The following is a 49,813-nucleotide window of genomic DNA, read 5'->3' on the forward strand; positions in this document are numbered from 1 at the left end:
ATTACACCAACCTTGGTGACCACACCGGATGACATTCCTTGTACTGGCGAGATGGTTTGGGTATTCAACTACGAAGATTGTGAAGGTAACAACCATGACTGGAGCTACACTTATACGATTGATATTCCGGATTTCGTGGCTAACATGCCTGCAGCCGGAAGTTCAACCGTAGATTGTCTGGCCGATGCACAGGTTCAGCCTACACCACCTGCCGTTAATGATTACTGCGGTAACCCGATTACACCAACCTTGGTGACCACACCGGATGACATTCCTTGTACTGGCGAGATGGTTTGGGTATTCAACTACGAAGACTGTGAAGGTAACAACCATGACTGGAGTTACATTTATACGATTAATATTCCGGACTTCGCGGCGAATATGCCAGCGGACGGAAGTTCAACCGTAGATTGCCTGGCCGATGCACAAGTTCAGCCTACACCACCTGCAGTGAATGATTACTGCGGTAACCCGATTACACCAACCTTGGTGACCACACCGGATGCTATTGCTTGTACTGGCGATATGGTCTGGGTATTTAACTATGAAGATTGTGCCGGTAATAATCACGATTGGAGCTATACTTATACCATTGATATTCCGGACTTCGTGGCAAACATGCCGGCTGACGGAAGTTCAACCGTAAACTGTCTGGCTGATGCTCAGGTTCAGCCTACACCACCTGCCGTTAATGATTACTGCGGTAACCCGATTACACCAACCTTGGTGACCACACCGGATGACATTCCTTGTACTGGCGAGATGGTTTGGGTATTCAACTACGAAGACTGTGAAGGCAACAACCATGACTGGAGCTATACTTATACCATTGACATTCCGGACTTCATGGCAAATATACCTGCTCCTGGCGCTTCAACGGTGGAATGCATTGGAGATGCAACAGAACCGGTTCCTCCGGTAGTATCTGATGCTTGCAATGGAGAAACGACAGTGGAATTAGTCGATGTCACAGATGCACCCGATCCAATTACCAACAATGGAACAAGGACTTACACGTTCCGCTATGTGGATTGTGCGAATAATGAGGCGATGTGGACGTATGTGTATACCATTGATGATACTCAAAATCCAACAATCACCTGTCCTGCCACCGTTTCAGTGCCTGCTGATCCGGGTGTCTGCTATGCTTTGGCAGAGAACGTAGATTTGGGCACACCAACAACCGATGATAATTGTGCTGTGGCTTCAGTAACGAATGATGCTCCTGCCCAATTCCCGGCAGGAGACACGCCAGTGACTTGGACCGTGACGGATGTTGCGGGCAACACGGCAACTTGTGTGCAAATAGTAACTGTTTATGATGCAGAAGACCCAGCCGTAAACTGTCCTGTAAGCGAAGATCAGGTAGTAGAAGCCAATGAGAGCTGTGCATATCTGCATAGTGGAACGGGATGGGATGCCACGGCCACGGATAATTGTGGCGTGAGTAGTTTGACCTATGTCTTGACAGGAGCAACAACCGACTCAGGCGATACTACCCTTGATGGGGTTGAGTTTAACCTGGGAGAAACAACGATTACCTGGACTGCGGTTAATGGAACCGGAAATGAAGTAAGCTGTAGCTTTAATGTTATCGTTAATGATGTGAGTGCGCCAACCTTTACCTGCAACGACCTGATGGTAACATTGGATGAAAATGATTACTATGCTATTACGCCTGAGGACTTAGCATTACTGGCTAAAGATATTCAGGGAGAATGTGATGAAGATGTATCAGATTTTACCATTTCGGTGGATACTCAGGAGTTCACCTGTGAAACAATGGGTGCACAAACCGTAACGGTTACCGTCACCGATGCGTCTGGTAATTTTTCGAGCTGTGAAACAACAATCACGGTTGAAGATCCGGTAGATCCAACCATTACGTGTGCAGGCGATGTGGAAGCTTCGGTGCAGTCAGATGAGAGCTGCTTCGGTTTTGTGACCGTTCCTGCTCCAGCCACTGCAGACAATTGTGGAATTGCGTCTCTTACCAATGACTATAATGATTCGGATGATGCCAGCGGCGATTATCCGGTTGGAGAAACAGTCGTTACTTGGACGGTTACCGATAACGATGGCAATACAGCAACCTGCGAGCAGCGCGTCGTGTTGATCAGTGGACCACTTGCGCTGGACGATCAGGCCAGTTTGGAAGAAAATGAAGATGTAACGATTTATGTGCTGGACAATGATCTGGATTGTGATGATAATCTTGATAACACCAGTCTGACGATAACATCACAACCTGCAGAGGGAACAGCAACGGTCAATGTAGATGGCTCTATCACCTATAAGCCGAACATTACCTATTATGGAGCCGATCAGCTGACCTACCAGATTTGTGATGTCGATGGACAGTGCGACGAGGCGGTGGTCAGTATTACGATCACACCAAGTGAAGAGCTGTTGATTCCGAATGGATTTTCACCCAATGGCGATGGAATTAATGATTATTTCCGCGTCCGCGGAATTCACAAATATCCCAATGCGCAAATCGAAATTTATAATCGTTGGGGAGCTAAAGTTTATAAACGCGACCGCTACGGAGATATTGGAATGTACGGAAATCCCGGAGCATGGTGGGATGGAAGACCTAATGTGAAGGGAACTTCGAATTCAGAGATTCTTCCGGAAGGAACCTATTTTATTATTCTGATTCTGGATGGCTCGAATGTGCACAAAGGAACGCTATACATTAACCGGTAAAATGAACTGAGATGAAGATGATTAAGAAAATGTCAAAATACGGGATAAGCTTACTGTTGTTAATATCTTCAGTTACGGCTTCATTTGGACAACAAGATCCAATGTATAGTCAATACATGTTCAACATTCAGGCATTCAATCCGGCTTATGCCGGAACCTGGGAGAGCATTGGAATTATGGCCTTGGGACGTCATCAGTGGGTTGGTTTCGAAGGAGCCCCCACAACTTATACCTTGACGGTGCAGGCTCCTTTACGCGGAAAAAATGTGGGCTTAGGGCTATCGGTTATTAACGATGAGATTGGAATTGAGAAGCGCTTAGCCATTTTTACCGACTATTCTTATCGGTTGAAGTTGACGGATAAGGTGTCTCTGCGATTGGGATTAAAAGCAGGTTTCACCAGTTATGAAAATAACCTGGATGCTTATCGCTTATATGTCCCCGAAGGAGGAAGCGACCCGGCTTTTCAGGGGGTTATTGATAAGAAGTTCATGCCCAACTTTGGTGTAGGCGCTTTTATGTATTCCGATAAGTTTTACGCTGGCCTATCTATTCCCAAAGTTTTGCAGAATGATTTCGAAAATGGAGTGGAGAACTACGAAACGAGCTATGAATTGCGACACATGACCTTAATTGGAGGTTACGTGTTTGAGTTTAGCGATGCGGTGAAGTTTAAGCCTTCGTTTAACGCACGTTACCTGAAAGGATCTCCTCTTGTGACCGATATTAATGCTAGTTTCTTGTTTGCTGATCGCTTTTGGATTGGGGCCATGTACCGGACAGCCGAAACCTTTGGCTTCAATACTCAATTCATTGTCAACGAAAAGCTGAGGCTGGGCTATGCCATTGATTTTAATACCTCGAATATTAGCTCTTATAACGATGGAATTCATGAGGTGATGATTTCCTATGAGTTGAATTTTGTCAAGTCTCGTTATACTTCACCCCGTTACTTCTAATGATAGAAAAACTTATTGATATGAAAGCAAAACACATACTTGTCGTAATATTCCTCTTAATTACCTTTAGCGGGTGGGCGCAAAAGAGTCTTTTTGATGCGGTGAACATGACGATTGATACTTTAGCAATCAACACCCCATACAGTGATTTCGGCCCTGCTATTATTGAAGATGAATTGGTTTTTTTATCGTTTAGCGAGAAAGATGGGAAAAAGTCGGATAAACCAAATAAGGTTTTTTACGATCTGTACTCAACCAAGCTAAATGCCTTTGGCGAAGCGATGGGTGACAGAACGCGGATGAACACGGTGGTGTCGAAATATCACGAGGGACCGTTGACCTATTGTAAAAATACCGGAGAGTTGTTTTTAACCCAGTCGAACTGGGAGAATCCGCAGGAAGAGAATATGGTATTCATCAAAAAGAATATCCGCTTGGGAATTGTGATTTATGAAAAGTCGGGTTCGCGCTGGAGTGTCAAAGAAAAGCTTCCTTTCAACAGTAGCGAATATTCGGTGGCGCATCCAACCATAAGCGTAACAGGCGATACCTTGATTTTTGTGAGTGATATGCCTGGCGGAAGCGGAGAAACTGATTTGTATTACACCGTGCGAACAGCTGACGGCTGGGCTGATCCGATTAATCTTGGTCCAAAAGTTAATAGTAGTGGAAAGGAGATGTTTCCTTTTCTGAATACCGATGGCAGCCTTGTTTTTTCCTCGGATGGGCTTGGGGGAGCTGGCAAGTTGGATTTATTCTACATCGAATTTCCGATCCGTGCATCGAGCCAGCGCTCTACTTTTGCCGGAGAAGTTAATTCTCCGGAAGACGATTTTGGAATGGTGGTTCACCCCAATCAGCAAGGCGGTTATTTCGCATCAAACCGCAGTGGTGGCCAAGGCAGCGATGATGTTTATTTCTTAAGATTCGAAGATTATGTATTTGACGTAATTGCCATGTCTAGTAAAACCAAGGAAATTCTTCCCGGAACGCATGTCAATATAATTGATGAAGAAGGGCGAGTAGCTGCAAGCGGATCAACCAATGATGAAGGACGACTGGAAGTGCAGCTGGAAGGCAATACAAAATACACCCTGGTAGCAACCAATGAAGAGTATATGGAAAAAATACTCGATCTGGATATGGCCGATAAGACGGGGTTTGTGGACGGAAATCTGGAAGTTTATTTAGATCCTGAATTCGTCTTTAAAGGTCAGGTGGTGGATATTATGGGCAATGTCCCTATCCCGGATGCCTTGCTGATGGTTTCGGACGGTACCAAGCTTGACTCCATTCTAACGGACGATAAGGGAACATTTACCTATAATCTTGAATCGGATAAAAAATACCGGGTGGATGTTTCAGCCTATAACTATTTTGGAACGGAAATCGAATTCAATACGATGGGGATGGATATGGGCGTATTCGATTACTTGATACAACTCTATTCACTTGATGCCGGATCGCGTATCGCTTTGAAAAATATTTACTACGACTTTGGCGAATGGAGTTTACGTCCGGAAGCCAAACGTGAACTGGATCGATTGGCTAAAGTCCTTGAAGAATATCCCGACATTCAGATCATACTGGAATCACATACCGATTCCAGAGGAACGGATGAATTCAACATGGATCTTTCAAACAAACGATCGGAAACTGCAGCTGATTATATAATTTCGAAAGGAATTAGTGCACGACGCTTGGAGTGGGTTGGATTCGGCGAAACCCAGTTGGTGAATGAATGCGATGGCAGCATTCCATGTACTGAAGAGCAGCACTATGAAAATAGACGGACTGTGGTTGAAATACGAAAATCAAAAGTTACCCGAAGGGCTAAGGGCAATATTTTCTACTTCTAATAATAGTCATGCTAAAAAAGTCGGGCTGGAAACTCTCTTCCAGCCCGACTTTTTTAGCATCTGACTTCCAATTTTATTTCTTGATTAAGCCATCTGATACGTAATCGATGGATGATAGGGGTATAGCTTGATTTAGCGTTAAACAACATTCATGAATTCAGAGGGCTTATAATGCCTCGCTGCAGTTTCTGGAAAGACCAACTATTGAATTCCACTGCTTTGCTTTTGTAGGCGAAATGGCCTGTTATTCTTAATCTTTTTGGAGCCATTTGAAGAAAGAAAGAGACATGCAAAGTCTCTGAATTGGTTTTTGACGGGGAATTATATCATGCCGCGTTGGGCCTCGCATCGACATTCGATCCTGCCTGTTTGCTCTTCTATATTTGGGTTTAAACATTCTCTAATCTTTTGCGTTTTTTTAATAGAACCATTTGGAAACTAAAAGTTTGTAAATTGTTTTGTAATTTGAACAATCTAAATTTCAATAAAATCTCAAAAAGCTATGGAAGGACAATCAGGTAATGTTAGTAAGTGCCCTGTTACAGGAGCCAGAGGAAAGCACCGTGTTGGAACTGGTGGAACCACGAACCAGGATTGGTGGCCAAATCAGCTAAAAATGAATATATTGAGACAACATTCGTCTTTGTCAAACCCAATGGGTGACGATTTTAATTATGCTGAGGAATTTAAAAGCCTCGATTTAAAAGCGATAAAGAAAGATCTTCACCGGCTGATGACTGATTCACAGGATTGGTGGCCAGCTGACTTTGGGCATTATGGCCCGTTTTTTATTCGCATGGCCTGGCACAGTGCCGGAACCTACCGCACAGGCGATGGCCGCGGGGGCGCCGGAGGAGGGCAGCAACGTTTTGCTCCGCTGAACAGCTGGCCCGACAATGTTAATCTCGATAAAGCCCGACGATTGCTCTGGCCAATAAAACAAAAATATGGAAAGAAGATTTCCTGGGCTGACCTGATGATTCTTGCCGGGAATGTTGCTCTGGAATCGATGGGATTTAAAACCTTTGGATTTGCAGGTGGTCGTGAAGATGTTTGGGAGCCCGAAGAGGACGTTTATTGGGGTGACGAAACCAAGTGGCTGGAAGGTGACAAACGCTACTCAGGTGATCGTGATCTTGACAATCCACTGGCAGCTGTTCAGATGGGACTTATTTATGTCAATCCCGAAGGACCCGATGGGAACCCTGATCCGATTGCTGCGGCCAAAGATATTCGTGAAACCTTTGCGCGCATGGCTATGAATGACGAAGAAACCGTAGCACTTATTGCAGGAGGTCATACCTTTGGTAAATGCCATGGCGCTGGAGATGTGGTTCATGTTGGACCAGAGCCCGAAGCAGCCGATATGGAAGAGCAAGGCTTGGGATGGAAAAGCTCGTTTGGAAAAGGCAAAGGAGGCGATACCATCAGTAGTGGTTTGGAAGTTACATGGACACAAACACCATCCAAGTGGAGTTATTACTTTTTTGACAACTTGTTTAATTTCGAATGGGAGCTAACGAAAAGTCCGGCTGGAGCTCATCAGTGGAGAGCCAAAAATGCAGGAGAAGTGATCCCCGATGCTCATGATCCTTCAAAAAAGCATATTCCAACCATGCTGACGACAGACCTTTCGTTGCGTTTTGATCCAGAATATGAGAAGATATCCAGACGTTTCTATGAAAACCCGCTTGAGTTTGCTGATGCGTTTGCTCGCGCCTGGTATAAGCTAACTCACCGCGATATGGGACCACGATCACGATATTTGGGATCCGAAGTGCCTGCTGAAGAGTTACTTTGGCAAGATCCAATACCTGTTTTAGACCACCAATTGATTGACGAGGACGATATTGAGACTTTAAAAGCTAAAGTTTTAGACTCCGGCTTATCCGTATCTGAGGTGGTCTCGACAGCCTGGGCATCAGCCTCTACGTTCCGTGGATCCGATAAGCGCGGCGGAGCCAATGGCGCTCGTATTCGTTTGGCTCCTCAAAAAGATTGGGCGGTAAACAATCCTGCTCAACTCAAAAAAGTTCTTCAAACTTTGGAAAGCATTCAGAACGAATTTAACAGCAGCCAGACAGGCGGGAAAAAGGTTTCGCTAGCCGACTTGATTGTTTTGGCAGGCTGTGCCGGTGTTGAAAAAGCAGCTAAGGCTGCTGGTAGTAAAATTAAAGTTCCTTTGAAACCCGGACGCATGGATGCTTCTCAGGAACAGACCGATGTTGAATCATTTGCCGTATTGGAACCTGCTGCAGATGGATTCCGCAACTATTTAAAAACAAAATATGCCATTCGAACCGAAGAATTATTGGTCGATAAAGCGCAACTGCTCAATTTAACAGCACCTGAAATGACGGTTTTAGTTGGGGGAATGCGTGTTTTAAATACCAATTTCGACCAGTCGAAACATGGGGTGTTTACATCTCGTCCGGAAGTATTGACCAATGATTTCTTTGTTAACCTGCTCGATATGGGAATTGTCTGGATGCCTAAGGATGAGTCAAAGGAAGCCTTCGATGGACGCGATCGTGCTTCTGGAAAAATTAAATGGACCGGGACACGAGCTGACCTTGTTTTTGGATCGAACTCAGAGCTTAGAGCCCTTGCTGAAGTGTATGGTAGTGCCGATGCGCAGACCGCTTTTGTGAAGGATTTTGTTGCTGCCTGGGACAAAGTGATGAATCTTGATCGTTTTGATCTGGCTTGAATTCATGGCCTGAAAAATAGGAGGCCATAGGATAAAAAAAGAGCGGTGGTCAATTGCTGATCACCGCTTTATATTTTGTTCTGCCGAAAAAACAGGAAGCATAAGCTTAGTTGCTCACCATCTAGGAGATGATTCCCATCTTTCGCATTAAAAAGTTGGCATTCATGGTGGAGGTAACGCCATCGGTCAGTTTATAGTCGAATAGCAATTCCTCCTCAGTCAACTGAATTTCGAAGCATTTATTGGTAATTTGCTTCGGATATTTCTCAGCCAAATCAGTCAGTTTTAAATCGTGCGTTGCGACCAGCCCCACTGTGTGAAGCGAAATTAACTGCTCAATCAGCTTAATGGAACCGGATAATTTATCTTCGGAGTTAGTCCCTTTCAGCATTTCATCGATAATAACAAACACGGCGTGTCCGGCTTTTATGTCGTCTAAAATCATTTTCAGACGTTGTAGTTCGGCAAAAAAGTACGACTCATCGTTTTGCAGGTTATCGGTGGTGCGCATGTTGGTGAAAAGGCCAATGGGCTTCATGCTGAACCAGCTGGCATTTACGCGGCAGCCATTCATGGCTAAAATCATGTTGACCCCGATGGTTCGCAGGAATGTACTTTTCCCGGCCATATTGGCGCCGGTAATAATCGCGATTTGTCCCGTTCCATTCATCCGAAAATCATTCCCAATATTTCTTGCTTCTTTTATTAACGGGTGTTTTAGCTCATTGGCTGTTAGATGAAATTCGCCATCTTCAAATTTAGGTAAAGTCCATTCCGGATGGTTATGGTTGAGGTTGGCCAGACTCGACAAGGCATCGAACTCAGCCAGAATATGAAACCAATGCTGAATGCTTCCCTTATGGCTCATTTGCCATTGGAACAGTTTGAAGGAGCAACGCAAATCCCATAATAAAAGACCATTCAATACAGATGCAATCAGGAGATTATTGCGATAATCAAATTCGGCCATTCGTTTTTGAAGCTCTTCTATTGCTTCGCTGGCCTTCTGGTTCCCGGTCAGCAATTGATCTTTCAACTCGTTTAAAAGCGGATCCTGAAATTCCTTCTCTTCAATAAGAAGCAGTAGTTCTTTGTAGTTCGACAAGCGTTTGGCTTGGCTGCCAAACAAGGCGTAAAAAGCCTGAATGGTATTTTTGTAAGCGTAAAGAACGCCGCCATTAAGCAAAAGAGAAGCCACAAAAAGTGCCCAAGGAACATTTAAAAGCTGGCACAATAAGAAACTAAGGAACGTGAGCAAAGGTAGCAGAAGCAGTAGTTTTTGGAGTCGGCCCGGCTTTCTTATCTCAAGCTGTTCGGTAATTTTTTGCAGGAAGTTGGAATCCTGTTTATCCTTGGTATGTCCTTTGGCGGCAAAAAACTGGCGCCAGCGGGTATAATTGCCCAATTCAAGCAGTGCTGTCTGCCTTTCCTGAAGCCGTGTTAGATTGGTTTCGGGTTCGCTTAATTTATTGGCCAGTTTCCTTTTTCCCAGTTGGGTAACTGTGCGGTTAATAAACTGAAAGAGCGAGCCTGAGCCAAAAAGATCCAAATCGTAGGAATAATGATGATGGGGATCGGTGAATTCACTGCCAGTCTCAAAGTTGCTGTAGTTTTCCTCCAGGGCCGCTAATTCGTGCTGGTTAATTTTGATCAGATTGGCGAACAGAACCTTTTCTTTTTCCTTTTTCAGAAAAACTTTGATCCAGTAAAAGAACAACGCTATGCTGATCAGTGCGACCGACCAAGCCAGCCAGGATGATACTTTGGGCAAATAGATGAGCGCCAAAACCGCAACAACAAAGGCTGCTAAGCGAAATAGCGCCAATTGTCTGATTTGCTTTTTGATGGTGCCCAAACGTTTTTGGTCGTGGGCGAGAAATTTGGTGTATTCCTGGAAAAGCGCTTGATTCATTTTAGATAAATTGGGCGTGCATTAGTTGGTTAATAACCAGTAGTACGGTTGAAGAAAAGATCACGAACACCAGAAAAATAACCAACGTTTCCTTGTTGCTCAGTTCCGTTTCCTTTAGTTTGGGCATCTTCAATGGTAAAAACCGATTTTCAATGGCCATGAGCAGTTTATAAATAAAATGCCCGATGGCCAAGCCAACGACCATGCCGGTTAAAATATCGAACGGATAATGGACACCCAAATAAATACGGGTATAACTTACCAGTGCGGCCCATAAAAAGATGAACAACTGGTAGCGGATATTTTTGAACAGCTTGGCGGTAAACATCGCTACTGCAAAGGTGTTGGTGGCATGCGATGAAAAAAAACCATACAAACCACCTTTTCGGTATACATTGTGCACCAAATGTTGGATGTCCGGATCGTGTGTTGGCCGAAACCGCTTGACACTTTCTTTGATAAAAACTGAAAACTGATCACTGATGACAATAACCAGTGCCAGCAAAATCAGAATGACCACTGCTTTCATCCGGTACTTGCGGATAATGAAAAACAGAAGGGTAAAGTAAAATAGTCCCCAGGTTGCGGTTTGGGTGAACAAAGTCATAACTACATCCCAGAATGGGGTGTGCAGACTATTAAAAAAGAAAAATAGCGATTGATCGAGTTGGTTTATGGATTCAATAAAAGCAATCATGAATGATTTAAAATTTGCCAGATTTTATCTTTTAGTTGCAAAATGCCTTGGTTGGTAACCGAGGAAATGAAGCTGTGCGGAATATCACTGAGTTCGGCGCTTATCTCCTGCTGTAATTCTTCATCCAGAAAATCAGACTTGCTGATCACCAAGTATCGTTCTTTATCCAACAATTCGGGGTTGTATTTTTCAAGTTCATTGAGCAGAATGTTGTATTCTTTTCGGTGATCTTTACTGTCGGAAGGAACCATGAATAAAAGCATCGAATTGCGTTCGATGTGGCGGAGAAAGCGTAGACCCAATCCTTTGCCTTCATGCGCTCCTTCAATAATTCCGGGGATGTCGGCCATTACAAACGACTGGTTGTCGCGGTACGAAACAATGCCTAAATTAGGAACTAAAGTTGTAAACGGATAATCGGCAATTTTAGGTTTGGCAGCTGAAACGACTGATAATAAGGTTGACTTGCCAGCACTAGGAAAACCTACCAAGCCAACATCAGCCAAGATCTTTAGTTCCAGTATTTTCCAGCCTTCTTGTCCTTCTTCACCCGGTTGCGCGTAACGCGGCGTTTGGTTGGTCGACGTTTTAAAATGAGTATTTCCTAGTCCGCCACGGCCACCTTTGGCCAGGTATTGTGTTTCACCATCTTTGGTAATTTCAAACAGAAATTCACGGGTCTCACCGTCTTTGGCAACAGTTCCCAAGGGTACTTCAATAATAATATCCTCTCCATCGGCACCGAAACTACCGTGCCCACTGCCTGAGCCTCCATGATCGGCATATACATGTCTCTTATACCGAAGGTGTAGCAGGGTCCACATTTGCGCATTGCCTCTCACAATCACATGCCCGCCGCGTCCTCCATCGCCTCCATCGGGGCCACCTTTCGGTACAAATTTCTCTCGTCGCAGGTGCGTTGAACCTGGACCGCCGTTCCCGGAGCGGCAAAATATCTTTACGTAATCAACAAAGTTTTTTTCAGACATGGTATGATCTTGTTAATGTGCAAAATAAACAAAAAAAGACGAATGTGTTGTATACATTCGTCTTATAAATATGGTGTATGAATGGTTAGAGTGAACCAACAGCCTCTTTCAAGCGTGCTGCAATTTCCTCTACAGTTCCCATTCCATTGATCCCAACATGTTTGTCTTGGGCATCATAGTATTCTTTGATCGGTGCTGTTTTCTGGTTGTAAACCGAAATGCGATTTTCAATAATTGAAACATCCTGATCATCTGAACGTCCGGAAGTTTTTCCGCGGAAGAGAAGACGATTAATCAGTTCTTGTTTTTCAACTTCCAGGCTAAGCATGCCATTGATAGGTGTCTTGTTTTCTTCCAGCATGGTGTCCAGGGCTTTAGCCTGATCAACTGTGCGAGGAAAACCATCAAAGATAAAGCCAGTAGCATCCGGATTGGCATCGATCTTATTCTTAATCATACCGATAACAACATGATCAGGAACGAGTTCGCCTTTGTCCATAAATTGCTTTGCTGCAAGTCCTTGTGTGGTTTTTGTCTCAATTTCGTGACGTAATAAGTCTCCGGTTGACAGGTGGATCAATCCAAAATTTTGAATAAGAAATTCAGCCTGCGTCCCTTTTCCGGCTCCCGGAGGCCCAAATAGAATCAGATTTAACATGTTAATTTGTATATTTTTGGGTTTCTAGTGTATGTTGTTGTTATTCCACAACTTTAAAAATGTCAATCAAGTTGCGTCCTCGTCCGTCATAGTCCAGTCCATAACCCACAATAAAGTCATTGGGGATTTCAATGCCGACATAATCCAATTTGACTTTCCTAACGAGGGCGTCAGGTTTGAGCAGCATACTAGCTACCTGAATCTCGGCAGGATTCATTCTTTGCAGCTGCTTAACGGTATTATCAATGGTAATTCCTGAATCGACAATGTCTTCTAAGATAATGACAGTTCTTCCTTCCAAACTTTCATTCAATCCAATAAGTTCTTTCACCTCTCCGGTTGTTTGGGTGCCTGAGTAAGAAGCTAGTTTTACAAATGAAATTTCTGCGTCGAGTAGCGAAATACGTTTGAAAATTTCGGCTGCAAACATGAATGACCCATTTAAAATGCAGAGAAACAGGGGGTTTTTCCCCACTAAGGTTTCGTTCATTTTGTCGGCCATGTCCTCAATCACTGACCGAATTTTCTCATAGGGGATGAACAATTCAAATTCTTTATCTAAGATCTTTATGTTACTCATTTGACTGTTTTTTTCGTTAAAGGGAAGATGAGTTTCAAATCTGTTTATTTTCAATTATTTTAGCTCTGAAATTAAAAAGTACAAAGAAACAAAAATTAATTGAAAAGATGGAAGCGAAAGTTAGTATCATCATGGGAAGTACTTCGGACCTGGGAGTCATGGAAAAAGCAGCTAAAATTTTGGATGAATTCGAAATTCCTTTTGAGATAAATGCTTTATCAGCACACCGAACTCCGGAAGAAGTAGAGCGTTTTACAAAGGGCGCTAAAGATCGTGGAATACAGGTTATTATTGCAGGAGCTGGAATGGCAGCCCACTTGCCGGGTGTGATTGCCGCGATGACTCCGCTACCGGTGATTGGCGTTCCAATTAAAGCAAGCCTGGATGGGATGGATGCCTTATTGGCCATTGTCCAAATGCCTCCCGGAATTCCAGTGGCTACAGTGGCTATTAATGGTGCTCAAAATGCCGGTATTTTGGCGATCCAGATGATGGCTTTGGGTGATGCCAGCCTGATGGAGCGTTTTGTTGCGTATAAAAACGATTTGAAGGAGAAAATTGTGAAGGCCAACCAGGAATTATCGGGGGTCAAATACAAATTCAAAACGAATTAGCATTTTCATTAAGTTATTTTTTTGTAACTTAACCATGCTTGTGGCTTAAGGGTGTACTATTTACACCCTTTTGTTATGATTAGAACTTTTGGTTTTGTTATACTTTGCTTGTTATTTGGCACCGGAAATGCTCAGGAGCTTTTTCATGTGCCTGCCCGATTTCGTGCTCTTGGTGATGCCAGTGTTAGCCTGCGATCACCTCTTGCGGTATTCTCGAATCCTGCCGGTTTTGCAAGGGAGAAGCAGATGTCTTTGGGCCTTCAATATGAAAATCGCTTCTTGCTGAATGACTTGAGCACACGTTCCGCTTTTCTAATTCTTCCCCTTCGACAAACGAACTTCGGTTTTTCTTTTTCTCAATTCGGGCAGACCGATTACCGCGAAAATAAGCTTTCTCTTGGGGTGGCAAAGCGCCTTTCTTCGAGGTTTGTAGCAGCTGTTCAGTTTCATTACTTCAGTTTGAATTTGCCCGAAAACAGCGAACATGCGACAACGGTATTTATTGATCTGGGAGCTCAATATCAGTTGACCGATGATTTTTGGCTCGGTGCTCAGATTTTTAACCCGCACGAATTGTCAGTTCAGTCGTTACAGCTCGAGTTTGACTATCCCATGGTGCTGCGGCTGGGGGCTAATATGACGTTTGACGACTTACTCGTGGTTGCTGTCGAACTTAAAAAACGTGAAGGGCAGGCGCTTGCCGTGAGCTCAGGAATGGAATTTCTGATCAAAAAGGAGCTTCAGTTGCGGCTGGGCCTGGATACGCAATGGTCGGTCTTTTCGATGGGAGTGGGTTATGCACTTAGCCGGGTTCAGACCGATCTGACGTTTAGCTATCACCAGTATTTAGGGTATTCGCCATCATTATCAATTTATTACCAGTTGCCATGAAAAGAATCCTGTTCCTTCTGTTAGGTGTTTGGTTGTCATCGGTGTTGGTGGCTCAACCGTCGGATTTTGATCTTTATGCGGAACTGGAAGGCTTGGTTGAGAGTGTGTTAGCGGAGAATGAAAATGCAGATGTTGAGCAGCTAATGGCGGAGTTGCAACAGATGAAGGAAAACCCATTTAATATCAATCAGGCCGGGCGAGAAGATTTTCAGCGACTGTACTTTTTGTCGGCCATGCAAATCGACCAGCTGCTTCGGTACCGTGAGCAATATGGACAGATTTTCACTCCCTTTGAATTGAACACGATTGAGGGATTTGATCCCAAGCTGATTCAGGTTTTGCAGGCTTTTGTAGTTTTTGGTGATACGGAGATTGAATCGCCAAGCTTTTGGGCAAGGCAAGAACTTATGATTCGTGCAATTCGTTTGGTGGAGGAGCAGAAAGGGTTTAAGGAACCAGCAAAGTATGAAGGTTCTCCTGAGAAGTTATATTTACGTTACCGATTTTCATCAGCCAATATTCGTGCAGGATTGACTTCGGAAAAGGATGCCGGTGAATCCTTTTTTCGTGGCTCCAATCCCAAAGGATTTGATTATTACAGTGGCTTTGTGAATGTTGGTCTGGGGCAAGAGAAGCATCAACTGTATTTGGGCGATTACTTGGTTCGATTTGGACAAGGACTGACGGCCTGGCAAGGGTTTTCGCTTTCGAAATCGGCTGAAGTTAGTCGGGTAGGCAAGTTTAATCAGGGCATTCGAGCTTACTCCTCTACCGACGAGAATAACTATTTACGCGGACTGGCTACCAGCTTTTCGATGCAAAATTGGACGTGGCATACCTTTGTATCCTATAAAAATTTTGATGCCAATCGGGACAGTATTGATGGAGAAGCTGTTTTTACATCCTTTCAATCTTCAGGTTTGCATCGTACCGAGAGCGAGATTGAAGATAAAAATTCAGTTAGTGGACTGACCACGGGAGTAAACTTGAATTACGCGGGCAAGCATTTTTCAGTTGGACTATCTGGTATTCACTTTCGCTATGAATTGCCTTTGGCGCGAAAGGAGGCCGCCTATAATTTGTTTTTGTTTGAAGGGAAGCAGCTCAGTAATTTAGGATTGAATTACCAATGGGGGATGAATAGGTACTTCTTTTTTGGGGAGGCTGGCTGCTCGTCTGGCGGAGGACTGGCAACCATCCATGGGGTGCAAGCTAACCCAGCAGATGCGGTAGAATATTCGATGATTTACCGGAATATCAGTAAAAAATATCAAGCGCCTTTGGCTGGTGCTTTTACCGAAGGGAGTCAGGTTAATGATGAGCAGGGCCTCTATTTGGGGGTTGTCGTTCGGCCGGCAGCCAAGCTTAGTTTGCGGATGTATGCCGACTTTTTTGAACATCGATGGGTGAAATATACCACCGTAGCTCCGGCACGAGGGAGAGAATATCTTGTTCAGGGAAGCTATCAACTTTCAAATAAATGGGAGGTCTATAGCCGTTATTTCAATGAACGCAAGCCGGTTAAGGTTTCAGGTGCTTATACCAAGATGAATTTGGATCAAACGCGGCAGAAGCTACGTGTACACGTGAGTGGTGCGCTTAGTGAACGCTTCTTTCTGAAAAGCCGGATAGAATGGGTTTGGTACGAGCATGATGAAACGGCTGATGGCTGGCTGGTCTATCAGGATTTTGGCTATAAGAGTGTTCAGAATAAAACAAACTGGTGGTTGAGACTGGCTTATTTTAAGACTGATAACTACGATTCGCGGGTCTATGCTTATGAAAATGATTTGCTTTATCAGTTCTCTGTTCCGGCTTTTTATGGTGAAGGCATCCGCTTTTATCTCAATGGAAAAGTTAAAATATGTGAAAATGTCGAAGGTTGGATCAAGGCTTCAAGGAGCTGGTTTCTTGGAGTCAACAGCATTGGTAGTGGATACAGTCAGATTGATGGAAATCAGCGCACAGAGGTTAAATTTCAGTTAAGATTCAAGTTTTGAGTTGCATTTTATATCTTTGCCGCCAAACCAAAGGATTGGAGCGAAAATGAGCTACGATGATATAAGACCTTATGATGACCATGAAGTCAATCACTACATTAATGTAGTGTTGAATGACGAGATTTTTCAGCAAGTACTTCAGTTTATCTTTAATGATGAAAAGGAGAGGGCAGCTGCCAAGCAAATGCTCTCCAAAATCCAGACCGTTGAGGAATTGCAGAAGTCTTTTATGTATCCTCTCATTCGAAACTGGATCATTGATAAAACAACAAGTGGAATTAGTTGGAGTGGTTTGGATAAATTGGATAAATCCAAAAGTTACTTGTTCATTTCAAATCATCGGGATATTATTCTTGATTCGGCCATTTTGAATTACATTATTGTCGAGGCTGGAATGAATACCACTGAGATTGCCATTGGCAACAACCTGTTGATTTATGATTGGATTGTGCATGCGGTAAAACTGAATCGAGCCTTCGTGGTTCGTCGTAACCTGCCGGCTCGGGAGTTGTTAACGGCTTCTAAAAAACTATCACAGTATATTCGCGATGCCTTGACCAAACGCAATCGTTCGGTATGGATTGCTCAACGAGAAGGTAGAACAAAAGATGGCAACGACCAGACCCAGCAAGCCTTGCTTAAAATGCTAAACTTAAGTAATAAGAACGGTTTTGTTGATGGGTTTAAAGAGCTTCAAATTGTACCCCTTTCGCTTTCATACGAGCGGGAACCCTGCGGAATTTCCAAGGTGGAAGAGATTTACAAACGTGAAAGCGAAGGTTTTGAGAAAACACAGAGTGATGACTTAAAAAGTATGGCTTTTGGGCTGACCCGACCGAAAGGGCGAGTGCATTTCTCATTTGGAAAACCCATTGAAGCGCCACTGGAGGAGTTCGCCAAAGCCGAAAATGTGAATGAGTCAGTTCAGCAATTGGCAGCCTATATTGACAACCGAATTTACGATAACTATAAGCTTTGGCCGAATAACTATTTAGCTGCGGATTTGTTGTCGGGGAAAAATGAACATGCCGATAAGATAGAAGATGCGACTCGTGAAAAATTCAGTGAACTGTTGGACGATCTGGTATTAACCATTGGTAATGGTGATCCCAAGCGTCAGCAGGAATTGTTTATTCAAATGTACGCAAATCCCCTGTTGAACGCCCGGAAATAAACAAATAGGGCTTGAGCTGGTTGCTTTCTGAATGACTAAATGGACTATTGTCTGTGGCTTGATCTCAGAATGGATGGACTAAGATTTGACTGTTCGTTTATTGGTATGGTTTCCAATTGAAATGTTAAAGCCCCTTTCTTTTACAACTCTGGCATTCATTTTGATGATTGTTCTTAGGGTTTAAAAGAAAGGGTTTTTAGTATGAAACGATTAGTTTTACTGTTCCTGACACTTTTCCTGGTGCTAGGACAATTATTTGCACAGAATAGTAAAAGTGCCGAAAAGACAATTCGGCAATTGATCGAAAGTAAACAGTTTAAGTTTACCGCCAGATCAGTGACTCCGATGAGTGGGGCTACCATTAACCTGACATCTTCTTATGACTTGGTTGTTGATAGTTCCGAGGTGGAAGCTTGGCTTCCTTTTTATGGTCGGGCTTATCAATCCGACTATGGGAGTACGGAAGGAGGAATTAAGTTTAAAGAGCAAGCCAAGGCCTTTGATTTGAAAGTGAATGAAAAAAAGGAAATGGTTGAGGTGCGCATCGAGGTGGACACGACAAAGGATACCTACAAAATCTACATTCATGCTGGCGAAAGCGGATATGCCAGTATGAGTATTTCTTCAAACAGACGGCAATCAGTTAGCTATTATGGAATAATTGAACCATTGGGAGAATAAAAAAGGCAGGTGAAAACCTGCCTTTTTTATGAAATATATTCTTTATGCTTGCACTAGTCGTTTTCAACAGCTACTTGCTTCGCTTCGCCCGGTAAAATAAGGTTAAGCAGGATGCCTACAACGGCAGCTAATCCAATACCTGCAAGGGAGAAATTACCCCAGGAAATTACTGCTCCACCAATTCCAACAGTTAATACGATTGAAACGACAACCTGATTTCTGATTTGTCCCAGATCAACTTTGGCATCAATCAGGGTTTTAATGCCTACAGACGCAATCAGGCCGAACAGCAGCAGCATAATGCCGCCTAGAACAGCTTGTGGAATGGTTTTTAAAATACCACTAATCTTACCGATCAACGAGAATACAATGGCCGTAACAGCTGAAACTCTTAAAATAAAAGGGTTGGTAACTTTGGTTAAGGCAATTGCTCCGGTTACTTCAGAGTAGGTGGTGTTGGGCACACCTCCCAGCATTCCGGCGAGTCCTGTTGCAATACCATCCCCCAGTAAGGTGCGGTGCAAGCCTGGTTTCTCAATAAAGTTTTTCTGGGCAACACCGCCAATGGCATACATGTCGCCAACATGCTCAATGATTGGAGCCACAGCAACAGGAATCATATATAAAATGGCACCCCAGCTAAATTCAGGAGTTACGAATGTTGGTAGTCCAATCCATGCAGCTTCTTTGATTGGTGTGAAGTCAATTACGCCAAATAACAGGCCCGAGGCATAACCAACAACAATACCGATGAAGATGGGAATGAGCTTGATCAACCCTTTGGTGAAGACTACAACGATGACAGCCGTTGCTAAGCTGATTGTGGCAATGGCCCAGTGTGTTTTTGCCATGTCAACGCCAGCACTGGCTAGCGATAATCCAATAATCATGATGACCGGGCCAACAACAGTGGCAGGGAATAGGCGTTCAATAAGTTTGATGCCTCGCCATTTGACAATGGCCGACACGATGGTATACACCACGCCAACAGCAATGATTCCGGATAAGGTTCCTGGCAGGCCATACAGTCTGGTGGCTTCAATAATAGGCGCGATAAAGGCGAAGCTACTACCGAGAAAAACGGGTACCATCCCTTTGGTGATGATATGGAAAATTAAGGTTCCGATACCTGCAGTGAACAGAGCAACAGATGGATCGATACCTACCAAGAGCGGAACGAGTACTGTTGCCCCAAATGCAACAAACAAAAACTGTACGCCCAAAACCATATTACTACCCGTAAATTGGCTCTGGTTCTCTTTCTTTTTCAGGTTCATAGTCTACTTGAAATTATGGTATTTGAATTAATATAATTTTGCTGAGATGTCGCGAATGTACAATTGGATGTTTGTTTTGCCTCTGAATTCATTTTCGGCTATGGAGTAGCAAATGTCAAAAGGCATACCTTGGCTGATGGCCTCGTAATGGTCGGCTTGGCTAAAGGCAATAGCTGGAAATACAGAGGAGTAACCAGTCGGTTCTACCAAGTCCAGCTTTAAGTGTTCTTGTTGGCGCCCAACACAGCGGCTGGTGCCACTGTCCAGCACATTTTCGGTTACAAAAACCGGAGTCATGTTGTGAGGACCAAAGGGCGCAAATTGCTTCAGCACGCGATAAAACTTAGGCGTGATTTCTGAAAGCTGAAGTTTTGCATCCACTTCAATCATTTCGGTTTGTTGCAATTTGGTGATTGAGCGGGCTACAATTTCTTCAAATCGACGGGTGAAAGCTGGAATATTATCAATCTTCATGGTTAATCCGGCAGCATACATGTGTCCACCATACGACTCAAGCAAATCGCTACAGGAACCAATGGCTTCGTACAGGTCGAAGTCTTTCACCGAGCGGGCTGATCCGGTTGCCATGCCATTGCTTTCTGTTAAAATGACGGTGGGGCGGTAGTGGTGTTCTGTTAGTCGACTGGCAACAATGCCAACGACGCCTTTGTGCCAGTCGCGGTTGTAAAGGACGGTTGATTTTCGTTCTTCCTGATTCGGGTCGTGGGCAATCATGTCCAGGGCTTCCTGGGTGATGTCACGATCCAGTGTTTTGCGGATTTCGTTGTACGAATTGATTTCATTCCCCAGATCAATAGCTTCCTCTTCGTCCGTTACGACCATGATGGCAACGGACTTTTTCCCGTGCTCAATGCGTCCTGATGCATTCAGACGCGGTCCGATCTTAAATACAATATCACTGACTGAAATGTCCTGACCTACCAAGCCTGAAAGTTGGATGATGGTTCTTAGTCCGAGGCTGGGGTTGTTGTTTAGTTTTCGAAGTCCGTAAAAGGCAAGGACCCTGTTTTCTCCGGTAACGGGCACAATATCAGAGGCAATGCTGACCACCACCATGTCGAGCAAGTCGTAAAGTTCGACGATGGGGACATCGTTCTTTTGAGTATAAGCCTGAAGTAGTTTGAATCCGACGCCACATCCTGACAGTTCTTTGTAAGGATAGGGGCAGTCCGGACGTTTCGGGTCGAGTACGGCTACGGCATCCGGAATGATTTCATCGGGGTTATGGTGATCACAAATGATAAAATCAATGCCTCGTTCTTTGGCATTTTTAATTTTCTCAACGGCTTTGATTCCGCAATCAAGCACAATAACCAGTGTTATTTTCTGTTCCGAAGCATAATCAATGCTTTGGAGCGAAATTCCGTAACCTTCAGAGTAACGATCCGGGATATAGTAATCCAGATCTTTGATCCGGTTGCGCAAAAACTGATACATTAAAGCAACTGACGTGGTTCCATCCACATCGTAGTCACCATAAATCATAACTTTTTCTTCATTGCGAATAGCTTGCTCCAACCGGTCAACGGCTTTGTCCATATCTTTCATCAGAAAGGGATCATGAAGGTCGGATAAGCGGGGGCGGAAAAAGGATTTGGCTTCGTCGTAAGAAGTAATGCCTCGATGTGCCAAGAGGTTTCCAATCACCATGTTCACGTTGAGGGCAGCAGATAAATGTTTGATAACATTGACATCACCTTGTGTTTTAATGTTCCAGATTTTATCCATTCTGATTGCTTCTGCCTCGTTTTGTGTGCACGATTTTAATTGGTCAAAGATAAGCAATGCGCTTTGATCTGGAAAGAAAAAGAAACTCATTGGTTCATATTCTGTTAATAGAGGGCCGTGTTTTGAATCTAAATTTCAACCATTCAAACCATTAGACTTATTAGAAAATTATCAACATTGTAGTGAAATTCCAATCTGTTGATTATGTTCCTTTTAGTTTGAAAACGACTTTGGAAGGGATTCAACTTTTCTTTGTTATCTTTGCACAAAATTTTTAACGAAATCTTTCATAATAGAATCGTATCCATGAGTATAGCAGAGCTTAGCGAACAGGAAGTGATCCGTAGAAATTCACTGGCAAAATTACGTGAGTTGGGAATAGAGCCCTATCCGGCTGAAGAGTATCCTGTAAATGCCAAGGCAACAGAGATAAAAACCAACTTCGACCCGGAAAAGGGGAACTATCAGGAAGTTGTGCTAGCTGGTCGTATTATGAGTCGGCGGATTATGGGAAAAGCTTCATTTGCCGAGCTGCAAGATGATACCGGACGAATTCAGATGTACATTAACCGGGACGAAATATGTCCTGCCGAAGATAAAACCCTCTACAACGAGGTCTTTAAAAAACTGTTGGACATTGGCGATATTATTGGGGTGAAGGGCTTTGCTTTTACAACCCAGGTGGGCGAAAAATCCATTCATGTAAAAGAATTTACGGTGCTTGGAAAATCATTGCGCCCACTTCCAATTGTAAAGGAAAAGGATGGTAAAACATATGATGCCTTCACGGATCCGGAACAGCGTTATCGCCAGCGGTATGTCGATTTGGTTGTGAATCCGCAGGTGAAAGATACCTTTATCAAGCGGACCAAGATCATCAATACGATGCGCGAGATGTTCAACGAAAGAGGTTACCTGGAGGTGGAAACTCCCATCTTGCAAGCTATTCCCGGAGGAGCTGCTGCCCGCCCGTTTATTACACACCACAATAGCCTGAACATTCCACTTTATTTGCGGATTGCCAATGAACTTTACCTAAAACGATTGATCGTTGGTGGTTTCGATGGCGTTTACGAGTTCGCGAAGGATTTCCGGAATGAGGGGATGGATCGCACACATAACCCTGAATTTACGGCCATGGAAATTTATGTGGCTTATAAGGACTACAAATGGATGATGAACTTTACCGAAGAGATGGTGGAACGTGTAGCTTTGGCTTTGCACGGAAAGACAGAACTTCAGGTAGGCGATAAACTTATTGAGTTTAAGCGGCCTTACCCAAGGGTGACGATGCGTGATGCCATTTTGGAACATACCGGTCATGATATTGCGGGCAAGAACGAAGAAGAACTGCGTGAAATTTGCAAAGCGCTTGATATAGAGACTGACCCAAGTATGGGAAAAGGAAAACTGATTGATGAGTTGTTTGGCGAGAAGTGCGAACACAACTACATTCAACCGACCTTCATTACCGACTACCCGATTGAAATGTCTCCGCTGACGAAAAAGCACCGCGACAATCCAGAACTGACCGAACGCTTTGAGTTGATGGTAAACGGGAAAGAGCTGGCCAATGCCTACTCCGAGTTGAATGATCCGATTGATCAGCGCGAACGTTTTGAAGATCAGATGACACTGTCGGAAAAAGGTGATGATGAGGCCATGTTTATTGACCAGGACTTCCTGCGCTCACTCGAATATGGGATGCCGCCAACATCGGGAATGGGGATCGGTATTGACCGACTGACCATGTTCATGACCAATAATGCGTCTATTCAGGATGTTCTTTTCTTTCCGCAAATGAAACCGGAGAAAAAATCAGAAGCCGACACGGATGAGAAGTTTATGGAAATGGGGATTGCAGCCGAATGGGTAGGAGTAATCCGAAAAATGGGCTTTCAAAAAACCGAGGCTTTAAAAGAAGTTAAAGCCGGCAAGTTTTTCAACGATCTTTGTGGTTTCAATAAAAAGAATAAACTTGGGCTGACAAATCCATCGATGGACGATGTGAAGCAATGGCTCTCGTAGCTCAAGTCGTTTGATTATGAATTCAGAACCAAAAATAGCGGTACTGGGAAGCGGAAGCTGGGCAACAGCTTTGGCAAAAATCCTTATGAATAATGTGGAGGGAATTAATTGGTATTTCCGCAGTGCGGATAATATTGAGCAGTTCAAACGTTTCGGACACAATCCAAATTATTTGCGCGGGGTGGAGTTTGATACCAGTCGAATTTCCTTTTTTGATGATATCAATGAAATTGTTGAGGCCTCAGATATTCTGATCCTCACCATTCCTTCTGCTTTTCTGCACCAGGCACTGTCTCAACTGACGGTGGATATTAAGCATAAATTTGTCGTTTCGGCCATAAAAGGAATTGTGCCAGAGTTTAACCAGATTGTAGGTCACTACTTGCACGAAACCTATAAAGTCCCCTATGAGCGGGTGGGAGTGATTACCGGTCCGTGCCATGCTGAAGAAGTGGCACTGGAACGCCTGTCTTACCTGACCATTGCTTGTCCCGATGTGAAACGGGCTTGCGAGTTTGGCGATAAGCTTAATTGCGAGTATATCCGAACACATGTGTCGGACGATATATTTGGTACCGAATATGCAGCGGTTCTGAAAAACATTATCGCTATTGCTTCGGGTATCGTACATGGCTTACGCTATGGCGATAACTTTCAGGCCGTACTGGTTGCCAATGCCATTCAGGAAATCAAGCGTTTTGTGGATAAAGTTCATCCCATTAACCGCGACATCAAAAGCTCGGCCTATCTGGGAGACTTGTTGGTAACTACTTACTCGCAGTTTTCGCGTAACCGTACGTTTGGCGCGATGATTGGGAAAGGCTATACGACCCGCACCGCGCAAATTGAAATGCACATGGTGGCAGAAGGGTATTATGCCACAAAATCGATCCATGAGATTAATGAAGCCTATAAAGTAAAGATGCCAATCTGTAATGCCGTTTATAACATTTTATACGGCAATGTGCCCCCTGCTATTGAAATTCGACAATTGACCGATAAATTACGATAATCGAAAAAAAGAGGTACTCCGCCAGGAATACCTCTTTTTAATTATTTTGAGAAATATGCTATCGCATTTTCTTATAGGCATTGATCAATCCGTTGGTGGATGCATCATGGCTGATAATCATTTCCTCATTCGTTAACTCAGGAAGAATGTTATTGGCCAGTTGCTTGCCCAATTCCACGCCCCACTGGTCGAAACTGTATATATTCCAGATGATTCCCTGCACAAATATCTTGTGTTCATACATGGCTACCAGCGCACCCAGCGTGTGCGGCGTCAGTTTTTTTAACAGAATGGAGTTGGTTGGGATGTTGCCCTGGAAGATTTTAAAGTTCTTCAAAGCCTGGATTTCATCCTCTGATTTTCCGGCCGCTTTCAATTCTGCAACAACCTGTTCTTCTGATTTTCCCACCATCATGGCTTCGGTTTGGGCGAAGAAGTTGGCCAGCAACTTGGGATGATGATCTCCGATTTGGTTCTGACTAATGGCCGGTGCCAGGAAGTCGCAGGGAATTAACTTGGTTCCCTGGTGGATCAACTGGTAAAAGGCATGCTGACCATTGGTGCCGGGTTCACCCCAGATAATTGGGCCGGTTTGGTAATTCACGGTTTCGCCATTTCGATCGACATATTTTCCGTTGCTTTCCATGTTGCCTTGCTGAAAATAAGCCGAAAAGCGGTGCATGTATTGATCGTAGGGCAGGATGGCTTCTGTTTCGGCACCGTAGAAATTGTTGTACCAAATGCCGATAAGCGCCAGGATAACCGGCATGTTCTGATCAAATTCTGTCGTTTTAAAATGATTATCCATCGCATGAGCACCTTCCAGAAACTCTACATAGTTGTTGAAGCCAATCGCACAAGCTACCGATAACCCAATGGCCGACCAAACTGAATAACGGCCACCAACCCAGTCCCAAAAGCGGAACATGTTTTTCGTATCAATACCGAAAGCAGCAACCGCTTCAGCATTGGTTGATAAGGCCACAAAATGATTCTTTACGAATGATTCATCTTTTGCCGCCTTTAGGAACCAGCTTTTTGCACTGTTGGCATTGGTCATGGTTTCCTGTGTGGTAAAAGTTTTCGAGGCCACAATAAATAAAGTCGTCTCCGGGTTCACCAACTTCAATGTTTCCGCAATGTGTGTTCCATCTACATTCGATACAAAATGCAGGTTAATATGTTCCTTTTTGTAGGGCTTCAGCGCTTCAACCACCATCAGGGGGCCCAGGTCAGAACCTCCAATGCCGATATTGACGATGTCAGTAATGGGGCTGCCGGTGTAGCCTTTCCAGTCGCCTGAAATGATACGCTCCGAAAACTGCTTCATTTGCTCCAGCACCTCATTGATTTCTGGCATCACATCTTTGCCATCAACCATAATGGGCGTATTGCTTCGGTTGCGCAAAGCGACATGAAGCACGGCACGATCTTCCGTTACATTGATTTTTTGACCCGAAAATTCACTGGCAATGGCTTCTTTCAAGCCACATTCTTTAGCCAATTCCAATAACAGCGAAAAAGCTTTGTCATCCAGCCGGTTTTTTGAGTAGTCCAAAAGGATATCTTCAAATTTCAAACTATATTTTTCGAAACGGGAAGCGTCATTGGTAAACAGGTCTTTAATTTGCGTGTTTTTAAACGAAGCATAGTGTGCTTCCAGCGCTTTCCAGGCTTTGGTGGTTGTAGGATTTATTTTTGGTAGCATATTTCGTAGATTTTTGTAAAAAATAAAATGAGTCGTCAGTTATGAATGGCTGCAAAGATAAAAAAATGCATTGAAGATATCGGCCTGCTACCTGGCGATTGTGTTGTGAGGAAGGAACTTCTGATTCTTGGTGAAAATAGTCCCGGCTACTGTACGAATTCTTTTATGCGTTGCATCCCAGTTGGCAGACAAACTTCGCTGCGAAATCGTACAGCGATGAGGCTATTGCCAAACTGAAAGAATCGAAAGATTTGCTTGATTTGGGCTTAATGGAGGAAGCAGATTATGAGAAAGTAAAAGCTGAGTTAGCACCTGTGATTATGGGACAGTAGTCAGCTCATGACGCTTGATGCAAAGTTGAGAAGATAGCTCTTAATTGTTACATGTTGAATAACCGGGAAGCGAGGGGTTAGCTTATCAAAGCTAGACCCTCTTCTCTTTTTAACAATCTGACTTTCTTGAGTATGAAGTTGCCTTTTATTTGCTCATCAAACATTCAGGCATTGCTGCTTGTTCTTTTGGAGACATGCTGTTTGAGTATAAACTCAGCGTGCTGATCCCAAAAATGAAAGATTATGCCTTATTTAATTATGCTATTGCTCTTGACTATGACGAATCCCTTGGTGCTTTTTGACTTTTCGAAAACCAGTGAATTAAGTGACTGGACTGTTGTTAACGATGACGTAATGGGTGGTCGATCGACTAGCTCCATAACGCTCGATCCGGAAGGAAATGGCGTGTTTGAAGGTACCGTTTCGCTTGAAAACAACGGTGGCTTTTCTTCGGTTCGCTACCGCACGGGCAGCACGAATATTGCAGGGCTTAAGAAGGTCGGGATTCGACTAAAGGGCGATGGCAAACGCTACCAGTTTCGGGTTAAAGCAAAGGCAAGTGATTATTTCTCTTATGTTGGTTATTTTCAAACTTCAGGTGAATGGCAGCTTGTCGAAATATCTCTACAGAATCTGTACCCCGCTTTCCGGGGACGACGATTAAGCGAGCCCAACTTTTCGGGAGATTCTATTGAGGAAATTGCCATTCTAATCGGGAATAATAAAAACGAAGCCTTCAAGCTTGAATTGGATCAAATTATTGTGAAGTAAACGGATTAATCGTCTGCTCATGCTGCGTCTTCCAATTCATGTATAATTTTCTTTAGCGCTTGAATCAAGTGCGGTCCCTTTCTTATCTTTACCGTATGAAATCAGACCGGTTTAAGGGATATCTGTTCGCGGCAGTAGCCACGATTGCCTTTTCCAATATTTATATTTTCAGCAAGGCAGCACTCAACGAAGTGCATCTCGCCCAATTTGGGGTGTACTGGTTTTTTATTGCATCGCTGCTGAATATCGGCTGGCTGCTTAAGTCAGGAGGTCACCGGGCTATTCTTCAATTGTCGGCTCGCCAATGGCGGATCTTAGCTTTGCTGGGCATCCTGGAGATTTTGACGACCACCAGCTTCTTTCTATCAATCCAGATTATTCCCGATCCGGCTGTAACTTCTTTTATTGGAAACTTGTTTCCGGTGATCCTGACCGGCATGGGTATCGTGTTTTTGCGCGAGCGCTTTACCTGGATGGAATCGTTTGGTGCCGTGTTGGCACTCATTGGGGCGTTTATCATCAGCTATCAGGGTGGCACGACTTTATCCAGTCTGTTTATTCCCGGCACCGGTGTTGTTCTGATCAACGCATTTTTTGCGGCCACCGCTTCCTTAGTTGTTAAAATGAATGTTAAAACCATGAGTCCCGAATTGCTGAATACCAATCGGGCAGTATGCTTATTTATTTTCTCCTTATCCATGTTTTTCGTTTATGGGCAGTCACTGGTGATTCCGCTAAGTGCCTTAGCCAATATTGCTATTGGAGCCACCCTGGGGCCTTTCGTGGCCGTGCTTTTTATTTACTACTCTTTTCGTTACATCGAAGTATCAAAATCGTCTATCGTTCAAAGTCTGAAAGGTGTTTTTGTGTTACTTGGGAGTTACCTGTATTTTCAAACCTTACCTTTAATTCATCAATTGATTGGCGGTGCTATCACCGTGCTGGGGGTGATGATTATCTCGGCCAGCCGTGCCGGATTCTTACAACGAAAGCAATAGGTTCAGTGTTCTTGATTTTGTAATTCGTCGAGTCGTCCGAAGCTTGTTTAGGATCCGCTGCCCGGCTTGCATGTCGATTAGGATGTTGCAGGTTTTAATGGTAATCTTTCGTTGCAAATGGTGGGACTTTGACTTGACCCGTGATCTTTTTCGACAGAATTGTCTTCGGTTTAACTCCATATCTTCTGGGTTGCTTCTGCGTATCTTCTGTGTATCTTCTGTATTCAAATACGCAGAAGATACACAGAAGAATCAGAGAAAAGACACTTAAGCTATAGACTTGGTATGGAGCGATAAATTTCTTGGGTCGCTATGCCCCGGTGCTTACCGGCAGGGTGAATGGGGTAACATGTAGATCCGTTGCTGCCGTGGATTTGCCATTCGTACCAATAGCTACCGATGGTGACTCTGTGCTTGTAAACAGCTTGCATACGACTTCCTTTTATCGTTTGATTTTTCGAAGTTGAGCCCGAACTATTGGGCGCTTCATTCGTAAAAAACCGAAGTTGCCATTCACGGAATAAATCATGAAGCCGAATGGCAACCTGTACAGCGTACCAGCGATGGAGCTGTGCTTTGAACGAATCGGTTAGCCAATAACAATCAATATGAAGAAAATTGCTTTTTTAATTTTTGCAGGCGTCATTAGCCATTCGGTACTCAGTCAGGAATTTCTTACAGCGGAAGAATCTGATCCTCAGAAAATGGGCTGGATGCAGGGCTTTCCTCCGCCAGCAAATCGTATTTTGTCAGCAGCTGATGGTCGTTTTTTTAGGTTTCCAGCTTTACGTTATAGTGCTTGCCACATGCGTCAATTTTTGCCAACAGTAACCGTCCCATCCGCAGAGAATAAGCCTTATTCCTTTCCTGTTGAACTGGATAACAAGATTGATGAAGTGAGCTTTACACCTGTGGGCAGTGAACATGAAATGACGTTTAAGGAATCACTGGCTAAAAATTACACCGATGGAATAATTATAGTGCATCAAGGAAAGATTGTCTATGAAAAATATTTTGGAGCGTTGACCGCTAGTGGGGTGCATGCCGCCATGTCGGTAAGTAAAACCTTTACCGGTACCTTGGGGGGCTTGTTAGTGGCCGAAGGCGTATTGGACGAGAACAAGCTCGCCTCCGACTATGTTCCCGAACTAAAGTCCTCGGCGTTTGGCGATGCAACCATCCGTCAGATCCTGGATATGACCACAGCCTTGCAGTATAGTGAAGATTATGCGGACCCTAATGCTGAGGTGTGGACTTTTACAGCAGCAGGGAACCCACTTCCTAAACCTAAAGACTATAGTGGCCCGATGAATTATTTCGAGTTTTTGCAAACGGTGGCGAAAAATGGAGCGCATGGGCAAGTATTCGCTTATAAAACGGTAAACACCGACGCTTTGGGCTGGATCATCTCGAGGGTAACAGGGAAAAGCATTCCGGATTTACTTTCCGAGCGAATATGGAAACCGCTGGGGACTCAGTTTGATGGTTACTATCAGGTTGATGGGGCCGGCATTGCCTTTGCCGGTGGCGGTTTTAACTGCAATTTGCGCGATATCGCCATGTTTGGTGAAATGATAAGGAACAATGGATTTTTTAATGAGCAGCAAATCCTTCCTCTTCAGCTAATAGAAGACATTCGGAATGGAGGCAGTCAGGAAGCCTTTCAAAAGTCAACCCATAGTCAGCTCAAGGATTGGAGTTACCGCAATATGTGGTGGATAACGCATAATGAGCATGGAGCATTTACAGCCAGAGGCGTTCATGGCCAAACGGTTTATGTTGACCCGAAGGCGGAGATGGTTCTTGTTCGGTTCGCCTCGCACCCCGTTGCCGGCAATGCAGCTAATGACCCCTATTCACTTCCGGCATATCATCGGGTTGCAACATACTTGATGCGTAAATAGGACTTCGATAGTTAAGATATGCCTTTATTTAATAAGACTTAGTCGTTTATCTGGGTACTTATGCGCTCGTGTTTCTCCTGGCGGAAAGCCTCAATGGTTTCTTTGGAAATAAACTGTGTGCCACCTTGGGTGGAGGCCACCAGCGCACCGGTTGCATTTCCAAACTGCAGCGCTTCTTCCAGCGAATGACCATTTATGAGGCGGTGGATAAAACCAGCCGAGCAGGCATCGCCCGAGCCAACGGTGTCGGCCAGTTGGATGCGGTAACCCGGGTCGTAATGGTATTCACCCGTGTTGGATAGTACGAAGGCCCCTTTTTCGCCCAGTGTAGCCAGCACCGTTTTCAATTCGAAGTTTTCAATCAGCTCGCCAGCCAGCCCTTTCAGGCTGTTTGCTTGTAGCTTTAGCAGTTCCTTCAGTGCCCATAATTCCTCGTCGTTTATTTTTAGAATGTGGGTTAGCTTCAGGCTTTCTGCAATGATTTCTGTTGTGTAACAGTCTTTGCGCAGGTTGATATCATAAAAACGAAGAGCATCGGTGGCGGCGCGCAGAAACTGTCGGAGTGTCTCCCTCGATTTTTTGGTACGCTGAACCAGCGTGCCAAAACAAACACAGTCGGCATGACGAGCCATGGCCAAAGCCGAGAATGTGGGGTCGATGTAATCGTAAGCCACGTCTGGATGAATCGTATAATCAGGAATACCTTGCTCATTTAATTGAACCTGTACCGTTCCGGTAGGAGAAAAAGGATCAATCTGAATATTTTGCTCTGACAAATCGAGTTCTCGAACGCATTCGAGTGCTTCTTCGCCCAAAGCATCATCTCCAATGCGGGTGATGAGTTGTCCAAGGTCTCCAAAGGAATTGATACGAAAAATGAAGTTGGCAGGAGCTCCTCCCAACACTCTGCCTTCCGGCAGCAAATCCCATAGCAGTTCGCCCACAGCAGCAATAAGTTTCGTCATATTATCAGAATTAATTAAATCGTTTCTCGTGGTTTGTCGCGAGGTTTACTTGTTTATGTCCCTGTATTTCAAGGGGTAGATCAGTAGGATAATTAGCAGAGGGGTGGATGTGAAAATCAGATCCTGGTTTACGCAAGCAAAAGTATAAAGAATTATCGAGAACTCGTGTCGATAAAACTTGATGTACAGCAGGTGTCTGTGCTAAAATTTAGGTAATTTCGACCATGAACTATTTGGCTCACTTGTATCTTTCCGGAGAAGATGAAGCTGTTTTGGTAGGGAACTTCATTGGCGATCATGTTAAGGGAAGGCAGTATCAGCAGTATCCTGTTGGAGTACAAACGGGGGTTTTGCTGCATCGGCAAATTGACTGGTTTACCGACCGGCACGCGTTGGTCAAGGATTGTGCCAGCCGATTCAAAACCAATTATGGTCGCTACGCCGGAATTGTGACTGATGTTATTTTTGATCATTTCCTGGCAATTGGCTGGCAGAATTATTCGATCTATCCTTTGCGTCATTATTCGAAAAATGTCCATGCCATATTATTGTCCCACTTTTCCATACTCCCCATGCGGGTGAAATTGTTTTTGCCTTTTCTGATTCAGCACAAACGGCTCGAATCGTATGCCGGATTGGAGGGAATTTGGCAATCTCTTGCCATTATGGGCCGACGAACCAGCTTACCCGAAGAAGCCGACTTTGCCTTGGAAGTGTTGACGCAGGATTATGAATTGATCAAGCAAGAGTTTGAAGTATTCTTTGCTGAGCTGGTCGATTTTGTGGAAGCTAACTTCGAAGTGGAAATAAAAAAGCCCGCAATGAACGGGCTTTAATCTTAAACTATTTGTAATTTGAGGTTGGCATTCTCAAAGAAAAATTCTTCTTGCCCAAAGGCGGGCTCCAGGTCATCGAGCCAGATCGCTTTCGGATTATACTTCGCAAAGAAAGGTCGTCCTACCCAATCGGGGTTTCTTCCTTGCAGGAAGTTCAAAACAAACACTTTTTCGCCATGAATTTTCTGAGTCCCCAGAATTTGAATTTTTCCCGGGGCGCACGACATGGATGGGCCGCGCACGGTGCGGCACACTCCACTCACCTTTTGAATGGCTTTTTGATAAATTTTCCAGGCTTCTTCCAGGCTAACGGCAAAGTAATCCTGAGCTCCGGTATTCCGGGCAATGAACATGTAATAAGGAATGATTCCCAAGTTGACTTGTTCGCGCCACATGGTTGACCAGATGGCGGAGTCGTTATTTATGTTCTTTAGCAGAGGCGATTGCGAACGAATTTGAACGCCGGCAGCCTGCAGATTCTTGATGGCTTCTTTAGCCGCCTGAGTTTCCATGGCCTTGGGGTGATTGAAATGTGCCATCAAGGAGATTGAAATACCTCGGTCAGCCACTTTGCGGAAAAGTTTCATCAAATCTTCGGCATCGTCATCGGTTGTAAAGCGGTAAGGCCAGTAGCTTAACGCTTTGGTTCCAATACGGATGGTGCGGATGTTTTTCAGATTGGCATCGAGAATGGCATTAAAGTAATGTTCAAAAAATTTGGTTTTCATCACTGCCGGGTCGCCTCCGGTGAACAGAACATCAGTAATTTCAGGATGTGCTGTCAGGTATTCAATCATTAAGTTAGCCTCTTTCATGGCAAACTTGAAACTGTTGAGTGCAAACTGTGGCCACCGGAAACAAAACGTACAATAGGCATGGCAGGTTTGTCCCTGGCTGGGGAAAAACAACATGGTTTCGCGGTACTTGTGCTGAATGCCATTTAACCGAACGCCATTGAGTTCGGGTACGTTGGTTTCCTGCCCTGCCGGATTTGGATTCAGCTGCAGACGAATTTCATCAACAGCTTTTTTGATTGTTGCTTTGTCTGTAGTACTTTTCAGCAGGTTGGCAATTTTTTGAAAATGTTCCTCGGAGAGCATTCCTTTCTGTGGAAAGTTGAGGATGAAGAACGGATCCTTTGCAAAGTTGTTCCAGTCAATTAATTCATCAATGATGTAATTACTTACTTTGAAAGGTAAAACGGTTCCAATAACTTCAATGGTAAATTGTTCCTCTTCGCTTAACATCGCAATTTGAGGAATTTGTCTGAAGTTACTGAGAGTGTAAGAACGATAATTCATGCATTTTAGTTTTTAACAAGTTAATACCACCAGGAGTAATAACTAATATCATGTGAAAACTGGGGCGCCTTTGCAACCACCTAAAACATGATATATTACATACTTTTAAGTCCCTTTTTTGTAGCTTTGCGAAGATAATAAAAATAGGCGAAATTAGAAATGAGCTTCGAGGGCTGCGTAAGGGCTTAGTGACTCAGTTTCTCGGCGCGGCTGGCATCCAAACGCAAGAAAATAAAGAGTAAAATGGTAAACGACCAGAGTGATGATCCACCATAGCTAAAAAAGGGTAGCGGAATGCCAATTACAGGCGCCAAGCCAATGGTCATTCCAACGTTGATGACCAGGTGGAAGAAAAGAATACAAGCCACGCTGTAGCCATACACCCGGCTAAAGGTTGATCGCTGGCGTTCGGCCAGGTATAGGAGTCGAAGCAATAGAAATAGGAACAGCATAATGACAGTGGTGGTTCCTATAAATCCCCATTCTTCGCCCACGGTGCAAAAAATGAAGTCGGTGCTTTGCTCGGGCACAAAGTCAAACTTGGTTTGAGTGCCCTTCAGAAATCCTTTGCCGGAAAAACCGCCGGATCCAATCGCAATTTTCGACTGGTTCACATTCCAGCCGACACCGGTTGGATCTGAACTGATGCCGAGCAACTCATTGATTCGGCTTTGCTGGTGGGGCTGCAATACATTATTGACGACATAATCCACCGAAAAGGTCATCAATACCAGCCCGATGTACAAGGCTAAAACAATCAGTAGGTTGTATAGTCCTTTTCGCAACGTATAGATGGCAAAGATGATGGCCGACAAGATGGAGGCGAAAAGTAAAAGATGAACTTGCTGTTCGCCGAGCTTGAAAATAGGTCCGGCTAAAAGAAAAACAGCTGAAAGACTGGCGTAAATGCCTAATGCCTTGAGTGATTCAGACAGTTTTTGCCGCATGAAATAATGAAAGAGTAGCGCGCCAATACTTAAGGTAAAGATGGTGTGTAGGGGTGACAGAACTAATGTTAGAATAAAGATTAAGGCAGAGATGAAAGCCAGGAATAACACAGATCCAGACAAGCCTTCGCGGAATAGAACCAAAATAAAGACGCTGATTACCAGGGCTGAGCCGGTATCGTTTTGCATGAAGATGAGCAATACCGGAAGCAGTAAAATAGCACCGATAGTCAACAGGGATTGGAAGCGGTGCATTTTAAAGTTATAGGAACTCAAGTACTTGGACAGTGCGAGCGCGGTCGTGAATTTGACAAACTCCGCCGGCTGAATGGCTATTCCTCCAAGCTGAAACCAAGATGTTGCTCCTTTTACCTTGGTTCCGAAAAGAAGCACGGCAATCAGTAGCAGGATGGTGATGGCATAAAAAGCATAGGCGAAAAAGACGTAGAACTTGCTGTCGATAATGATGAGCGTAAAACCGATAACCAGCGCAGCACCAATCCATATCAGCTGTTTTCCGTAGCGTTGGGTCATGTCCAGAATGCTGCTGTGCTCTTCATTGTACACGGCTGCGTAAATGTTAATCCACCCCATGAAAACAAGGATGAGGTAGAGGATAATACTAAACCAGTCGAGGTTGGCCCATATGTTATTTCTTCTTGCCACGCTATTTATTTTGGTTGATTGGGATTTAATAAGTTGGCATTGCGCATACGTTCTTCGATGGCTAATCTTCGGGGCGCGATACTATTATTCAAATATTTTTCAATAATTAAACTGGCAATAGGCGCTGCATAGCGTGAGCCCCACACCCCGTTTTCAACATACACCGAAATGGCAATCTTCGGATTTTCTTTGGGCGCGAAAGCAATGAATACGGAGTGGTCTGAACCGTGCGGGTTTTGCACGGTTCCGGTCTTTCCGCAAATAACCGTGCTATCGAGTTTAGACGTGTAACGGACGTTGCTTTCTTCTACTACAGCCTGCATGCCTTCTATCACAACATCAAAATGTTCAGCAGCAATGCTGGTGTTGTGGCGCTCAAACTCGATGGGTTCTGGTTCATCCTTGGTGCTCCATACCGATTTAACCAGGTGCGGTGTAATGTAGTACCCTCGGTTGGCAATGGTTACAGCCAGGTTGGCCAGCTGAAATGGAGTGATAGACAATTCCCCTTGCCCAATTGCCAATGATCGGACGGTCAGGGCGTTCCAGTGCCGTTCGCCATAGTAAAAATTGTAGTAAGAGTCTTTCGGTATATTTCCGGAAAGTTCATTCCCCAGTTCTGTTCCCAGTCGTTGGCCAAGCCCGAAGGTCAGTAGGTGGTTTCTCCACGTGTTATAGCCTTCATCGGCTCGAGGGTATTTCCGGATAATAGAACTGAAGGTATTCCAGAAAAAAGGGTTGCACGACTCGCGGATGGCATCGCGAAGGCTAATCGGTGAATAATGATCGTGTGTACAGCGTATGGGGCGCGATCCACGTCCACTGCAGCTAAAGGCGCTATGTGTGGTTATGGCTTGCTCTTCGAGGCCAATCAAGGCATTTATGAGTTTAAAAGTCGATCCTGGTGGGTAAGCAGCCCGGATGGCCCGGTTAAAAATGGGCTCAAGCGTATCTTGTTGAAGCTTTTTGAAGTTCGCACCCCGTGAACGTCCTACCAGCAGCGATGGGTCGTAGGTTGGTGCACTTAAAAAAGCCAGAACCTCACCCGTTGCCGGCTCGATAGCTACTACGCTGCCTTTCTTATTTTGCATCAGGTATTCGGCGTAAGCCTGCAGATCGGCATCGAGCGTTGTGGAAAGGTTTTTCCCGAGCACAGCTACCGTGTCGCTGCGTCCTTCCCGGTAGCTGCCTTTGATGCGGTTGTGAACATCGACCAGCTGAAAATTGACGCCTTTTTGTCCGCGCAGTGCTTCTTCGTAGGCTTTCTCCAAACCGATAACGCCAATGTAGTCTCCCTGGGTATAGTAGGGATCGTTTTCTATTTTTGAACGATCAACCTCGCCGACATATCCAAGTACGTGAGCCGCTGTTTTTTGTGGGTATTCGCGCAGGGTACGTGCCTGAACAAAAAAGCCGGGGAAACGAAAAATCTTCTCTTGCAGCACGGCATAGTTTTCAGGCGAAAGCTGTTTGATGATTACCGACGGTTTGTAGGTGGAATATTTTTTGGCTTTTTGCAGACTTTCTACTAGTTCGGCCTTGTCAATATCTAAGATCCGGCAGAAACTGGTGGTGTCGAAAGCCGATACTTCTCTTGGGGTAACTAAGAGGTCATACGATGCTTTGTTGTAAACCAACAATTCGCCATTGCGGTCATAAATTAAACCACGCGCCGGGTAGGTGATGACCCTGCGGAGTACATTCCGTGTTGCGTACTGCTTATAATTATTTTCCAGCACCTGAAGCCGAAATAGCCGAACGGTGAATATTAAAGCAACTAGGATGAAAATGGCTCCCAATAAATATTTTCGTTTTGAGAAATTGTCCACTACCTTACTCCTTAAAAACCAGAAATTGGCTGATGATGATCAATATAATTGAAAACACGGCGCTAAACAAACTCCTTGTCAGCGTGTGAATAAATCCATTAAAAGTAAACACTTCAATAAAAAACAAAAAGAGATGATGGGTCAATACAAGGATTAGGGTATAGCGCAAGAACCAGCCAAATCCCATGGTCGTTAAGCGGGGTGGGGTGTTGGCTTCAATGGTATCGCGTGATGAGATCAGGCTGATGGTAGAAGGACGCAGAAATGCCATAAAGGTCGTTGCCGAAGCGTGAATCCCCGGGGTGTTACTGAAAATATCAATGGACAGGCCTAAAAAGAAGCCAAGAAAGAGTAACAGGTAGCGAGGGGTTTCAAACGGTAGAAGCAAAATAAAAAGAACATACAAATACGGGTTCACGTAACCACTGAACTGAATGTTGTTGAGAAGTAGTGTTTGCAACAGCACCAATACCAGAAGTATGATGACATATTTTAGTAGATCTCTAATCATTGGTGTTTTTATCCTCCAGGTTTATTTGTTCCTCTAAGAAATTATTTTTCACCAGATCAACATGCGTAATTGTTTTGAAATTGGTGGATAAGCGAATTTGTATTTTGTAAAAATTGGCTCCACTGTCATGATTGAAGTTTTCAATTACCCCAAGCATTATCCCTTCTGGGAAGATGGACGAATAGCCACTGGTAATAATCGTGTCGCCAACAGTCAACTCAACATGAAAGGGAATTTCATTTAATTGAGCATATTGGTGATCGAGACCAGCCCAGGATAAGGAACCGAAATAATTGTTTTTTTTGATTTTGGCCGATACGCGCCACCGTTTGTTCAGAATAGTTGGGCCCGAGCTGTAATGATCCGAAACATTGGTCACCATGCCCACCACGCCCTGGACACCTATAATCCCCATGTCGGGTTCAATTCCATCGAGCCGGCCCTTGTTAATGGTAATGTAGTTGTATTGTTTGTTGACCGACTTATTAATGATACGGGCCGGAATAAACTGGTAAGTAGTATCCGGGTTGATGGTGGTGTCTCGTTGGCTTAAATTATCAATTTCCAGTAGCTTTTGCAGCTTGGTTTGCAGCTCCGCATTTTCAGCAGCCAGCTCATCGTTTATTTTCCGTAGATGAAAATAATTGGTTAAGTTGCTGGATGCTTCAAAAATGGAGGCTGAAACCCGGTTGCTGGAATTGAGAAATTTGACTCGCTGAAAATTATTGTAGTTGACAATCAAAATGAGAGACACCACTTCGAGAGCCAAAAACAAGAATATGAAATAATGTCGAGCAAGAAACTGGAGCAAACTTCTCATGAAGTAGACTTATTTTGCTCTTTCCTACTCAGTATTACCTGATGAGGAAGGAGAATTTATCAACATTTTTTAGTGCGATTCCGGTGCCTCGGGCAACTGCTCTTAACGGATCTTCGGCTACGTGAAACGGAATATTAAGTTTTTCGGTTAAGCGTTTATCCAGACCACGTAGTAAGGCACCTCCACCGGCCAGGTAAATTCCCTTGGTAACAATGTCGGAGTATAATTCCGGCGGTGTTTGCTCCAAGGCACTTAAAATGGCAGTTTCAATTTTTGAAATGGATTTCTCCAGACAGTGCGAGATTTCCTGATACGAAACCGGTACTTCAATGGGCAACGCCGTCATCTGGTTTGGACCTTGAATGATAAAATCATTGGGTGGTTCCTCTAGTTGAGATAAGGCTGAACCAACATGAATCTTAATTTCCTCGGCAGTTCGTTCTCCGATTTTGATGTTGTGTTGGTGGCGCATGTATTCCATAATATCAGCTGTGAGGTCGTCACCGGCAATCCGGATGGATTTGTTGGTCACGATTCCTCCCAGTGAAATCACGGCAATTTCGGTTGTCCCTCCACCGATGTCCACAATCATGCTTCCTTCCGGGGCTTCCACGTCCAGTCCAATACCAATGGCTGCCGCCATCGGTTCGTAAATCATGTACACTTCGCGTCCTCCCGCATGTTCCGAAGAGTCACGAACCGCACGAATCTCCACTTCAGTAGAGCCCGAAGGAATACACACCACCATTTTTAAAGCAGGAGAGAAGAATTTAGACTTGGGATTGATCATTTTAATCATTCCCCTGATCATTTGCTCAGCGGCGTTAAAATCGGCAATCACTCCGTCACGCAAAGGCCTGATCGTTTTCAGGTTGGCGTGTGTTTTTCCTTGCATCTGGCGTGCTTTTTCACCAATGGCAACGAGTTTTTCTGTTTTGAGGTCGATCGTTACTATCGACGGTTCGTCCACCACTATTTTATCATTTTGAATGATAATGGTATTCGCCGTTCCAAGGTCAATCGCTATTTCTTGGGTTAAAAATGAAAACAATCCCATAGTATAATTCTCCTTACTGTATCAATATTCCGCTTTAGCAGTTGATGTGATTAATGTTTAAAATGCCGTCTTCCGGTGAATAACATGGCCATGCCAAATTCATCACAGGCTTCAATCACTTCATCATCGCGGATGCTGCCTCCGGGTTCTACAAGGTATTTAACCCCATACTCGTTGGCGGCCTCGATACTATCCCGGAACGGGAAAAAGGCATCAGAGATTAGTACAGACTCTTCAATTTTGATTCCTTCTTTCAGGTTGAAGCGAGGAATGGTTAATTGACGAAGACTGTCCAGACGGTTGGGTTGCCCCATGCCGGCACCTGTAAGCCAGAACGAGCCATCCGTATTTTCAGTGACCAGAGCAATGGCATTGCTCTTTAAATGTTTACATGCTGTTATTCCAAACTTGGCCAGATTTATTTTATTGTCATCAAATTGAATTTTTGTGACATTTTTGAATTCGGTATCCATCCCTTCATCTTCATCCTGAACCAGCATGCCTCCGCTGATTGAGCGGTATAGCTTTTCACCGGTTGATTCCGCTTTAACAGGAGTAACCAGCAAACGAAGGTTTTTCTTCTTGCTGAAGATCTCAAGTGCTTCGGGGGTGAATTCAGGGGCGATGATGATTTCTACAAACTTTTTCCCAAACCAGCTAGCCACTTCCGCTGTTACCGTATCGGTAAAGCAAATGATGGATCCAAAGGCACTGATCGGATCACCGGCCCATGCCAGATCCAGCGATTGCAGAACGTTGTCGGTTACAGCCAGCCCGCAAGGGTTTAGGTGTTTAATAACCGAAACAGCTACTTTGTTTTCCAAGTGTGTTACTGCATGGTACGCATCGCTGGCCGATTTCCAGGCTGCGTCAGCGTCGAGCAGGTTGTTGTATGACAGCGCTTTCCCTTGCAATACGTCAGCATTGGCTAAGGTTGTTTTATTGTCGGTGTTGTCAAACTTGTAAAAGGTGGCCGATTGGTGTGGGTTTTCGCCATAACGCAACACATGTCCGTCATTCAGACTTACCCGGTTGGTTTCCGTAATCCCTTCGTTGAAATAATTGAAGATGGCTGAGTCGTAATGCGAAGAAGTGGCAAAGGCTTTGCGAGCAAATGCTTTGCGGTCTTCAAACGAGCTTTCGCCATTTTTCTCATCTAGCAATTGGATGAATTCTTCGTATTGATTGCGTGATGAAACGATGATTACATCGTTAAAGTTTTTAGCTGCAGCACGAATTAATGCAATACCGCCAATATCTATTTTTTCAATGATGTCTTGTTCCGAAGCGCCAGAAGCAACTGTTTCTTCAAAAGGGTACAAATCAACAATGACTAAATCAATTTCAGGAATCTCATACTCCGTCAGTTGTTTCTGATCTCCTTCGTGATCTCGTCGATTCAAAATGCCACCAAAAACTTTGGGGTGAAGTGTTTTTACCCGACCTCCAAGGATGGATGGGTAACTGGTTAGGTCTTCAACAGGGGTTACTTGGGTTCCTAAACCTTCAATAAATGATTGGGTTCCACCTGTTGAGAAAATTTGTACGCCTAACTTGTCAAGTTTTTCTACGATAGCATCCAGCTTGTCTTTATGATAAACCGAAATGAGTGCCGATTTAATCTTTTTTAAATCCTTCATTTAGAGTCTTTTGAAATTGATGGACAAAGATAATAAAAACGACTGGTTTTCCTTTCTCAAAAGGAAGCGAATTCCGCAATTTATTATCGAAAAGATACCAACAGCTTTTGTTGGTTTCGTTCCTTTTTTTGAACCTTGAAAGCCTTGATTTGGGTGGAATAGTTTTATCTTTATTGATCTAAACGAAAAGGATGCTTTTACTGCGACTCATTATTGAAAGCTTTAATTTTGCCGGCGATTCCTTGCGGGCCAATAAATTGCGCACATTCTTGTCTTTGTTAGGCATTACCATTGGTATTTTTGCCATCATCTCGGTTTTTACGGTGATTGACTCCCTGGAAAACTATATTCGGAAGAGTTTGAATGCCTTGGGCGACAACATGGTCTATGTGCAGAAATGGCCCTGGACACCTCCGGAGGGAGAAGCAGAATATCCGTGGTGGAAATACCTGAACCGCCCGGTGCCTGAAATGGGTGAAGCTGATGAGTTGATGCGGCGGTCGCAGTTTAGCGAAAATGCGGTCTTTTTATTTGGCTTCAATACCACTGTTCAATATGGAAACAGTACGTCTGAAAATACGGAAGTGCTGGCTACTACACATGATTTGATTGACACCTGGAGTCTCGATGTGGACCAGGGGCGCTATTTTACGGAGTCGGAAAGCCATTCGGGAGCTCCTATGGCTTTGCTTGGAAGTGAATTGGTCGATCGCTTGTTTGGGGGTATTAATCCTGTGGGGAAGGAATTTAAAGCAATGGGACATCGTTTTCTTGTTATTGGAACCTATAAAAAGAAGGGAGCGGATATGTTCGGGACCAGTATGGATAAGCGAATTCATATCCCGGTGAATTATGCCGCGAACATGGTCGATTTTAAAAATCGAGACCGGGGGCAAACCATAAATGTGAAATCGAAATCCGGGGTGGGGCGTGAAGAGTTTGTGGCCGAACTGGAAGGAATTATGAGGACCTTGCGCCGCTTGAGCCCTATGGAGGAAAACGATTTTGCTATTAATGAAGTGAGTGCTATAAGTAATCGCTTTGACGCTTTTTTTGTTGTCTTTAACTTGGCGGGCTGGGTAATCGGCGGATTTAGTATTGTTGTTGGAGGCTTCGGAATCGCCAATATCATGTTTGTGTCGGTTAAGGAGCGCACCCGGGTCATCGGCATTCAGAAGGCTTTGGGAGCCAAAAAATACTTTATATTACTTCAGTTTATTTTTGAATCGGTTATTCTCTCGATAATGGGCGGACTGGTCGGCTTGTTTCTGATCTTTCTGGGAACGGGCATTTTTAGTTACGTGTCGGATATGACTATCGCCATGAATACCGAAAATGTACTGTTGGGAGTGATGATTTCCGGAGTGATTGGTGTTTTGTCCGGCTTTTTGCCGGCCTTATCGGCAGCCCGGCTCGATCCGGTGGAGGCGATCAATACGGTGTGAGAGGGGTAAGGTTCCAAGTTCCAAGTTTCAGTTGCCCGGCCATAGGAATGGAGATGAATGCTCAAAAGTTAAGATGAACTTCAGTCTTTAAAAGACTAGCCGCTGATTTTTCCGAATGCCTAATGTGTCACCTTAAAGTTTCGTACTTCCCAGATGAATAAGGGCATCGCCCTGATAAACGATGGGGGCGTGGTTGAGTCCTAACACGTGACCACTGGCCGGCATGCGTACTTTGTATTCAAATTTGCCATAAGGATCGGAAATACTTCCAATAATTTCTCCTTTTTCAACTTTCGCTCCATCTTTGATGTGAAATCGGAAAAGTCCGCCATGACGCGCGCGGACCCAAGTGGATTGTTCGATAATGATGGACTCCGGCATTTCCATTTCAGCCAGCTCTTCGGAGAAATCTCGCATCTCAAGGTGGTGCATGATACGCTTAACTCCCCGGGTGCCGCGCATGGTAATACGCTTGTGAAAGTCGAGCGATTTCCCTCCTTCAAATAACAATACCTGTTTGCCTGCCCGGGTGGCTGCCTGCCGGAACGATTTTTCGCGGTCGGGAGCAAAGACGATGAAGCGAGGGTTGAATACCTTAGCCAGTTCTAACAGTTCAGGGTTTCCTCGGCTAATACGGATTTGTGAGCTGTTGAATCGGTTGGCTCCCCCCGTGTGAAAATCGATACAGTAATCAACATGAGGCATAATGTTATTCATGAGATGAAAGGCAAAGATGCTGGCCAGTGACCCGTTTTTTGAGCCGGGAAAAACGCGGTTGAGGTCTTTGCCATCCGGAAATTCACGCGTTTGGCTCAGAAATCCAAAGACATTTAATACCGGAATGCAAATCACGGTTCCCCGCTGCGGTTTGTTGAGCTTCCGGGAGATGATGTCCCGAATGATTTCGACTCCGTTGACTTCGTTGCCATGAATGCCCGCATTGAGTAAAAGTACCGGCCCGTCTTCCCGGCCGCGCTCTACAATTACGGGAACTTCAACTTTTGCTCGCGTGTGCAGGCGGGCAATGTCCAGGTTTAGAATGGTCTGCTTCCCGGGGAGAATAGAGGTTCCCAGGATGCTCATCGGTTGGTGCTTTCTCATGATGCAAAGCGTTTAAACGTTGCGTTCAACATAGCGAATGATGTTCCTCGCAATATCTGTTCCGGTGGCTGATTCAATTCCTTCCAGTCCCGGCGATGAGTTGACTTCAAGGATCAGTGGTCCGTGATTTGATTGCAAGATATCGACACCAGCTACGCCTAGACCCATAACCCGGGCGGCTTTTAGTGCTGCATTTTCTTCGTCTTCTGTCAGTTCAATTATTTCGGCTGTGCCTCCCCGGTGCAGGTTGGAGCGGAATTCGCCTTTTTTGCCCTGGCGTTTCATGGCGCCAACAACAACCCCATCAACAACAAAGGCCCGAACGTCTGATCCTTTGGATTCCTTGATGTATTCCTGAACAATTACACGTGCTTTTAATCCGTTAAACGCTTCGAGAACCGATTCTGCAGCATTGTCTGTTTCGGCCAGCACAACGCCCAGTCCCTGTGTTCCTTCAAGAACCTTGATAACGACCGGAGTTCCACCAACATTCTTGATGATGTCTTTCACATTACGTGAGTAGTTGGTGAAAACGGTTTTGGGTAGTCCGAGTCCGGCGCGGCTTAATATTTGCAGGCTTCGCAGTTTGTCGCGCGAACGGACTAAGGCCTGCGATTCGATGGCGGTAAATACTTTCATCATTTCGAACTGGCGAACTACGGCTGTGCCGAAGAAGGTAACTGAGGCGCCAATGCGGGGAATGACCGCGTCAACATCTTCCAGTTTCTGACCTTTGTAATATACCGCGGGCTTTTTCTTTTCGATTACCAGGTCGCACTTGGAGTGGTCGACGGTGAGCATTTCATGTCCACGTTGCTGGCCGGCTTCGATTAAGCGTGTTGTAGAGTAAAGATTTGGATTTCGTGATAAAACAACAATTTTCATCCGTTCTGTTTTAATATTAAGTTACAATGTATGGAACTTTCGATGAAATGTAAACCTGCCGGTTTGTTTTTTGGTGTTGGGCAAATTTGAATTTCCGTTTGATTCCTACCTTCTTTTTAAAAGGTTATGGTTTTTATTTTTCCTCTCAAGGATAAATTTCGTAGTGAGCTGTCGACAATAAATCGTTTTGAAAGAAACTTGCGCCCCAGTAGCACCGGGAATTTCATGGCTCCTCGCTCTGTTAGCGTAAGCTCGATGGGAAACACCTGGTTGAACAACTTCATTTCTGTTGAAATGCTGAATCGTTCTTCGAGCAGTCCATTTGAACTCTTTACTTTCTTTAGCGAGAAGCTGTCAAAAATAAACTCTTTGTCATGGTATTTATCGTGTTGAGGGTCGAGGAAATGACATTTTAGTTTTTCTTTTCCGTCAACATAGATAAGCTCTATGTTGTGGCAATGAAAGCTGGATGTATAGGCTCCTGTGTCCGATTTTACTTCAACCCCTTCTAATTTTAAGAGGGGGAAGTCAGCGACATCTTCACGTCCTATGAGTATTCTTGAAAGCGTCATTGCTTAAATAATGTTGAAAAACATTTTGGCAACCATCATATATAACATGAGTCCGAGGATATCGTTCATCGTGGTAATAAAAGGTCCTGTGGCTAGTGCCGGGTCTATTTTTAGTTTGTTAAGTGCCAGGGGGATGGTTGTTCCAAAGAGCGAGGCAAAAACAATAACCATGAATAGCGAAATACTTACGGCCCAGGTTAATTTCAGGCTTTCGCCAAAGAAAAAATTGTAACAAAAGATCAGGGTCGAGAATACCAACGCGGTAATCATTCCCACAGCCAGTTCTTTCAATAGTTTTTTTCCAAAGGAATCGAAATCGCGCGCACCGCTTGCAATGGTTTGCACCACAATGGAGGACGATTGAACCCCGACATTTCCGGCCATCGCCGCAATCAGCGGAATAAAGAAGGCAATCCCCTGAATTTGGGCGAGTGCCGTTTCATTGGCTCCCAACACCCGGGCTCCCATAATACCTCCCAGAAGTCCGATCAGCAACCACGGAAGTCGTGCGCGTGTCAGGTTCCAAACCCGGTCACCCGATTCCACATCGCCGGTAATACCCGAAACCATCTGGTAATCTTTCTCGGCCTCTTCCCTAATCACGTCTACTACGTCGTCAATGGTAATGCGTCCTTTTAACCGACCAATGTGGTCAACGACCGGAATGGCTACCAGGTCGAAACGTTCCATCGCTTGTGCTACCTCTTCTTGTGAGGCATCTGTTTTTACGTAATGGATTTCGTCTTCAACCAGGTTTTTAATTTTGGAGTTGGTAGGGTTTAAAATCAGCCTTTTCAGCGATAAGATTCCTTTCAGAAAATCGCCATCGTCTACCACATACACGTAATATATTTCATCAATATCTTCTGCTTGTCTCGATATTTCCTTGAGCGAAGTTTGAACGGTCCAATTCTCGTTAACTTTAATGAGCTCTTTGGCCATCAGTCCACCCGCCGATTCTTCGTCGTACTCCAGCAGGTCGGCAATGTCGCCAGCCTGCTCTTTATCCTTCATTTCCTGAAGAACAGCTTCCTTCATGTCATCTTCCAGGTCGCGAACCACGTCTGCGGCATCATCCGAATCCATGTATTCAATGAATTGGTGAGCGATTAATTCCGGGGGAAGGATTCGTAGGAATTTTCGGCGTTCATTTTCGGGGATCTCCACCATGACATCCGATGCTTTTTCGGGGTCGAGCAGTAGGTAGAGGTATTTGGCCTCGTCCATGGTCAGCTCGTCCATCAGGTCGGCAATATCCGTGGCGTGGAAGCCTTCCAGTTTTTCTGAAATAGCTTCTTTTGATTCACTTTCGATAAGAATTTTCAGCTCATCGATATATTCTCTGTTGAGTTCAAATTGCATGCAGCTGTTTTTAGGGCTGATTTTCGATCAGCCGGGTTAAACGTTCAAAGTCATTAACAGATAACTGCTCGGGACGTTTAGAAAACAGCGGATCATGTTTTAATTCGTCATCTCTGATAAATGCTTTGACGGAGTTGCGGAGGGTCTTGCGTCGCTGGTTGAAGCCAGCTTTCACCAGCTGGAAGAATAATTTTTCATTGCAGTCCAGCTTTTGGGTGGCATTGCGGCGCAGGCGGATGACTCCGGATTTGACTTTTGGGGGAGGGTTAAAGACATTTTCGTGGACGGTAAACAGGTATTCGATGTCGTAAAAAGCCTGAAGGAACACACTCAGGATACCATAGGCTTTACTGCCCGGTCCGGTTGCCAACCGTTCGGCCACTTCTTTTTGGATCATGCCCACCACTTCGGGTATTTGATCGCGATATTCTAAAACCTTGAAAAATATTTGTGATGAAATGTTGTAGGGGAAATTGCCAATAATGGCAAAGGGGTCACTGAAGTGTTCGTTCAGGTTCATCTTCAAAAAATCTTTGGAAAGAATCCGGTCTTCCAGTTCCGGATAATGTTCTTGAAGGTAGGCAACCGATTCCCGGTCAATTTCAACAACGGTTGTTTGATACGATTCTTTTTGTAATAAAAATTGGGTGAGAACGCCCATACCCGGGCCAATCTCCAATACCTGGTTAAGCTTCTCAGCTTGCAGGCTATCAACTATTTTGTGGGCAATATTCTTGTCGGTTAAGAAATGTTGTCCCAGATTTTTTTTTGCTCTGACGTTGGCCATTGTACTTGTTCTCGTGTTTTGTGGATGTTAGATATGTTGTTAAAAAGCGAGGTGAATTAAAACAAATATCTATTTTTGTCTGCGAAACTTGCCTTTTTCAAGGCGTGCAAATGTAATAAAGTACTTAATAAAAATATGAAGTGTCGCTAAAATCGATCTTAAAATTAGCGTAATTTCAGTAATTAACAAGTTTGCTTTGAATTCAAAAATCACAAAAAGCCTTAAATTTCTTGCCTTTCTAGCAGTAGGAGCTCTTTTATTTTGGCTGGTATATAAAGATCAGGATGTTGAACGATTGAAATCTATCCTAAAAAATGATGTCAATTATTGGTGGGTTCTGCTGTCTCTGGTCTTGGGGCTGTTAAGCCATGTTAGCCGGACCATACGCTGGAACCTGATGATTGAGCCTCTAGGCAAAACGCCACGTACCTTAAACACCTTTCTGGCGGTGATGGTTGGTTATTTAATGAATCTTGTTCTTCCGCGGATGGGCGAGATTTCGCGTTGTGGGGTGTTGTCCCGCTACGAGAATATGTCGTTTACTCAGCTGATCGGCACCGTGGTGGTCGAGCGGATTATCGATGTCATTATGCTGCTGTTGTTAACACTCACCATCATCATCGGGCAGTTTGGACAGGTGATTCAGTTTTTGGATAACAATCCTGAAGTAAAGGCACAATTGTCAAATATTGCATTTTCGCCCTGGGCGGTTTTGATTATTGCAGCTATTGTGACATCGCTTGTGTTTTTTCGCCGGCGGCTGTTGCACACGAAAGCCTTAGGAAAGGTCAGAGTTATTCTCAGTAATTTTTCGGAGGGCTTACGCTCGTTTAAAGGCATGAAAAACAAATGGGCCTTTCTGGTACATTCGGTTTTTATCTGGGTGATGTATTACTTGATGTTGTATGTGATTTTCTTTTCATTCGACTTTACTTCGCACTTGTCGGCTATTGCCGGACTGACCACTTTTGTTCTGGGAAGCTATGGTATGGTGGCTCCGGTTCAGGGAGGCATTGGCGCCTGGCATTTTATGGTTATGCAAGTCCTGATGGTTTATGGCATTGACAAGGCTGACGGCATGGTTTTCGCCCTGCTGGCCCACACATCCATGATGGGCATGATGATTATTCTCGGATTGATTTCCTTGCTAATTCTGCCTTTTATCAACCGGCGGGAAGCTATCGCATAATAAGGTTATCCTCTTGTTGGGGTGTTAATCGACGGATTAGTTTGGTTTGAAGGTTGCCAGCTTCGTACTTCTTTTTAATTTTGGGGATTAGCATTGCTTACATTAAAAAAGCACTGGTGCGTTTGTGGTTAAAATTATTCGTCTCCAAAATTTAGGTGAAGCTTATATTTCATGAATACAGAGTTATTTATAGCACGTCGGTTATTTTCATCCAAAGATAAGACCCAAAGAATGTCGCGGCGCATTGTTCGGCTGGCCGTGGCAGGTATTAGCCTGGGGATGATGGTTATGGTTTTGGCCGTCGGTATTGTAACTGGGTTTCAGCGCGAAATTGAAGATAAAGTGAATGGCTTTGCCGCGCACCTTCAGGTGGTTAACTACGACAGTAACTTATCTTATCAGACCGAATCGATCAAGCAAGCCCAGCCTTTTTTGGATGAGCTAAAAGCCATGCCCGAGGTGAAGCATGTGCAGCAGTTTATCACCAAGCCTGGCATGATTCGTACTGAGGACGCTATTCAGGGTATGGTGCTGAAAGGCATTGGCTCCGATTTTGACTGGAACTTTTTCGACCATAACCGGGTGGCGGGCAAGCGTCTGGTGCTGGATTCGCTGCGAACCAATCAAGTATGGATTTCGGAGCAAATTTCGAATTTGCTGAAGCTGCAACTGGGCGATTCATTTCGCATGTATTTCCTGAATGAAAAAGAGCGCACACCCCGTATCCGCCAGTTTGAGGTTGGTGGAATTTACCGGACAGGGCTTGAAGAGTTCGATGAGATGTTTATGCTGATCGACATCCGACATCTCCAAAGTCTGAATTCGTGGGATGAGGATGAAATTAGTGGTTACGAAATTTTTGTCAACGACCTGGACGAAGTGGATGAGCTGGAGTATGAGGTGCGCAACCTGGTTTTAGCCAACCTGGCCGATGACGACTCGCTGCTGCGCGTGATTAACATCAAACGCAAGTTTCCCCATATTTTCGACTGGCTCAACTTGCTCGACATGAATGTGTGGATCATTTTGGTGCTGATGGTACTGGTGGCCGGCTTTAACATGGTTTCGGGCCTGCTGGTGATTATTTTGGAACGTACCCAGATGATTGGGATTTTGAAATCGCTGGGAGCAGCCAATGTCAATGTCCGGAAAATATTTCTGTACTTTTCGGCTTTCCTGATTGGCGAAGGGTTGCTGTGGGGCAATGTGCTGGGCTTGATCCTCGCGCTTTTGCAGCATTATTTTGAAATCATCCACCTCGACCCAACGTCTTATTATGTCGATACCGTGCCGGTGAATATTTCCATTCTGCATTTGCTCTTGCTGAATATTGGCGCGCTGGGAATTACCATTTTCATGTTGCTGGGCCCTTCCTACTTTGTCAGCCGCATTGCACCCGAAAAAACCATCCGCTTCGATTAGGGGGGAATTGGTTGTCGGTTGTCAGTTGCTTTTTTGCTCTGTGTCGCTCTGTGAATTACTCCTGGTTACTCAGTGGTTGAAAATTTTGTCAGTGATGGTCATAAAGATTGATTTTCGGATATTCAGATGCTCAGATTTTCAGATTGTGCGTGAGTTCGCGCCTTCGTGCCCTCGTGCGTTCTGTCTGTTTTCTCGATTCTCTTAACCCATCCGTCACGGTTCCCGGGACATCTTCCCTTCGAGAAGAGTAGGGAATCCAACCACTA

At 44.4% G+C, this 49,813-nt stretch carries 40 protein-coding genes; 19 read left to right on the top strand and 21 right to left on the bottom strand.

The window, feature by feature from the left end; genetic code table 11:
- The 4 genes from ACUNWA_RS09300 to katG all read left to right on the top strand — a co-directional run.
- Positions 1–2,709: HYR-like domain-containing protein (locus tag ACUNWA_RS09300; RefSeq protein ID WP_445591625.1), on the top strand; the 2,709-nt coding region annotated here is incomplete at its 5' end.
- An 11-nt stretch (positions 2,710–2,720) separates the two neighbouring features.
- On the top strand, positions 2,721–3,668 hold the full coding sequence (locus ACUNWA_RS09305; protein WP_445591626.1) for a PorP/SprF family type IX secretion system membrane protein: 948 nt from the start codon (positions 2,721–2,723) through the stop codon (positions 3,666–3,668).
- A gap of 20 nt (positions 3,669–3,688) precedes the next feature.
- The gene (locus ACUNWA_RS09310; RefSeq protein ID WP_445591627.1) at positions 3,689–5,527 is read left to right on the top strand and encodes an OmpA family protein; all 1,839 of its coding nucleotides are present in this window, start codon (positions 3,689–3,691) and stop codon (positions 5,525–5,527) included.
- A 502-nt stretch (positions 5,528–6,029) separates the two neighbouring features.
- A complete protein-coding gene (katG, locus tag ACUNWA_RS09315) occupies positions 6,030–8,237 on the top strand; it encodes a catalase/peroxidase HPI (RefSeq protein ID WP_445591628.1) in 2,208 nt (735 codons plus the stop codon).
- Between the two features lie 121 nt (positions 8,238–8,358).
- On the opposite strand, the gene ACUNWA_RS09320 is transcribed toward katG, so the two are convergent.
- From ACUNWA_RS09320 to ACUNWA_RS09340, 5 genes are all read right to left on the bottom strand, one after another.
- The gene (locus ACUNWA_RS09320) at positions 8,359–10,149 is read right to left on the bottom strand and encodes a MutS-related protein (protein ID WP_445591629.1); all 1,791 of its coding nucleotides are present in this window, start codon (positions 10,147–10,149) and stop codon (positions 8,359–8,361) included.
- Position 10,150: 1 nt separating this feature from the next.
- Positions 10,151–10,846 (bottom strand): phosphatase PAP2 family protein, encoded by a 696-nt coding sequence (locus tag ACUNWA_RS09325; protein WP_445591630.1) that lies wholly within the window; start codon positions 10,844–10,846, stop codon positions 10,151–10,153.
- Positions 10,843–11,835 carry a GTPase ObgE gene (obgE, locus tag ACUNWA_RS09330; RefSeq protein WP_445591631.1) on the bottom strand — a complete coding sequence of 331 codons (993 nt, stop codon included), beginning with the start codon at positions 11,833–11,835 and terminating at the stop codon, positions 10,843–10,845. The genes ACUNWA_RS09325 and obgE overlap by 4 nt, the downstream gene beginning before the upstream one ends.
- Before the next feature lie 85 nt (positions 11,836–11,920).
- Complete coding sequence (locus ACUNWA_RS09335; protein ID WP_445591632.1) at positions 11,921–12,493, bottom strand: adenylate kinase; 573 nt, start codon at positions 12,491–12,493, stop codon at positions 11,921–11,923.
- Positions 12,494–12,533: 40 nt separating this feature from the next.
- The gene (locus tag ACUNWA_RS09340) at positions 12,534–13,073 is read right to left on the bottom strand and encodes a phosphoribosyltransferase (RefSeq protein WP_445591633.1); all 540 of its coding nucleotides are present in this window, start codon (positions 13,071–13,073) and stop codon (positions 12,534–12,536) included.
- A gap of 98 nt (positions 13,074–13,171) precedes the next feature.
- Between ACUNWA_RS09340 and purE the strand changes: the two genes are divergently transcribed.
- The 5 genes from purE to ACUNWA_RS09365 all read left to right on the top strand — a co-directional run bounded on the left by purE (position 13,172) and on the right by ACUNWA_RS09365 (position 18,433).
- Positions 13,172–13,687: a 5-(carboxyamino)imidazole ribonucleotide mutase gene (gene purE / locus ACUNWA_RS09345; RefSeq protein WP_445591773.1), complete on the top strand. Its 516-nt coding sequence runs from the start codon at positions 13,172–13,174 to the stop codon at positions 13,685–13,687.
- 75 nt (positions 13,688–13,762) lie between these two features.
- Positions 13,763–14,578, top strand: coding sequence for a hypothetical protein (locus ACUNWA_RS09350; protein WP_445591634.1), 816 nt, complete (start codon positions 13,763–13,765; stop codon positions 14,576–14,578).
- Positions 14,575–16,578 carry a helix-hairpin-helix domain-containing protein gene (locus ACUNWA_RS09355; RefSeq protein ID WP_445591635.1) on the top strand — a complete coding sequence of 668 codons (2,004 nt, stop codon included), beginning with the start codon at positions 14,575–14,577 and terminating at the stop codon, positions 16,576–16,578. The genes ACUNWA_RS09350 and ACUNWA_RS09355 overlap by 4 nt, the downstream gene beginning before the upstream one ends.
- A 46-nt stretch (positions 16,579–16,624) precedes the next feature.
- The gene (locus tag ACUNWA_RS09360; protein ID WP_445591636.1) at positions 16,625–17,752 is read left to right on the top strand and encodes a 1-acyl-sn-glycerol-3-phosphate acyltransferase; all 1,128 of its coding nucleotides are present in this window, start codon (positions 16,625–16,627) and stop codon (positions 17,750–17,752) included.
- A 201-nt stretch (positions 17,753–17,953) separates the two neighbouring features.
- Positions 17,954–18,433: a DUF4251 domain-containing protein gene (locus tag ACUNWA_RS09365; RefSeq protein WP_445591637.1), complete on the top strand. Its 480-nt coding sequence runs from the start codon at positions 17,954–17,956 to the stop codon at positions 18,431–18,433.
- A 53-nt stretch (positions 18,434–18,486) separates the two neighbouring features.
- Here the strand turns inward: ACUNWA_RS09365 and ACUNWA_RS09370 are convergent, their stop codons facing one another.
- Together ACUNWA_RS09370 and recJ are read right to left on the bottom strand one after the other, a co-directional pair.
- A complete protein-coding gene (locus ACUNWA_RS09370; RefSeq protein ID WP_445591638.1) occupies positions 18,487–19,710 on the bottom strand; it encodes a uracil-xanthine permease family protein in 1,224 nt (407 codons plus the stop codon).
- A gap of 27 nt (positions 19,711–19,737) precedes the next feature.
- On the bottom strand, positions 19,738–21,459 hold the full coding sequence (recJ, locus tag ACUNWA_RS09375) for a single-stranded-DNA-specific exonuclease RecJ (RefSeq protein WP_445591639.1): 1,722 nt from the start codon (positions 21,457–21,459) through the stop codon (positions 19,738–19,740).
- A gap of 306 nt (positions 21,460–21,765) precedes the next feature.
- Between recJ and lysS the strand changes: the two genes are divergently transcribed.
- The gene (lysS, locus tag ACUNWA_RS09380; protein WP_445591640.1) at positions 21,766–23,487 is read left to right on the top strand and encodes a lysine--tRNA ligase; all 1,722 of its coding nucleotides are present in this window, start codon (positions 21,766–21,768) and stop codon (positions 23,485–23,487) included.
- Between the two features lie 16 nt (positions 23,488–23,503).
- Positions 23,504–24,499, top strand: coding sequence for an NAD(P)H-dependent glycerol-3-phosphate dehydrogenase (locus tag ACUNWA_RS09385; RefSeq protein ID WP_445591641.1), 996 nt, complete (start codon positions 23,504–23,506; stop codon positions 24,497–24,499).
- 58 nt (positions 24,500–24,557) lie between these two features.
- On the opposite strand, the gene pgi is transcribed toward ACUNWA_RS09385, so the two are convergent.
- Positions 24,558–26,207, bottom strand: a complete 1,650-nt coding sequence (gene pgi / locus ACUNWA_RS09390) for a glucose-6-phosphate isomerase (protein ID WP_445591642.1) — start codon at positions 26,205–26,207, stop codon at positions 24,558–24,560.
- 170 nt (positions 26,208–26,377) lie between these two features.
- Here pgi and ACUNWA_RS09395 point away from each other — a divergent pair, with 170 nt between their 5' ends.
- The 4 genes from ACUNWA_RS09395 to ACUNWA_RS09410 all read left to right on the top strand — a co-directional run bounded on the left by ACUNWA_RS09395 (position 26,378) and on the right by ACUNWA_RS09410 (position 30,212).
- Positions 26,378–26,539, top strand: coding sequence for a hypothetical protein (locus ACUNWA_RS09395; protein WP_445591643.1), 162 nt, complete (start codon positions 26,378–26,380; stop codon positions 26,537–26,539).
- Between the two features lie 243 nt (positions 26,540–26,782).
- Positions 26,783–27,310 (top strand): CIA30 family protein, encoded by a 528-nt coding sequence (locus tag ACUNWA_RS09400; RefSeq protein ID WP_445591644.1) that lies wholly within the window; start codon positions 26,783–26,785, stop codon positions 27,308–27,310.
- 95 nt (positions 27,311–27,405) lie between these two features.
- Complete coding sequence (locus tag ACUNWA_RS09405) at positions 27,406–28,308, top strand: DMT family transporter (protein WP_445591645.1); 903 nt, start codon at positions 27,406–27,408, stop codon at positions 28,306–28,308.
- Between the two features lie 608 nt (positions 28,309–28,916).
- Positions 28,917–30,212 (top strand): serine hydrolase domain-containing protein, encoded by a 1,296-nt coding sequence (locus ACUNWA_RS09410; protein ID WP_445591646.1) that lies wholly within the window; start codon positions 28,917–28,919, stop codon positions 30,210–30,212.
- A gap of 38 nt (positions 30,213–30,250) precedes the next feature.
- Here ACUNWA_RS09410 and ACUNWA_RS09415 read toward each other — a convergent pair whose 3' ends face one another.
- Positions 30,251–31,177: a carbohydrate kinase family protein gene (locus ACUNWA_RS09415; protein ID WP_445591647.1), complete on the bottom strand. Its 927-nt coding sequence runs from the start codon at positions 31,175–31,177 to the stop codon at positions 30,251–30,253.
- Between the two features lie 224 nt (positions 31,178–31,401).
- Here ACUNWA_RS09415 and ACUNWA_RS09420 point away from each other — a divergent pair, with 224 nt between their 5' ends.
- Positions 31,402–32,013 carry an acyl carrier protein phosphodiesterase gene (locus ACUNWA_RS09420; protein ID WP_445591648.1) on the top strand — a complete coding sequence of 204 codons (612 nt, stop codon included), beginning with the start codon at positions 31,402–31,404 and terminating at the stop codon, positions 32,011–32,013.
- A gap of 2 nt (positions 32,014–32,015) precedes the next feature.
- Here ACUNWA_RS09420 and ACUNWA_RS09425 read toward each other — a convergent pair whose 3' ends face one another.
- The 7 genes from ACUNWA_RS09425 to purH all read right to left on the bottom strand — a co-directional run bounded on the left by ACUNWA_RS09425 (position 32,016) and on the right by purH (position 40,784).
- A complete protein-coding gene (locus ACUNWA_RS09425) occupies positions 32,016–33,314 on the bottom strand; it encodes a KamA family radical SAM protein (protein WP_445591649.1) in 1,299 nt (432 codons plus the stop codon).
- Positions 33,315–33,499: 185 nt separating this feature from the next.
- Positions 33,500–34,927: a rod shape-determining protein RodA gene (rodA, locus tag ACUNWA_RS09430; RefSeq protein WP_445591650.1), complete on the bottom strand. Its 1,428-nt coding sequence runs from the start codon at positions 34,925–34,927 to the stop codon at positions 33,500–33,502.
- A gap of 5 nt (positions 34,928–34,932) precedes the next feature.
- The gene (gene mrdA / locus ACUNWA_RS09435; protein ID WP_445591651.1) at positions 34,933–36,756 is read right to left on the bottom strand and encodes a penicillin-binding protein 2; all 1,824 of its coding nucleotides are present in this window, start codon (positions 36,754–36,756) and stop codon (positions 34,933–34,935) included.
- Between the two features lie 4 nt (positions 36,757–36,760).
- A complete protein-coding gene (gene mreD, locus ACUNWA_RS09440) occupies positions 36,761–37,267 on the bottom strand; it encodes a rod shape-determining protein MreD (RefSeq protein ID WP_445591652.1) in 507 nt (168 codons plus the stop codon).
- Complete coding sequence (gene mreC / locus ACUNWA_RS09445) at positions 37,260–38,087, bottom strand: rod shape-determining protein MreC (protein ID WP_445591653.1); 828 nt, start codon at positions 38,085–38,087, stop codon at positions 37,260–37,262. The genes mreD and mreC overlap by 8 nt, the downstream gene beginning before the upstream one ends.
- A 34-nt stretch (positions 38,088–38,121) precedes the next feature.
- Complete coding sequence (locus ACUNWA_RS09450; RefSeq protein WP_299583834.1) at positions 38,122–39,144, bottom strand: rod shape-determining protein; 1,023 nt, start codon at positions 39,142–39,144, stop codon at positions 38,122–38,124.
- 50 nt (positions 39,145–39,194) lie between these two features.
- A complete protein-coding gene (purH, locus tag ACUNWA_RS09455) occupies positions 39,195–40,784 on the bottom strand; it encodes a bifunctional phosphoribosylaminoimidazolecarboxamide formyltransferase/IMP cyclohydrolase (protein ID WP_445591654.1) in 1,590 nt (529 codons plus the stop codon).
- Between the two features lie 191 nt (positions 40,785–40,975).
- Here purH and ACUNWA_RS09460 point away from each other — a divergent pair, with 191 nt between their 5' ends.
- A complete protein-coding gene (locus ACUNWA_RS09460) occupies positions 40,976–42,229 on the top strand; it encodes an ABC transporter permease (protein ID WP_445591655.1) in 1,254 nt (417 codons plus the stop codon).
- A gap of 132 nt (positions 42,230–42,361) precedes the next feature.
- Here ACUNWA_RS09460 and ACUNWA_RS09465 read toward each other — a convergent pair whose 3' ends face one another.
- From ACUNWA_RS09465 to rsmA, 5 genes are all read right to left on the bottom strand, one after another.
- Positions 42,362–43,330 carry a succinylglutamate desuccinylase/aspartoacylase family protein gene (locus ACUNWA_RS09465; protein ID WP_445591656.1) on the bottom strand — a complete coding sequence of 323 codons (969 nt, stop codon included), beginning with the start codon at positions 43,328–43,330 and terminating at the stop codon, positions 42,362–42,364.
- A 12-nt stretch (positions 43,331–43,342) separates the two neighbouring features.
- On the bottom strand, positions 43,343–44,215 hold the full coding sequence (gene rimK / locus ACUNWA_RS09470) for a 30S ribosomal protein S6--L-glutamate ligase (RefSeq protein WP_445591657.1): 873 nt from the start codon (positions 44,213–44,215) through the stop codon (positions 43,343–43,345).
- 116 nt (positions 44,216–44,331) lie between these two features.
- The gene (locus ACUNWA_RS09475) at positions 44,332–44,787 is read right to left on the bottom strand and encodes an ATP-dependent zinc protease family protein (RefSeq protein ID WP_445591658.1); all 456 of its coding nucleotides are present in this window, start codon (positions 44,785–44,787) and stop codon (positions 44,332–44,334) included.
- Positions 44,788–44,790: 3 nt separating this feature from the next.
- Entirely contained in the window at positions 44,791–46,149 is a 1,359-nt protein-coding gene (gene mgtE, locus ACUNWA_RS09480; RefSeq protein ID WP_445591659.1) for a magnesium transporter, read from the bottom strand.
- 10 nt (positions 46,150–46,159) lie between these two features.
- Positions 46,160–46,936, bottom strand: coding sequence for a 16S rRNA (adenine(1518)-N(6)/adenine(1519)-N(6))-dimethyltransferase RsmA (rsmA, locus tag ACUNWA_RS09485; protein WP_445591660.1), 777 nt, complete (start codon positions 46,934–46,936; stop codon positions 46,160–46,162).
- Between the two features lie 196 nt (positions 46,937–47,132).
- On the opposite strand from rsmA, the gene ACUNWA_RS09490 reads away from it, so the two are divergent.
- Positions 47,133–48,125 carry a lysylphosphatidylglycerol synthase transmembrane domain-containing protein gene (locus ACUNWA_RS09490; RefSeq protein WP_445591661.1) on the top strand — a complete coding sequence of 331 codons (993 nt, stop codon included), beginning with the start codon at positions 47,133–47,135 and terminating at the stop codon, positions 48,123–48,125.
- Positions 48,126–48,296: 171 nt separating this feature from the next.
- Positions 48,297–49,547 carry an ABC transporter permease gene (locus ACUNWA_RS09495; RefSeq protein ID WP_445591662.1) on the top strand — a complete coding sequence of 417 codons (1,251 nt, stop codon included), beginning with the start codon at positions 48,297–48,299 and terminating at the stop codon, positions 49,545–49,547.
- Positions 49,548–49,813 lie beyond the last annotated feature (266 nt).

Source organism: Sunxiuqinia sp. sy24 (assembly GCF_052677165.1).

Excerpts from the sequence above, each read along its gene's own strand:
- ACUNWA_RS09305 (WP_445591626.1), top strand. The coding sequence starts at position 2,721 with ATGAAGATGATTAAGAAAATGTCAAAATACGGGATAAGCTTACTGTTG.
- ACUNWA_RS09310 (WP_445591627.1), top strand. The coding sequence starts at position 3,689 with ATGAAAGCAAAACACATACTTGTCGTAATATTCCTCTTAATTACCTTT.
- katG (WP_445591628.1), top strand. The coding sequence starts at position 6,030 with ATGGAAGGACAATCAGGTAATGTTAGTAAGTGCCCTGTTACAGGAGCC.
- ACUNWA_RS09320 (WP_445591629.1), bottom strand. The coding sequence starts at position 10,149 with ATGAATCAAGCGCTTTTCCAGGAATACACCAAATTTCTCGCCCACGAC.
- ACUNWA_RS09325 (WP_445591630.1), bottom strand. The coding sequence starts at position 10,846 with ATGATTGCTTTTATTGAATCCATAAACCAACTCGATCAATCGCTATTT.
- obgE (WP_445591631.1), bottom strand. The coding sequence starts at position 11,835 with ATGTCTGAAAAAAACTTTGTTGATTACGTAAAGATATTTTGCCGCTCC.
- ACUNWA_RS09335 (WP_445591632.1), bottom strand. The coding sequence starts at position 12,493 with ATGTTAAATCTGATTCTATTTGGGCCTCCGGGAGCCGGAAAAGGGACG.
- ACUNWA_RS09340 (WP_445591633.1), bottom strand. The coding sequence starts at position 13,073 with ATGAGTAACATAAAGATCTTAGATAAAGAATTTGAATTGTTCATCCCC.
- ACUNWA_RS09350 (WP_445591634.1), top strand. The coding sequence starts at position 13,763 with ATGATTAGAACTTTTGGTTTTGTTATACTTTGCTTGTTATTTGGCACC.
- ACUNWA_RS09355 (WP_445591635.1), top strand. The coding sequence starts at position 14,575 with ATGAAAAGAATCCTGTTCCTTCTGTTAGGTGTTTGGTTGTCATCGGTG.
- ACUNWA_RS09360 (WP_445591636.1), top strand. The coding sequence starts at position 16,625 with ATGAGCTACGATGATATAAGACCTTATGATGACCATGAAGTCAATCAC.
- ACUNWA_RS09365 (WP_445591637.1), top strand. The coding sequence starts at position 17,954 with ATGAAACGATTAGTTTTACTGTTCCTGACACTTTTCCTGGTGCTAGGA.
- ACUNWA_RS09370 (WP_445591638.1), bottom strand. The coding sequence starts at position 19,710 with ATGAACCTGAAAAAGAAAGAGAACCAGAGCCAATTTACGGGTAGTAAT.
- recJ (WP_445591639.1), bottom strand. The coding sequence starts at position 21,459 with ATGGATAAAATCTGGAACATTAAAACACAAGGTGATGTCAATGTTATC.
- lysS (WP_445591640.1), top strand. The coding sequence starts at position 21,766 with ATGAGTATAGCAGAGCTTAGCGAACAGGAAGTGATCCGTAGAAATTCA.
- ACUNWA_RS09385 (WP_445591641.1), top strand. The coding sequence starts at position 23,504 with ATGAATTCAGAACCAAAAATAGCGGTACTGGGAAGCGGAAGCTGGGCA.
- pgi (WP_445591642.1), bottom strand. The coding sequence starts at position 26,207 with ATGCTACCAAAAATAAATCCTACAACCACCAAAGCCTGGAAAGCGCTG.
- ACUNWA_RS09400 (WP_445591644.1), top strand. The coding sequence starts at position 26,783 with ATGCCTTATTTAATTATGCTATTGCTCTTGACTATGACGAATCCCTTG.
- ACUNWA_RS09405 (WP_445591645.1), top strand. The coding sequence starts at position 27,406 with ATGAAATCAGACCGGTTTAAGGGATATCTGTTCGCGGCAGTAGCCACG.
- ACUNWA_RS09410 (WP_445591646.1), top strand. The coding sequence starts at position 28,917 with ATGAAGAAAATTGCTTTTTTAATTTTTGCAGGCGTCATTAGCCATTCG.
- ACUNWA_RS09415 (WP_445591647.1), bottom strand. The coding sequence starts at position 31,177 with ATGACGAAACTTATTGCTGCTGTGGGCGAACTGCTATGGGATTTGCTG.
- ACUNWA_RS09420 (WP_445591648.1), top strand. The coding sequence starts at position 31,402 with ATGAACTATTTGGCTCACTTGTATCTTTCCGGAGAAGATGAAGCTGTT.
- ACUNWA_RS09425 (WP_445591649.1), bottom strand. The coding sequence starts at position 33,314 with ATGAATTATCGTTCTTACACTCTCAGTAACTTCAGACAAATTCCTCAA.
- mreD (WP_445591652.1), bottom strand. The coding sequence starts at position 37,267 with ATGATTAGAGATCTACTAAAATATGTCATCATACTTCTGGTATTGGTG.
- mreC (WP_445591653.1), bottom strand. The coding sequence starts at position 38,087 with ATGAGAAGTTTGCTCCAGTTTCTTGCTCGACATTATTTCATATTCTTG.
- ACUNWA_RS09450 (WP_299583834.1), bottom strand. The coding sequence starts at position 39,144 with ATGGGATTGTTTTCATTTTTAACCCAAGAAATAGCGATTGACCTTGGA.
- purH (WP_445591654.1), bottom strand. The coding sequence starts at position 40,784 with ATGAAGGATTTAAAAAAGATTAAATCGGCACTCATTTCGGTTTATCAT.
- ACUNWA_RS09460 (WP_445591655.1), top strand. The coding sequence starts at position 40,976 with ATGCTTTTACTGCGACTCATTATTGAAAGCTTTAATTTTGCCGGCGAT.
- ACUNWA_RS09465 (WP_445591656.1), bottom strand. The coding sequence starts at position 43,330 with ATGAGAAAGCACCAACCGATGAGCATCCTGGGAACCTCTATTCTCCCC.
- rimK (WP_445591657.1), bottom strand. The coding sequence starts at position 44,215 with ATGAAAATTGTTGTTTTATCACGAAATCCAAATCTTTACTCTACAACA.
- ACUNWA_RS09475 (WP_445591658.1), bottom strand. The coding sequence starts at position 44,787 with ATGACGCTTTCAAGAATACTCATAGGACGTGAAGATGTCGCTGACTTC.
- mgtE (WP_445591659.1), bottom strand. The coding sequence starts at position 46,149 with ATGCAATTTGAACTCAACAGAGAATATATCGATGAGCTGAAAATTCTT.
- rsmA (WP_445591660.1), bottom strand. The coding sequence starts at position 46,936 with ATGGCCAACGTCAGAGCAAAAAAAAATCTGGGACAACATTTCTTAACC.
- ACUNWA_RS09495 (WP_445591662.1), top strand. The coding sequence starts at position 48,297 with ATGAATACAGAGTTATTTATAGCACGTCGGTTATTTTCATCCAAAGAT.